The sequence below is a fragment of the Microbacterium sp. lyk4-40-TSB-66 genome (genome assembly GCF_030209475.1).
Taxonomy (GTDB): domain Bacteria; phylum Actinomycetota; class Actinomycetes; order Actinomycetales; family Microbacteriaceae; genus Microbacterium.
Genome location: NZ_JARVRW010000006.1, coordinates 114,425 through 171,573, shown reverse-complemented (window position 1 = coordinate 171,573; position 57,149 = coordinate 114,425). Strand labels below are relative to the sequence as shown.

At 70.3% G+C, this 57,149-nt stretch carries 51 protein-coding genes and 2 tRNA genes (1 of these 53 cut by a window edge); 19 read left to right on the top strand and 34 right to left on the bottom strand.

What is annotated here, in order from left to right; all coding sequences use genetic code 11:
- Window positions 1-634 precede the first annotated feature (634 nt).
- Both QRO03_RS10950 and QRO03_RS10945 read left to right on the top strand, forming a co-directional pair.
- Window positions 635-2,476, top strand: a complete 1,842-nt coding sequence (locus QRO03_RS10950; protein WP_285137532.1) for a DEAD/DEAH box helicase — start codon at window positions 635-637, stop codon at window positions 2,474-2,476.
- Between the two features lie 226 nt (window positions 2,477-2,702).
- Complete coding sequence (locus tag QRO03_RS10945; protein WP_285137526.1) at window positions 2,703-3,782, top strand: VIT1/CCC1 transporter family protein; 1,080 nt, start codon at window positions 2,703-2,705, stop codon at window positions 3,780-3,782.
- 464 nt (window positions 3,783-4,246) lie between these two features.
- Here QRO03_RS10945 and QRO03_RS10940 read toward each other — a convergent pair whose 3' ends face one another.
- Together QRO03_RS10940 and QRO03_RS10935 are read right to left on the bottom strand one after the other, a co-directional pair.
- Window positions 4,247-5,293 (bottom strand): isopenicillin N synthase family dioxygenase, encoded by a 1,047-nt coding sequence (locus tag QRO03_RS10940; RefSeq protein WP_285137525.1) that lies wholly within the window; start codon window positions 5,291-5,293, stop codon window positions 4,247-4,249.
- A gap of 232 nt (window positions 5,294-5,525) precedes the next feature.
- Window positions 5,526-5,611 (bottom strand) — tRNA-Leu (locus QRO03_RS10935).
- Between the two features lie 206 nt (window positions 5,612-5,817).
- On the opposite strand from QRO03_RS10935, the gene QRO03_RS10930 reads away from it, so the two are divergent.
- Entirely contained in the window at window positions 5,818-7,119 is a 1,302-nt protein-coding gene (locus QRO03_RS10930; RefSeq protein WP_285137524.1) for a M20/M25/M40 family metallo-hydrolase, read from the top strand.
- Window positions 7,120-7,127: 8 nt separating this feature from the next.
- A complete protein-coding gene (locus QRO03_RS10925; RefSeq protein WP_285137523.1) occupies window positions 7,128-7,976 on the top strand; it encodes an undecaprenyl-diphosphate phosphatase in 849 nt (282 codons plus the stop codon).
- 162 nt (window positions 7,977-8,138) lie between these two features.
- Here the strand turns inward: QRO03_RS10925 and QRO03_RS10920 are convergent, their stop codons facing one another.
- Complete coding sequence (locus QRO03_RS10920; protein WP_285137522.1) at window positions 8,139-9,011, bottom strand: PAC2 family protein; 873 nt, start codon at window positions 9,009-9,011, stop codon at window positions 8,139-8,141.
- Between the two features lie 158 nt (window positions 9,012-9,169).
- Here QRO03_RS10920 and QRO03_RS10915 point away from each other — a divergent pair, with 158 nt between their 5' ends.
- The 9 genes from QRO03_RS10915 to lnt all read left to right on the top strand — a co-directional run bounded on the left by QRO03_RS10915 (window position 9,170) and on the right by lnt (window position 19,241).
- A complete protein-coding gene (locus QRO03_RS10915; RefSeq protein ID WP_285137521.1) occupies window positions 9,170-9,868 on the top strand; it encodes an HAD family hydrolase in 699 nt (232 codons plus the stop codon).
- Complete coding sequence (locus tag QRO03_RS10910) at window positions 9,865-10,884, top strand: tRNA (adenine-N1)-methyltransferase (RefSeq protein WP_285137520.1); 1,020 nt, start codon at window positions 9,865-9,867, stop codon at window positions 10,882-10,884. The genes QRO03_RS10915 and QRO03_RS10910 overlap by 4 nt, the downstream gene beginning before the upstream one ends.
- A gap of 9 nt (window positions 10,885-10,893) precedes the next feature.
- The gene (locus QRO03_RS10905) at window positions 10,894-11,841 is read left to right on the top strand and encodes an FKBP-type peptidyl-prolyl cis-trans isomerase (RefSeq protein WP_285137519.1); all 948 of its coding nucleotides are present in this window, start codon (window positions 10,894-10,896) and stop codon (window positions 11,839-11,841) included.
- 97 nt (window positions 11,842-11,938) lie between these two features.
- The gene (locus QRO03_RS10900) at window positions 11,939-12,931 is read left to right on the top strand and encodes a helix-turn-helix transcriptional regulator (RefSeq protein ID WP_285137518.1); all 993 of its coding nucleotides are present in this window, start codon (window positions 11,939-11,941) and stop codon (window positions 12,929-12,931) included.
- On the top strand, window positions 12,928-13,905 hold the full coding sequence (locus tag QRO03_RS10895) for a helix-turn-helix transcriptional regulator (RefSeq protein ID WP_285137517.1): 978 nt from the start codon (window positions 12,928-12,930) through the stop codon (window positions 13,903-13,905). The genes QRO03_RS10900 and QRO03_RS10895 overlap by 4 nt, the downstream gene beginning before the upstream one ends.
- Window positions 13,906-14,095: 190 nt before the next feature.
- Window positions 14,096-14,350, top strand: a complete 255-nt coding sequence (gene tatA / locus QRO03_RS10890) for a Sec-independent protein translocase subunit TatA (RefSeq protein WP_285137516.1) — start codon at window positions 14,096-14,098, stop codon at window positions 14,348-14,350.
- Window positions 14,351-14,413: 63 nt separating this feature from the next.
- Entirely contained in the window at window positions 14,414-15,175 is a 762-nt protein-coding gene (gene tatC, locus QRO03_RS10885; protein ID WP_285137531.1) for a twin-arginine translocase subunit TatC, read from the top strand.
- A complete protein-coding gene (locus tag QRO03_RS10880) occupies window positions 15,172-17,655 on the top strand; it encodes a DEAD/DEAH box helicase (RefSeq protein ID WP_285137515.1) in 2,484 nt (827 codons plus the stop codon). Before tatC ends, QRO03_RS10880 begins: the two co-directional genes overlap by 4 nt.
- Entirely contained in the window at window positions 17,652-19,241 is a 1,590-nt protein-coding gene (gene lnt, locus QRO03_RS10875) for an apolipoprotein N-acyltransferase (protein ID WP_285137514.1), read from the top strand. Before QRO03_RS10880 ends, lnt begins: the two co-directional genes overlap by 4 nt.
- Before the next feature lie 15 nt (window positions 19,242-19,256).
- On the opposite strand, the gene QRO03_RS10870 is transcribed toward lnt, so the two are convergent.
- From QRO03_RS10870 to QRO03_RS10855, 4 genes are all read right to left on the bottom strand, one after another.
- Window positions 19,257-19,628: an RNA polymerase-binding protein RbpA gene (locus QRO03_RS10870; RefSeq protein ID WP_285137513.1), complete on the bottom strand. Its 372-nt coding sequence runs from the start codon at window positions 19,626-19,628 to the stop codon at window positions 19,257-19,259.
- Between the two features lie 93 nt (window positions 19,629-19,721).
- Window positions 19,722-20,519 (bottom strand): glycerophosphodiester phosphodiesterase family protein, encoded by a 798-nt coding sequence (locus tag QRO03_RS10865; RefSeq protein ID WP_285137512.1) that lies wholly within the window; start codon window positions 20,517-20,519, stop codon window positions 19,722-19,724.
- Window positions 20,516-21,460 carry an SPFH domain-containing protein gene (locus QRO03_RS10860; protein WP_285137511.1) on the bottom strand — a complete coding sequence of 315 codons (945 nt, stop codon included), beginning with the start codon at window positions 21,458-21,460 and terminating at the stop codon, window positions 20,516-20,518. Before QRO03_RS10860 ends, QRO03_RS10865 begins: the two co-directional genes overlap by 4 nt.
- Entirely contained in the window at window positions 21,457-21,948 is a 492-nt protein-coding gene (locus QRO03_RS10855; RefSeq protein ID WP_285137510.1) for an NfeD family protein, read from the bottom strand. Before QRO03_RS10855 ends, QRO03_RS10860 begins: the two co-directional genes overlap by 4 nt.
- Window positions 21,949-22,090: 142 nt before the next feature.
- Between QRO03_RS10855 and QRO03_RS10850 the strand changes: the two genes are divergently transcribed.
- The gene (locus QRO03_RS10850; RefSeq protein ID WP_285137509.1) at window positions 22,091-22,855 is read left to right on the top strand and encodes an SDR family oxidoreductase; all 765 of its coding nucleotides are present in this window, start codon (window positions 22,091-22,093) and stop codon (window positions 22,853-22,855) included.
- A gap of 2 nt (window positions 22,856-22,857) precedes the next feature.
- A complete protein-coding gene (locus QRO03_RS10845) occupies window positions 22,858-24,828 on the top strand; it encodes a S9 family peptidase (RefSeq protein ID WP_285137508.1) in 1,971 nt (656 codons plus the stop codon).
- A 51-nt stretch (window positions 24,829-24,879) separates the two neighbouring features.
- Here QRO03_RS10845 and QRO03_RS10840 read toward each other — a convergent pair whose 3' ends face one another.
- The 3 genes from QRO03_RS10840 to QRO03_RS10830 form a co-directional block, all read right to left on the bottom strand.
- Entirely contained in the window at window positions 24,880-25,431 is a 552-nt protein-coding gene (locus QRO03_RS10840; RefSeq protein ID WP_285137507.1) for an HdeD family acid-resistance protein, read from the bottom strand.
- Window positions 25,432-25,515: 84 nt separating this feature from the next.
- Window positions 25,516-26,445, bottom strand: a complete 930-nt coding sequence (locus QRO03_RS10835) for an AEC family transporter (protein WP_285137506.1) — start codon at window positions 26,443-26,445, stop codon at window positions 25,516-25,518.
- A gap of 123 nt (window positions 26,446-26,568) precedes the next feature.
- The gene (locus tag QRO03_RS10830) at window positions 26,569-27,162 is read right to left on the bottom strand and encodes a DUF305 domain-containing protein (protein ID WP_285137505.1); all 594 of its coding nucleotides are present in this window, start codon (window positions 27,160-27,162) and stop codon (window positions 26,569-26,571) included.
- A gap of 273 nt (window positions 27,163-27,435) precedes the next feature.
- On the opposite strand from QRO03_RS10830, the gene QRO03_RS10825 reads away from it, so the two are divergent.
- Complete coding sequence (locus tag QRO03_RS10825; RefSeq protein ID WP_285137504.1) at window positions 27,436-28,209, top strand: dienelactone hydrolase family protein; 774 nt, start codon at window positions 27,436-27,438, stop codon at window positions 28,207-28,209.
- Window positions 28,210-28,268: 59 nt separating this feature from the next.
- Here QRO03_RS10825 and QRO03_RS10820 read toward each other — a convergent pair whose 3' ends face one another.
- Complete coding sequence (locus QRO03_RS10820; protein WP_285137503.1) at window positions 28,269-28,916, bottom strand: FMN-dependent NADH-azoreductase; 648 nt, start codon at window positions 28,914-28,916, stop codon at window positions 28,269-28,271.
- Window positions 28,917-28,988: 72 nt separating this feature from the next.
- On the opposite strand from QRO03_RS10820, the gene QRO03_RS10815 reads away from it, so the two are divergent.
- Window positions 28,989-29,318 (top strand): winged helix-turn-helix transcriptional regulator, encoded by a 330-nt coding sequence (locus QRO03_RS10815; RefSeq protein ID WP_285137502.1) that lies wholly within the window; start codon window positions 28,989-28,991, stop codon window positions 29,316-29,318.
- Window positions 29,319-29,472: 154 nt separating this feature from the next.
- Here the strand turns inward: QRO03_RS10815 and QRO03_RS10810 are convergent, their stop codons facing one another.
- The 3 genes from QRO03_RS10810 to QRO03_RS10800 form a co-directional block, all read right to left on the bottom strand.
- Window positions 29,473-30,579, bottom strand: a complete 1,107-nt coding sequence (locus QRO03_RS10810) for a hypothetical protein (RefSeq protein ID WP_285137501.1) — start codon at window positions 30,577-30,579, stop codon at window positions 29,473-29,475.
- Window positions 30,580-31,035: 456 nt separating this feature from the next.
- Window positions 31,036-31,884 (bottom strand): hypothetical protein, encoded by an 849-nt coding sequence (locus tag QRO03_RS10805; RefSeq protein ID WP_285137500.1) that lies wholly within the window; start codon window positions 31,882-31,884, stop codon window positions 31,036-31,038.
- A 207-nt stretch (window positions 31,885-32,091) separates the two neighbouring features.
- Complete coding sequence (locus QRO03_RS10800) at window positions 32,092-32,574, bottom strand: hypothetical protein (RefSeq protein WP_285137499.1); 483 nt, start codon at window positions 32,572-32,574, stop codon at window positions 32,092-32,094.
- Between the two features lie 70 nt (window positions 32,575-32,644).
- Here QRO03_RS10800 and QRO03_RS10795 point away from each other — a divergent pair, with 70 nt between their 5' ends.
- On the top strand, window positions 32,645-32,815 hold the full coding sequence (locus tag QRO03_RS10795; RefSeq protein WP_285137498.1) for a hypothetical protein: 171 nt from the start codon (window positions 32,645-32,647) through the stop codon (window positions 32,813-32,815).
- A 14-nt stretch (window positions 32,816-32,829) separates the two neighbouring features.
- On the opposite strand, the gene QRO03_RS10790 is transcribed toward QRO03_RS10795, so the two are convergent.
- The 7 genes from QRO03_RS10790 to polA form a co-directional block, all read right to left on the bottom strand.
- The gene (locus QRO03_RS10790) at window positions 32,830-33,642 is read right to left on the bottom strand and encodes an SDR family oxidoreductase (RefSeq protein WP_285137497.1); all 813 of its coding nucleotides are present in this window, start codon (window positions 33,640-33,642) and stop codon (window positions 32,830-32,832) included.
- Window positions 33,643-33,678: 36 nt separating this feature from the next.
- Entirely contained in the window at window positions 33,679-34,182 is a 504-nt protein-coding gene (locus QRO03_RS10785) for a hypothetical protein (RefSeq protein WP_285137496.1), read from the bottom strand.
- A 59-nt stretch (window positions 34,183-34,241) separates the two neighbouring features.
- Window positions 34,242-35,006, bottom strand: coding sequence for an SGNH/GDSL hydrolase family protein (locus tag QRO03_RS10780; RefSeq protein WP_285137495.1), 765 nt, complete (start codon window positions 35,004-35,006; stop codon window positions 34,242-34,244).
- 178 nt (window positions 35,007-35,184) lie between these two features.
- Entirely contained in the window at window positions 35,185-36,519 is a 1,335-nt protein-coding gene (locus tag QRO03_RS10775) for an MFS transporter (RefSeq protein ID WP_285137494.1), read from the bottom strand.
- Window positions 36,516-37,592 (bottom strand): LLM class flavin-dependent oxidoreductase, encoded by a 1,077-nt coding sequence (locus tag QRO03_RS10770; RefSeq protein ID WP_285137493.1) that lies wholly within the window; start codon window positions 37,590-37,592, stop codon window positions 36,516-36,518. The genes QRO03_RS10775 and QRO03_RS10770 overlap by 4 nt, the downstream gene beginning before the upstream one ends.
- A gap of 99 nt (window positions 37,593-37,691) precedes the next feature.
- Window positions 37,692-39,368 (bottom strand): DUF885 domain-containing protein, encoded by a 1,677-nt coding sequence (locus QRO03_RS10765; RefSeq protein WP_285137492.1) that lies wholly within the window; start codon window positions 39,366-39,368, stop codon window positions 37,692-37,694.
- A 214-nt stretch (window positions 39,369-39,582) separates the two neighbouring features.
- Window positions 39,583-42,219, bottom strand: a complete 2,637-nt coding sequence (gene polA, locus QRO03_RS10760) for a DNA polymerase I (protein ID WP_285137491.1) — start codon at window positions 42,217-42,219, stop codon at window positions 39,583-39,585.
- Between the two features lie 72 nt (window positions 42,220-42,291).
- On the opposite strand from polA, the gene QRO03_RS10755 reads away from it, so the two are divergent.
- Complete coding sequence (locus QRO03_RS10755) at window positions 42,292-42,723, top strand: hotdog fold thioesterase (RefSeq protein ID WP_285137490.1); 432 nt, start codon at window positions 42,292-42,294, stop codon at window positions 42,721-42,723.
- 174 nt (window positions 42,724-42,897) lie between these two features.
- Here the strand turns inward: QRO03_RS10755 and QRO03_RS10750 are convergent, their stop codons facing one another.
- The 13 genes from QRO03_RS10750 to hisF all read right to left on the bottom strand — a co-directional run.
- Complete coding sequence (locus QRO03_RS10750; RefSeq protein ID WP_055954901.1) at window positions 42,898-43,518, bottom strand: ANTAR domain-containing response regulator; 621 nt, start codon at window positions 43,516-43,518, stop codon at window positions 42,898-42,900.
- A gap of 59 nt (window positions 43,519-43,577) precedes the next feature.
- A tRNA-Leu gene (locus QRO03_RS10745) sits at window positions 43,578-43,658 on the bottom strand.
- A gap of 75 nt (window positions 43,659-43,733) precedes the next feature.
- On the bottom strand, window positions 43,734-45,179 hold the full coding sequence (pyk, locus tag QRO03_RS10740; protein WP_285137489.1) for a pyruvate kinase: 1,446 nt from the start codon (window positions 45,177-45,179) through the stop codon (window positions 43,734-43,736).
- 55 nt (window positions 45,180-45,234) lie between these two features.
- Complete coding sequence (locus tag QRO03_RS10735; RefSeq protein ID WP_285137488.1) at window positions 45,235-46,701, bottom strand: glutamate synthase subunit beta; 1,467 nt, start codon at window positions 46,699-46,701, stop codon at window positions 45,235-45,237.
- Window positions 46,694-51,271 carry a glutamate synthase large subunit gene (gltB, locus tag QRO03_RS10730; RefSeq protein ID WP_285137487.1) on the bottom strand — a complete coding sequence of 1,526 codons (4,578 nt, stop codon included), beginning with the start codon at window positions 51,269-51,271 and terminating at the stop codon, window positions 46,694-46,696. Before gltB ends, QRO03_RS10735 begins: the two co-directional genes overlap by 8 nt.
- A 52-nt stretch (window positions 51,272-51,323) precedes the next feature.
- Window positions 51,324-52,328, bottom strand: a complete 1,005-nt coding sequence (gene lgt / locus QRO03_RS10725) for a prolipoprotein diacylglyceryl transferase (RefSeq protein ID WP_285137486.1) — start codon at window positions 52,326-52,328, stop codon at window positions 51,324-51,326.
- Window positions 52,325-53,131, bottom strand: coding sequence for a tryptophan synthase subunit alpha (gene trpA, locus QRO03_RS10720; protein ID WP_285137485.1), 807 nt, complete (start codon window positions 53,129-53,131; stop codon window positions 52,325-52,327). The genes lgt and trpA overlap by 4 nt, the downstream gene beginning before the upstream one ends.
- Window positions 53,128-54,507, bottom strand: a complete 1,380-nt coding sequence (gene trpB, locus QRO03_RS10715; protein WP_285137484.1) for a tryptophan synthase subunit beta — start codon at window positions 54,505-54,507, stop codon at window positions 53,128-53,130. Before trpB ends, trpA begins: the two co-directional genes overlap by 4 nt.
- On the bottom strand, window positions 54,504-55,280 hold the full coding sequence (gene trpC / locus QRO03_RS10710) for an indole-3-glycerol phosphate synthase TrpC (RefSeq protein WP_285137483.1): 777 nt from the start codon (window positions 55,278-55,280) through the stop codon (window positions 54,504-54,506). The genes trpB and trpC overlap by 4 nt, the downstream gene beginning before the upstream one ends.
- A 2-nt stretch (window positions 55,281-55,282) precedes the next feature.
- Entirely contained in the window at window positions 55,283-55,513 is a 231-nt protein-coding gene (locus QRO03_RS10705; protein WP_183419586.1) for a DUF6704 family protein, read from the bottom strand.
- A 116-nt stretch (window positions 55,514-55,629) separates the two neighbouring features.
- Window positions 55,630-56,217, bottom strand: coding sequence for a Trp biosynthesis-associated membrane protein (locus QRO03_RS10700; RefSeq protein WP_285137482.1), 588 nt, complete (start codon window positions 56,215-56,217; stop codon window positions 55,630-55,632).
- Window positions 56,217-56,555 (bottom strand): phosphoribosyl-AMP cyclohydrolase, encoded by a 339-nt coding sequence (hisI, locus tag QRO03_RS10695; RefSeq protein WP_285137481.1) that lies wholly within the window; start codon window positions 56,553-56,555, stop codon window positions 56,217-56,219. The genes QRO03_RS10700 and hisI overlap by 1 nt, the downstream gene beginning before the upstream one ends.
- On the bottom strand, window positions 56,552-57,149 hold the 3' portion of the coding sequence (gene hisF / locus QRO03_RS10690) for an imidazole glycerol phosphate synthase subunit HisF (protein WP_285137480.1). The gene runs 167 nt beyond the window's last position; the window shows 598 of its 765 coding nt (coding positions 168-765); the start codon falls outside the window, past its right edge; the stop codon is at window positions 56,552-56,554. The genes hisI and hisF overlap by 4 nt, the downstream gene beginning before the upstream one ends.

Below are 57,149 nucleotides of genomic sequence, written 5' to 3'. Positions count from 1 at the left end.
GCACGCATAAACACGATTCGTGCGCGGAAACAGTCCGTCGTTGTGTTTCCGCGCACGAATCGCGTTTATCGCCGGTGGGAGGGCGGAAGCATCCACAGGGCGACGCCGCGCGTCGCGGAACCGCCTATCGTGGATGTTCGCGCTCGCGTGGGAAGGAGGTTCGATGCTGGAAGCAGAAGCCCGCACCCCGAACCTCCCCGACACCGAGGGCACCGCCCCCGCGGAGGCGCCGCGCACCGCCGGGCCCGGCGCGATCGCGAGCCCCGGCGCGATCGCGAGCCCGGGCCGCATCGCGAGTCCCGGCCCGACCCCCGCACCCGAGCGCATCGCGAGTCCCGGCCCCGCACCGGACCGAACCGCCAGCCCCGGCGCGATCGCGAGCCCGGGCCGCATCGCGAGCCCCGGCCCGACCCCCGCACCCGAGCGCATCGCGAGTCCTGGACCGGTCGCGAGCCCCGACCCACGCAGCGGCGACACCCCGTCAGCCGTCATCTCTCCGTCTTCCGCGTCCGGCGACCCTCGGCCCACCGACGCGGATGCCGACCCGCTCACCGACCGCGCGGCATCCACTCCCCTCGACCCGGCCCACGCCACCGCCCCCGTCGCCGATCACGCGGTCCCGGGTGAGGAACCCCTGCCCGTCGACGGTGCCGAGCCGCACTTCGGCTCCTTCGCGGCAGAGCACCTCTCGCCCTCCTTCCCACAGCGCGCGCCGTGGGGAACCGCGCAGCGCCTTCGCGCGTGGCAGGCGGAGGCGCTCGACCTGTACTTCGGCCTCGACGGACCCGACGGCGAGGGCAAGGGCCCCCGCGACTTCCTCGCCGCGGCCACCCCCGGCGCCGGGAAGACGACCTTCGCCCTGCGCCTCGCCTCCGAACTCGTGCGTCGCAACGTCGTGGACCGGATCGTCGTCGTCGCCCCCACGGAGCACCTGAAGACCCAGTGGGCGGAGGCCGCCGCGCGCGTGGGTATCCGCCTCGACCCCGCGTTCTCGAACCGCCACTACGCCCCGGCGCGGCACTACCGAGGCGTCGTCGTCACCTACGCCCAGGTGGCGGTGAAGGCCGAGGTGCACCAGCGTCTGATCATGGATGCCAGGACCCTGGTCATCCTCGACGAGGTGCACCACGGCGGCGACGCACTCAGCTGGGGCGACGCCCTGCGCGAGGCCTACAACCGCGCCACGCGGCGTCTGCTGCTGTCGGGCACGCCGTTCCGCAGCGACACCGCCCCCATCCCGTTCGTGGAGTACCACCCGAACGCCAAGGGCATCCGTCTCTCGCGCACGGACTACGCCTACGGTTACCGGCGCGCCCTCGACGACGGTGTCGTTCGTCCCGTTTTCTTCCTCGTCTACGCCGGGCAGATGCGCTGGCGCACGAAAGCCGGCGAAGAGATGGAAGCCCAGCTCGGGCAGGACAACACAAAGGACATCACCTCGCAGGCCTGGCGCACCGCGCTCGACCCGAACGGCGACTGGATCCCCGCCGTGCTGCGCTCCGCCGACCGGCGCCTGAGCGAGGTGCGTGAGACGGTCCCGGATGCCGGCGGCCTCGTCATCGCGACCGATCAGACCGCCGCGCGCGCCTACGCGGCCATCCTCGAAGACATCAGCGGTGAGAAGGTCACGGTCGTCCTCTCCGACGAAGCCGAGGCCTCGGGCCGTATCGAGACGTTCTCGAAGAGCACGACCCGGTGGATGGTCGCCGTCCGCATGGTGTCGGAGGGCGTGGACGTCCCGCGCCTCGCGGTCGGCGTGTACGCCACGAGCGCCTCCACACCGCTGTTCTTCGCGCAGGCCATCGGCCGCTTCGTGCGCGCCCGTCGTCGCGGTGAGACCGCGAGCGTCTTCCTACCGAACGTGCCCCAGCTGCTCGCCCTCGCCGGCGAGATGGAGGCGCAGCGCGACCACGCCCTCGACCGCGACAGCGACGCCGAAGACCAGTGGAACGCCGAAGAAGACATGATGGATGCCGCCGAGCGCGAGGACAAGGCATCCGACGCGCTCGAGCAGGAGTTCGAGTATCAAGCGCTCGGCTCGCTCGCGCACTTCGACCGGGTGCTCTTCGACGGGCAGGAGTTCGGTCAGCTCGCGGTGCCGGGAACCATCGAGGAGGAGGAGTTCCTCGGCATCCCGGGCCTTCTCGAGCCCGATCAGGTGCACGAGGTGCTCATGTCGCGCGCGACCCGGCAGTCGCGTCACCGCTCCACGCGTGAGGCGACCGAGAAGGAGAGCGGCGTGGAGCCTGCCCCCGTCGACGAGGGCGGGCTCCCCGCGCCGCTGCACCGCACCCTGAAGGAGCAGCGGCAGCTCCTCAACACGATGGTCGGGCTCTACGCCCGGCAGAGCGGCGAGCCGCACGGTCTCGTGCACGCCGAGCTCCGACGCATCTGCGGGGGTCCCGCCGTCTCGCACGCCACCGTCGCCCAGCTGCAAGCCCGTATCGACGTGCTGCGGAGGCGCGTGCACTCCTGAGGCGGACCGCGTGGAGATTCGCCCGCCCGGATGCGACGTGCAGCTCTCGAGATGGTCGCTCGCGGATGCCCTCGCGACGCTTTCGCGGCCCCGAAATGCTGGCATCCACCCGTCGGCAGCCGCGTCTTTCCGGGCTTCGGAAGCCCGAAATGCTGTCAGTATCGGCCGACGCGCCCGGGGGAGCGGAACCGCCTCATTACGGTGGGGGACGACCCGAAGGAGCCCCGTGACGACCCTCGCCACCCCCACCGCCCGTGATCGCCGCCGCTGGGCGCGCTATCTCGTCGACGAGCGCGCCGAGGCACGCGTCTACCGTGAGCTCGCGTCCCGTCGCAGCGGCGAGGAGCGCGAGATCCTGCTCGCTCTCGCCGAGGCCGAAGGCCGTCACGAGCAGCACTGGATCAGCCTCCTCGGCGAGCAGCCACAGCGCCTGCCGCAACCCGGCGTCGGGACGCTCCTGCTGGCGTGGATGGCGCGCCGCTTCGGATCGATCTTCGTCCTGGCCCTCGCGCAGAACGCCGAGGCTCGCTCGCCGTACGCCGACGAGCCGTACGCGACCCCGGCGATGGCGGCCGACGAGCGAGTGCACCACGAGGTGGTCCGCGGACTCGCCGCGCGCGGACGCCGCCGCCTCTCGGGAACCTTCCGCGCCGCCGTCTTCGGAGCCAACGACGGTCTGGTCTCCAACCTCGCCCTCGTGATGGGCGTCGGTGCCACCGGCATCGCCCCGAGCTTCGTGCTCTTCAGCGGCATCGCGGGTCTGCTCGCCGGAGCCCTCTCGATGGGCGCGGGGGAGTTCGTGTCGGTCCGCTCCCAGCGCGAGCTCCTCGAGGCCACCGAAGAGAGCGACTTCGCCGACTCGGCTTTGCCCCATCTCGACCTGGATGCCAACGAGCTCGCCCTCGTGTACCGCACGCGCGGGATGGATCCGGATGCCGCCCTCGCCAAAGCCCGCGAGACCGTCACCGCCGCGCAAGCGGGAACCGCCCCGGTCGCGGCGGCCCCGGGGGAGTCCTCTCACGACGTCGTCGGCAGCGCTTGGGGGGCGTCGATCTCGAGCTTCCTGTTCTTCGCCTCGGGGGCGATCATCCCGGTGCTGCCGTGGATCTTCGGCATGACCGGCTTCGGCGCGGTCGTTCTCGCGCTGCTGCTCGTGAGCATCGCCCTGATGGCCACCGGCGCGATGGTGGGTCTGCTCTCTGGCGCGTCCCCGCTTAAGCGAGGGTTGCGTCAGCTCGCGATCGGCTTCGGCGCCGCCGCGGTGACGTACCTGCTCGGTCTGCTGTTCGGCGTGTCGGCCGCCTGACCCCGTGAGGGCCCGGCGGGCGTCGTGATCCCGCGACCCTGCCGCGTCGCCGGCCGCCGGCCGCCGGTGCGGCACGCGACTCTGCCTCGCCGCCGGCCGCCGGTGCGGCACGCGACTCTGCTTCGTCGCCGGCCGCCAGTGCGGCACGCGGCACAGCCTCGCCGCATCGGCCCCCGGCGGCACGCATAAACGCGATCCGTGCGCATAAACACGGTGTCGGCGTGTTTATGCGCACGAACGATGTTTATGGCCGTCGTCGCGGCAGCCCGGCCCGCCGGCCCCACGCCGCCGCCCCCGTCGCACTCCGGCCAATCCGACGCCGCCCCCGCCGCCGCGCCGGCCCCACGCCGCCGCCCCGGTTGCACTTCGGCAGCCCGCCGCGCCCGCCGCACCCCGGCCCCATGCCGCCGCCCCCGCCGCACCCCGGCCGATCCGCCGCCCGCGCCGCGCCCCCGCGCCGACGCTCAGGCGCGGCTCGCCGCCGCCACCCGCGCCGCCTCGCGGATCGCGCCGACGTTCTTGCGCCCCGCGCGGGAGCCGGCGAGCTTGGCCGTGATGTGCTCCCGCACCGTCACCGGGTCGTACAGGGCGGGCGCCTCATCGGAAGTGAAGTGCGGGAGCGGCGCGATCACCGCGTCGGCGTCGCCGTCGTGGAAGAACGCCGCCGACCGCCGCCGCTCGATCGTCCCGTCGACGACCGGAGGCTTCACCCGGTGCAGCGTCGACAGCCATTTGTCGTTGGTCAGTCGCGCGGCGACGTCGCCGAGGTTGACCAGGAGAGCCCCCTCCGCCGGCGAGACGTCGTTCCACGAGCCGTCCTGCCCGAGCACCTGCAGACCCGCGACGCGATCGGCCCACAGCACGGTCACCAGTCCGAAGTCGGTGTGCTCGCCCATGCCCGTCAGCTCGGCACCCAGCTCGATGGACCCCGGCGGCAACGCGTAGTTGTTCATCCGCAGCACGTCGATCGAGTGCCCCGTAAGGGCGTCGAAGAAGTCGTCGGGCACGCGCAGCGCCGCCGCGAACACGCGCGTCAGTGTCTGCGCCACCCTCCGCGCCTCGTCGTAGTACGCGCTCACCGCCGACTCGAACTCCGGGGCGTCGTCGGGCCAGGTGTTCTCGGCGTAGTCCGACGCCGTCGCGGTCGTGCCGGGATACTCCCGCCACGACGTCCCCACGTTGAACGCCTCGAAGAAATCGTTCATCCGCGTGACCGGATCGACCCCCAGGCTGTAGCTCAGCGACTCGCTCTTGGGCGGGCTGTACCCGCGGTTCTCCGAGCTCGGCCGCACGTAGCGCTTCTTGGCCTCGAGGGGCAGGGCGAAGAACCGGTCGAGGGCGCCCGTCAGATCGTGGATGACGGCGGGATGGATGCCATGACCCACGACCTGCATGAACCCGACGGTGCGGCACGCGTGGTCGACGGCGGCGACCACGGCGGCGCGCGCGTCGGGCGATCCGGGTCCCACCCAGGCGGAGATGTCGATCGTGGGCACGCGGAAGGAAGCCATGTCTCGACGCTAAGCGCGCCGTGTCACGTCGGTGTTTCCGCGGCGTCACGGATGGGCAGGCGCGGCCGCCGATGGACGAGGGGACGTCACCCCCACCGCCCCTCCACGCGACGCTTCGCAGCGCGCGGAGCCTACGACGGCGTGGGCCCGACCCCGAACGGGTCCGAAGTCCTCCCGCTCCCGTGGAAACGAGAAAGACCCCCGGGGCGAACCCGGGGGTCTTTCTCATCTGTGCGCGAGGGGGGACTTGAACCCCCACGCCCGTTAAAGGGCACTAGCACCTCAAGCTAGCGCGTCTACCTATTCCGCCACCCGCGCATCTGGGTGAATTGTCGCTTGCGCAACGAGGAACGACATTACCACGCCACGGACCACGACTCGAACCGGTGCGGCGCCCCGGGCGCGTCCCAGAGCCCGCACCCGGGGCGTCGACGGCGCGGCGTCACGGAGGGGAATGCATCGCCCGTCCTCCCCAGGCTGACTCGCGACAGGAGAGGTCGCCGCGCCCCGGTACGGTAGTGCGCATGTCCGAGCGCGAAACCGTCGTCCCCGAGGTCGCACGCGTCGCGTCCGACCTCATCCGGTTCGACACCTCGAACTACGGAGGTGGTCGCGCCAACGGCGAACGCGAAGCGGCCGAGTACGTCGGCGCCTACCTCGAAGCACTCGGCCTCGACACCGACTACTACGAGCCCGTCGAGCGACGCACCAACGTGTGCGCCCGCGTTCCGGGTCGCAACCCCGACAAGCCCGCGCTGATCCTGCACGGCCACCTCGACGTCGTGCCCGCCGTCGCCGAGGACTGGAGCGTCGACCCCTTCGCCGGTGAGATCCGCGACGGCATCCTGTGGGGCCGCGGGGCCGTCGACATGAAGGACATGGATGCCATGATCCTCACCTCCGTCGCCGATCTGCTGCGCACGGGCGAACAGCCCGAACGCGACGTGATCGTCACGTTCTTCGCCGATGAGGAGAACGGTGGCGTCGAAGGTTCGGCGCGCGTCATCCGGGATCGGCCCGAGTGGTTCGCGGGCGCGACCGAGGCGATCAGCGAGGTCGGCGGATACTCCATCGCGGTCGGCGGACGCCGGGCCTATCTGCTGCAGGTGGGCGAGAAGGCCCTCATCTGGATCAAGCTCATCGCCCGCGGGCGCGCCGGCCACGGCAGCGGCCTGCACACCGACAACGCCGTCACCCGTCTCGCCGACGCGGTGACGCGTCTCGGGCAGACCGAGTGGCCCATCCGCCTGACCGACACCACCGCGGCACTGCTGGCGGGACTCGCCGAGATCACGGGTGACGACGCGGGCGATCCCGACGCGTTGGCGCTGCGCACCGGGGCGGCATCCAGCTTCATCCGCTCCACCCTTCGCACCACGACGAACCCGACGGGGCTCACCGCCGGGTACAAGCACAACGTCATCCCCGACCGGGCCGAGGCGCTCATCGACGTGCGGGTGCTGCCCGGCACCGAGTCCGCGGCCCTCGCCGACATCCGCCGCATCGTCGGCGACGACGTCGAGATCGAGATCGTGCACCAGGACATCGGTCTCGAGGTGCCCTTCAGTGGCGACCTCGTCGATGCGATGATCGCGCAGCTCGACCGCCATGACCCGGGCGTCCCCGTCGTGCCGTACCTCATGGGCGGCGGCACCGACAACAAAGCCCTCTCCACCCTCGGAATCTCCGGTTACGGATTCGCGCCGTTGCGACTTCCCGCCGATCTCGACTTCACCGGAATGTTCCACGGTGTCGACGAGCGCGTCCCCGTCGACGCGCTCGAGTTCGGTCGACGTGTTCTCGCCGACCTCCTCCGGACGTACTGAAGGACCGCATGCATATCTTCGAGGTCATCATCCTCGGGCTCGTTCAGGGCCTCACCGAATTCCTCCCCATCTCCTCCAGCGCGCACCTGCGCATCGTGGGCGAGTTCCTCCCCTCCCAGACCGACCCGGGTGCGACGTTCACCGCCATCACCCAGATCGGCACCGAGATCGCCGTCCTGATCTATTTCCGCAAGAAGATCGGGCGCGTCATCTCCCGGTGGTTCCTGTCGCTGAGCGGCAAGGTTCCGCGCAACGACCCCGACGCCCGCATGGGGTGGCTCGTCATCATCGGCACGATCCCCATCGCGCTTCTCGGGGTGCTGCTGCAGAGCCTCATCCGCGACAACTTCCGGAGCCTCTGGATCACCGCGGTCGTGCTCATCGTCTTCGGCATCCTGCTGGGCCTCGCCGACCACTACGGCAAGCGTCGTCGCGAACTCGACGACCTCACCTACCCGCACGGCGTCGCCTACGGTTTCGCGCAGGCGCTCGCCCTCGTTCCCGGCGTCTCGCGCTCGGGTGCGACCACCACGCTCGGACGAGCCCTCGGCTACAAGCGCACCGCCGCCGCCGAGTACTCGTTCCTGCTCGCCGTGCCCGCCGTCTTCGCCAGTGGGCTCTACGAGCTGTACAAGAGCTTCGACGAGGGCACCGGGCCCTACAGCCTGGGTGAGACGGCCATCGCGACCGTCATCGCCTTCGTCGTGGGCTACCTCGTGATCGCGTTCCTCATGCAGTACCTCAAGCGCGGCAGCTTCCTGCCGTTCGTGATCTACCGCGTGATCCTCGGCATCGTGATCATCGTGCTCCTCGTGCTCGGGGTGGTGCCCGCGGAGTCGGCGATCATGGCCGGCTGATCTCCGGATGCCACGAAGGCGCCGTCCCGATGGGGGCGGCGCCTTCGTCGTGTCGCGGCGTCCCCGTGCGTCGGAGCGGCTCGACCACCCGTCCGCCGAACACGCGAGCGCCCTCCCGCGCAGAGCGCCTCACGACGGCATCGGCGCCTCCGGCGCCGCACGTCAGCGTCGAGGCGGGTCGTCGCGACCCGGCTTGGCGGGGCCGTCGCCGCCGCCGCCGCGGCGGAGGTAGCGCTCGAACTCCTGCGCGATGGCGTCGCCCGACGCCTCGGGGGAGTCCCACGTGTCACGCGTCTGCTCGAGCTGACGGATGTAGTCGCTCATCTCGTCGTCGTCTGCGGCTGCCGCGTCGATCGACGCCTCCCACTGCCGTGACTCGGCTTCGAGGTCTCCGCGCGGCACGGTGATGCCCGTGATCGACTCGAGGCGCTCGAGCAGCGCGAGCGTGGCCTTGGGCGAGGGGGTGTGGCCCGCGACGTAGTGCGGCACGCTGGCCCACAGGCTCGCCGTGGGGATGCCGACCTGCTCCGACGCGTGACCGATGGCGCTCAGGATGCCGACGGGCCCCTCGTAGAGGCTCCGTTCGAGTCCGAGCGACTGACGGACGCCCTCGTTGTCGCTGCCGGCGAAGACCGAGATGGGTCGCGTGTGCGGGACGTCCGACATCATCGATCCCAGGGCGACGAAGCCCGTGACGTCCTCGCGCAGGGCGACGTCGATGAACTCGGCGGCGAAGGCCTGCCAGGCGCGGGCCGGTTCGACGCCGACGAGCAGCCAGATCTCGGCGTCGTCGGAGCGCTGCGTGGGGCGCAGCAGCTTCGCCTCCGGCCACGTGAGGGTGCGTCGGCCCTCGGCATCCAGTCCGATCTGCGGACGGGTGTACTGGTAGTCGAAGTACAGCTCGGGGTCCACGGAGTGCACGACGTCGTACTCGACGTCGGCGCGCAGCATCGACGCTGCCGCCGACGCGGCCTCTCCGGCGTCGTTCCACCCGTCGAACGCGGCGACGATGATCCGGCGACCCAGTGCGTCCACGCAACCTCCTCTGCCCCGTCGGGGCTGGATTCCAGGATAGGCGCACGCGCGCGACACCGGCCGGACGACGCCCCCGGGAGCGGTCGGCCCGAGGGGCGGGCCGCTCGCGACGACGCGGGTCGGACGGCGGCGGTGCCCGCCCTCGATACGATGGAACGATGACTTCTCCGGCCCTCGCGGCGGTCCTGTGGGACATGGACGGCACGCTCGTCGACACCGAGCCGTATTGGATGGCCGCAGAGACCCCGCTGGTCGAGCGCTTCGGCGGCACGTGGTCGCACGCGCAGGCGCTGGGAATGGTCGGCCTCGCCCTTGAGGACTCCGCCCGCCTGCTGCAGAACGCGGGCGTGCCGTGGGGCACCGACGAGATCATCGCGTATCTCACCGACGAGGTGCTGCGCCAGCTCGCGGTCACCGGTGTGCCCTTCCGCCCGGGCGCCCGCGAACTGCTCGCCGACCTGAAGGCCGCCGGCGTCAAGACGGCGCTCGTGACGATGTCGATGCGGCGCATGGCGTTGTCGGTCGTCGACCTCATCGATTTCCCGGCCTTCGACGTCGTCGTCGCCGGAGACGACGTGGAGCGCCCCAAGCCCCACCCCGACCCCTACCTGCAGGCCGCCGCCCTGCTGGGCGTCGACATCCGCGACACCGTCGCGATCGAGGACAGCCCCAACGGCCTGCGCTCGGCGGTGGCCAGCGGCGCGGTGTCGCTCGGCGTCCCGCTGATGGTCTCCCTCGACGGCGTCGGCGCCGACGTGCTCTGGCCCGACCTGGCGGGGCGAACCACCACCGACCTGCGGGCGCTGCACGCCGCGCACGCCCAGACCCGCCCCGATGAGACGCGAGTGACCCGATGAGCGAGACCCCCCACCTGAGCGGCCCCTTCCGGGTCGGCGACCGGGTGCAGCTGACCGGACCCAAGGGCCGCATGCACACGATCACCCTGCGCGAGCAGGGCGAACTGCACACCCACAACGGCGTGCTCAAGCACGAGCTGCTGGTCGACCAGCCCGACGGCAGCGTCGTCACCAACAGCTCCGGCCACGACTACCTGGCGGTCCGGCCGCTGCTCCGCGACTTCGTCATGTCGATGCCCCGCGGCGCCGCCATCGTCTACCCGAAGGACGCCGCGCAGATCCTCGCGCAGGCCGACATCTTCCCGGGTGCCACGGTCGTGGAGGCCGGAGTCGGCTCCGGCGCGCTCTCGCTGTGGCTGCTGCGGGCCATCGGTCCGGCCGGACGACTGCTGTCGTTCGAGCGCCGCGAGGAGTTCGCCGAGGTCGCGCGCGCGAACGTCGAGACGTTCCACGGCGAGATGCCGGCGACGTGGCAGGTCATCGTGGGCGATCTCGTCGAGAGCCTCCCGGATGCCGTGGCTCCGGCATCCGTCGACCGCATCGTGCTCGACATGCTCGCCCCGTGGGAGTGCATCGACGCCGCGGCCGATGCGCTGACCCCGGGCGGCGTGGTGCTCTGCTACATCGCGACCGCGACCCAGCTCAGCCGCGTGGCCGAATACATCCGCGCGACCGGGCTGTTCACCGAACCGGATGCCAGCGAGACGATGGTCCGCGGGTGGCACGTCGAGGGTCTCGCGGTTCGCCCCGACCACCGCATGGTCGCGCACACGGGCTTCCTCGTCACCGCCCGACGCCTCGCGCCCGGGGCGATCCCGCCCGAGGTGAAGCGCCGCGCCTCGAAGTCGAGCTACGGAGACGACGACGTGGAGCTGTGGACCCCCGGCGCCGTCGGCGACCGCGAGATCACCGACAAGAACCTGCGCAAACGCGTGCGCGAAGCGCAGAAGTCCGCCGAGGGCGTACGGCAGTCCGTCGCGGGGGCGGCGTCCGAGGAGTCGCGCCCGACCGCCTAAACTGTTCCGGTGCGCAGACTCCCCGCTCTCGTGGCCGTGACCGCTCTGGCCGGATTCGGCCTGGTCGGGTGCTCGGCATCCGTCGCCTCGTCGTGCCCGACGCCCTCCGACAGCGCGATCGCCGCGGTCGTCGACGCGCCGGGCGAGGTCGGCTCGGTTCCCACCGTCTCGGTGCGGTCCCCGTTCGTGCCGTCGCAGGCCGGCACCGCCACTCTCATCGAGGGCGAGGGCCCGCGCATCACCACCGACTCGCAGCTCGCGCTCGTCGACGTCACGGTGCTCGACGCCGCGTCGGGCGAGCAGCTGGTCGCCACGCCCTACAACTCCGACGTCGCGACGGCCACGCCGTTGCCCCGTCTCACCCAGGCCGTTCCCTCCCTCGCTCCGCTGATGCGCTGCGTCTCCGAGGGATCGCGCGTGGCGGTCGCCATCCCGGGCACCGATCTCGGCGCCCAGGGCGCGCAGGCGCTCGGAGTCGCCGAGGGCGACGGCGCGGTGTTCGTCTTCGACGTGCGCAAGGTGTTCCTGCCCGCCGCCGACGGTGCCGACCAGTACAACGCCGACTCGGGCATGCCCTCGGTGGTGCGTGCGCCCGACGGGCAGCCCGGCGTGGTCATCCCCGCGGGTGACGCCCCGACCGAGGCGCGTTCGCAGACCATCAAGAAGGGCGACGGCGAGACCCTGACCGCCGACTCCTCCGTGGTCATCCACGTGCAGGGTGTCGCGTGGGGGTCCGACACGACCTTCGCCTCGACGTGGAAGAACGGCGCGCCCGGACAGGCGACGGTGTCGGTTCTGCCGCCCGCGATGGCCGCGGCCCTCGAGGGGCAGACGGTCGGCTCGCAGGTGCTCATCGTCGTCCCCGCCGACCAGACCGAGCAGGACCAGCAGATCCTGCAGGCTCCGGCCGACAGTGCCCTGGTCTACGTCGTCGACATCCTCGGCATCGCCGGCTGAGCGCGGCGCTCGGCTGACGGCGGCGGGTGGCCCGTCGCTCCGCTCCGTCATCCCGCGCGTCGGCTGCGGCGATCGTCGCGCCGCCTAGGATGGGCGAGTGTCCGCCTCCGCCTCCCGTAGTGCTCCCGAGGAGCGCTTGGTGAACCTCGTCGTCGCCCTCATGGCGACCGAGCAGGGCCTGACGAAAGACACGATCCTCTCCTCCGTCGCGGGCTATCGCGACCAGCTCGAAGCGGGGGCGTCGAAGGACGCGCTCGAGAAGATGTTCGAGCGCGACAAAGAGAACCTGCGGGGGCTCGGCGTCCCGATCGAGACGATCGGCAACCGCACCGACCCCGATGACCTCCGCGAGGCGCGCTACCGCGTTCCGACGGCGGAGTACTCGCTCCCCGACGACATCTCGTTCAGCCCGGCCGAAGTCGCGCTGCTCAACATCGCGGGGAGCGTCTGGGGAAGCGAATCGCTCTCCACCGACGCGCGCAGCGGTCTGCGCAAGATCCGAGCCCTCGGCATCGCCGTCGACGAGCCGATCATCGGGTACGCGCCCCGGATCCGCGTGCGCGATGCGTCTTTTCCGGCGCTGCAGCGCGCGATCGAGCAGAGCCGTGTCGTGACCTTCACCTACCTGCGCCCCGGCGAGGCGCGACCGCGTGAGCGTCGCATCCGTCCCCTGGCCCTGCTGGAGTACGAGGCACGGTGGCACGTGTTCGGGTTCGACCTCAACATGGATGCCGATCGCACCTTCCTTCTGTCGCGGATCGTCGGCGACGTCACCGTGACGCGCGCCGGGTTCCCGGCCGAGCTCCGCGAGGGGGCGGGGGAGCGGGCGCTCGCGGGGCTGCGCCAGGTCGCCGAACGCCAGCGGGCGCTGCTCGAGGTGCACCCCGGCACCGAGGCGGCGCTCCGCCTCGCGCGGCGGGCCGAGGAGGCGCCGCAGGGCATCGTCGTGCCCTACGTCGACCTCCACGTCTTCGCCGACGAACTCGCCTCGTACGGACCCGAGGTGCGGGTGGTCGCACCCGACGACCTGCGCGCGGAGGTCGTGCGCCGACTCGAGGCGACCCTGAGCCTGCACGGGGGTGCCGTGTGAGCGCCGAGCGTCCGGTCGCCGCCCTCGACCGCGCCGCGCTCCTGCTGCAGCTGGTGCCGTACCTGCTCGGCAAGGGCGAGGTCTCCGTCGCCGAGGCGGCGGCGGACTTCGACGTGACGTCCGGCGAGATGCGAGCGATGGTCGAGCGTCTGACCGTGATCGGCCTGCCCGGCGAGAGCGGCTACTGGCAGCTGCCCCACGACCTGTTCGACATCGATTGGGACCTGCTCGACCGCGACGACGTGATCGCGATCACCAACACGGTCGGCCTCGAACGCTCCCCACGGCTCACCGCCCGCGAGGCGGCCGCGTTGCTGGCGGGCCTGCAGCTCGCGCGGAGCCTCCCCGGTCTCGGCGACAACGAGCTCGTCACGGGTCTACTCGGCAAGCTCGCCCGCGGGGCCGCCGCCGCCCCGCCCGCCGTCATCGTGGCCCCCGGTCCCGTCGACGGCGTGCGCGACGTCGTCGACCGCGCGCTCCGCGAACGTGTTGCCGTGACCTTCACCTATCGCGCCCCCGGGGCGGCGCCGGCCACCCGCACGGTCGATCCGATCAAGGTGCACATCGCCAACGACCAGTGGTACCTGCAGGGCTGGGATCACCTCCGCCAGGCCGTGCGCACGTTCCACCTCGACCGCGTGAGCGATGCCGCCCTCACCGAGATCCCGGCCGTGCACGGCGGTGACGACGTGCCCGACCTGTTCGCCCCGTCGGACGACGAGGTCGTGGCGCGGCTGCGTTTTCCGCGAGCGGTGGCCCCTCTGCTGGCCGACTACCTCGAGCGGGCCGAGATCGAGGAGTCCGACGACGACACGTCGGTGGCCTCCCTGCGCCTCGCCGACGAGCAGAGCCTCAAACGATTGGCCGCCCGTCGCGGCGGTGAGGTCGAGCTGCTCGAGCCGGCGGGTGCGCGCCGCGCCGCGGCGGAGTGGGCGGCGGCGGGCCTCGCGCAGTACGCCTCCCCGCAGCCCTGACCGGCTCCGGATCCGCATGCCGTGCACGTCCGGCATGCGGATCCGCGGGGCGATGGGTCACGTGCCCGGCGCCGCGGCGCAGTCTCGGGCCGGATCACGCGCGATCCGCCGACCCGTCCGCGTCTCCCGGCCCGGAGACAGGTGCGCGGGTTAGACTGAGGTCTACGCCCGACGACGACGAGGAGTCACCATGTTCCAGGGTTTGACCGGATGGCACCTGCTGGTGGTCCTTGCCGTCATCCTGCTTCTGTTCGGCGCCGCCAAGCTCCCCGCGCTCGCGAAGAGCATGGGCCAGTCCGCCCGCGTGTTCAAGAGCGAGATGAAAGAGATGAAGCGCGACGACGAGGTCTCCGCGTCGCCCGCTGAGGCTCCGCGCGCCACCGATGCCGGCACGACCCCGACCGCGGCCCCGGAGCCGCGCAGGTCGAACGACCCCACCGTCTAACCGGTGGCGACGGCAGGACCGCCGCGGATCGACGTGCCCGAGGGGCCGCGGCGAGACAAGCGCATGTCGATCGGGGCGCACCTGGTCGAGCTGCGCAAGCGGCTGATGTGGGCTGCTGCGGCGCTCGTGGTGGGCATGGTGGTGGCCTTCATCATCACCGACCCGATCATCCACCTGATCACCGAGCCCATCCGCGTCATCGCGGAGCGCCGCGGTGACGACTTCTCGGCGCTGAACTTCACGTCGGTGACCTCGGCGTTCGATCTGCGCATGCGCATCGCCTTCTCGATCGGCATCTTCCTGTCGGCACCGATCTGGCTGTGGCAGATCTGGGCGTTCATCATGCCCGGTCTCACGCGCAAAGAGATCCGCTACACGGTCGGGTTCGTGGCATCCGCCGTGCCGCTGTTCTTCATCGGCTGCTGGGTCGGCCTGCTGATCGTTCCGCACGTGATCGAGCTCATGTGGGGCTTCACGCCCGAGGGCGGCGTCAACTTCTACAACGCCGTCGACTACTACGACTTCGTTTTCAAGCTGCTGATCGTCGTGGGCGTCTCGTTCGTGCTGCCGGTGTTCCTAGTGGCGCTGAACGTGGCAGGGGTGATGAGCGGCAAGGCGATCCTGAAGGGGTGGCGCGTCGCCATCCTCATCGCCACCATCTTCTCGGCCCTCGCGACTCCCGCCGCCGACGTGGTGAGCATGCTGATGCTCGCCGGCATCCTGGTCGTGCTGTTCTTCGCGGCCGCGGGACTGTCGATGCTCTTCGACCGCCGCAAGGCCCGCCGGGTCGCCGCATCGGAGATGGCGCCGGGGCCCATCGCGTGAGCACGTCCAGCCCGGCCGAGCGCTTCGCTCGTGCCAGTGCCCGTTCGACGCACCCGCACACGGCGGACTTCGCCGAGATGCAGCGCTTCGAGCTCGACGACTTCCAGATCGCCGGATGCCACGCCCTCGAAGACGGGCGGAGCGTGCTGGTGGCCGCCCCCACCGGAGCGGGCAAGACCATCGTCGGCGAGTTCGCCATCCACCTGGCCATGCTGGAGCCCGGTGACAAGGCGTTCTACACGACGCCCATCAAGGCGCTGTCGAACCAGAAGTTCCACGAGCTGCAAGAGGTGTACGGCGACGACGAGGTCGGCCTGCTGACGGGCGACACCAACATCAACGCCTCCGCCCGCATCGTGGTGATGACCACCGAAGTCCTGCGCAACATGCTCTACGCCGACTCCCCGGCACTGCGGGGCCTCCGGTTCGTCGTGATGGACGAGGTGCACTACCTCGCCGACCGCTTCCGCGGCGCCGTGTGGGAAGAAGTCATCATCCACCTCCCGCCCTCGGTGAAGCTCGTGTCGCTGTCGGCGACCGTGTCGAACGCCGAGGAGTTCGGCGACTGGCTCGACACGGTCCGGGGCGACACCGAGGTCATCGTCTCCGAGACGCGACCCGTGCCCCTCGAGCAGCATGTTCTCGTGCGCGGCGACCTGCTGCCGCTGTTCGACGACCGCGCGGGAGTCGCGACCGCGCAGGTCAACCAAGAACTGCTGCGCATCCGCGGCGGCAACGCCGGCGGCTTCGAGAACAACCGCCGCGCGCAGGAGTTCCGCTCCGCGCGCCACGCCGGTGGCCCCCGCCACGCGCACCAGCGGCGCGGGGGGCACAAGCCCGTCCGCGCGTCGCAGGGCCCGCGCATCGAGCGCATCGACCGGCCCGAGGTCGTGGAGCTGCTGCAGCGCAGTCACCTGCTGCCCGCCATCTTCTTCATCTTCAGCCGGGCGGGGTGCGATGCCGCCGTGCAGCAACTGCGCCGGGCGAACGTCCGGCTCACCTCGGCCGAGGAGCGCGTGGAGATCCGCCAGATCGTCGACGAGCTGACCTTCACGCTGAAGGACGAAGACCTCGCCGTGCTGCACTTCTGGGAGTGGCGCGACAACCTCGAGCGCGGCATGGCCGCCCACCACGCGGGTCTTCTCCCGGCCTTCAAAGAGGTCGTCGAAGAGCTGTTCCGCCGCAAGCTCGTCAAGGTCGTCTTCGCGACCGAGACCCTCGCGCTCGGCATCAACATGCCCGCGCGCACCGTCGTGCTCGAGAAGCTCGAGAAGTTCAACGGCGAGGCGCGCGTCGCGATCACCTCGGGGGAGTACACCCAGCTCACCGGCCGCGCCGGCCGCCGGGGCATCGACGTCGAAGGCCACGCGGTCGTGCAGTTCACCGAGGGGCTCGACCCCCAGTCGGTCGCCGCGCTCGCCTCGCGCCGTACCTACCCGCTGAACTCGAGCTTCCGGCCGACCTACAACATGGCCGTCAACCTCATCGACCAGTTCGGGCGTGCCCGCGCCCGCGAGGTGCTCGAGTCGTCTTTCGCGCAGTTCCAGGCGGACCGCTCGGTCGTGGGCCTCGCGCGCCAGGTGAAGGAAGCCGAGGAGTCCCTCGCCGGCTACGAGCAGGCGATGACCTGCGACCGCGGCGACTTCCGCGAGTACTCCACGATCCGCCGCGAGCTCAGCGACCTCGAGAAGATCAACCGGCGGGATGCCACCGCGCCCCGGCGACTGCGCGACGAGCGCCAGCAGCAGATCCAGTCGCTGCGCAAGCGCATGCAGCGCCATCCCTGCCAGTCCTGCCCCGACCGGGAGGCGCACGCGCGCTGGGCCGAGCGATATTGGAAGCTCAAGCGGTCCACCGACAAGACCCGGCAGCAGATCGACCAGCGCACCGGCACGGTCGCGCGCGTGTTCGACCGCGTGGTCGAGGTGCTGGCCGCCCTGGAGTACGTCCGGGTCGAAGAGGACGGCGCGACCGTCCTCACCCCCGCGGGCCGCACGATGCGCCGCATCTACGGCGAGCGCGACCTGCTGGTGGCGGAATCGTTGCGCCAGCGCCTGTGGGAGGGGCTCGACGCGCCTTCCCTCGCCGCCCTGGCCTGCTGTCTGGTGTACGAGCCCCGTCGCGACGAGGCGGGACCGGGGGAGCGCGGGCTGCCCCGCGGGGCTTTCCGTGCCGCGCTGGATGCCACGCAGACCCTCTGGCAGGAGCTCGACGATCTCGAGCGCGACCACCGCCTGCCCGGGTCGGACTCTCCTGCGTCGGGCCTGTCTCCCGCGATGCACGCGTGGGCGAAGGGCCTTCCGCTCGACAGTGTGCTGACCCTCGCCGACATGGCGGCGGGTGACTTCGTGCGCTGGGCGAAGCAGACGATCGACCTGCTCGATCAGATCTCCCTCGTCGCCGACCCGAAGCTGGCGAAGACCGCGCGTACGGCATTGGATTCGGTACGCCGGGGCATCGTGGCGTACACGTCGGCATGAGCGCCGCCTCCGTGACGCCCGTCACCCGGGCCGACCGTGCCGCGCCTCTGCTGCGACTGGCCTACGCCGCCCCGCTCGCGGTGGTGGCGGGGCTGCTCCTGGTGACCGCCTACCCCGCGCTGGCGTGGTGGCCGATGGCGGTTCCCGCGGTCGTGCTGACGCTCCTCACCCTGATCGGCCGTCGGGTCTGGTCGGCCGTGCTGGTCGGGTTGCTGTTCGGCGCCGCCTTCTTCTCGGTCAACCTGCTCTTCACGGCCCGCTACCTCGGCCCTGTGCCGTGGCTGGCCCTCTCGGTGCTCGAGTCGCTGCTGACGGCGGTGTTCGCCGTGCCGATCGCCCTCGCCTACCGGTGGATGCCGCGAATCGCCCCGGGTACGCTCGGACGCCTCGTGCTGCTCCCGGCACTCGTTGCGGGCCTGTGGACCCTGCGCGAGCAGATCGTCGGCTCATGGCCCTACAGCGGATTCCCGTGGGGGCGCATCGGCGTCTCGCAGGTGAACGGCCCCTTCGCCGAGGTCGCCTCGTGGGTGGGCATGTCGGGGCTGTCCTTCCTGGTCGTGCTGCTGTGCGCGATGGGCGTGGAGCTCGTCCGGGTGGGAGGCCTTCGTCGTCTCTCGCGTGCCGTGCCCACGGCCGTGGTCCTCGTCGTCCTCGTCGCCCTGCCCGCGTTCCCGACGACCGCGGCGGGGTCGATGCGCGTGGGAGCCGTGCAGGGAAATGGTCCGGCGGGCTACTTCGACCAGCGGGCGCGCGGCGCCGTCTTGGACGCGCAGCTCGCGGCATCCGCCCCTCTCCTCGGTCAGGACATGGACGTGCTGCTCTGGCCGGAGGGCGGGGTGGACTCCGATCCCACCTCGAACCCGGCGACGGCCGCGGTGCTGCAACAACTGTCGCGGCGCGTGGATGCGCCGCTGCTCGTCTCGGCGGTGACCGAGCGGGGGCCGCAGTTGTTCAACTCCTCGCTGCTGTGGACGGCGGAGGGACAGGTGGGAGCGACCTACGACAAGCGCAACCCGGTGCCGTTCGGGGAGTACGTGCCCGACCGCGCCTTCTGGGAGCCGTTCGCGCCCGACCTGATCGGACTCATCGGCCGGGAGTACACCCCGGGCACCGCGGCCCCGCTGATCGATGTGAACGGCATCGGCGTCGGGCTGGCGATCTGCTTCGACGTCATCTACGACGACGTCGTCTGGGACGGCGCCGCCGAGGGTGCCCAGGTGTACATGTTCCAGACGAACAACGCCGACTTCCGCGGAACCGATGAGAACCTGCAGCAGCTCGCCTTCGCCCGCATGCGCGCGATCGAGACGGGGCGGTCGGTGGTCAACCTCTCGACGGTCGGCACGAGCCAGGTCATCGCCCCCGACGGCTCGACGCTCGACGAGCTGCCGATCGACACGGCGGGGCACATGCTCACCGATGTGCCCCTTCGCACCGGACTCACCCCCGCGGTCATCATCGGGCCCGCGGTCAAGATCGTGCTGGGGTGGGGGAGTCTCGCCGGGCTCGTCGCCGCCGGTGTCCTCGTGTTCATGCGCACCCGGCCAACGAGAAAGACGCCGACCCCCGAGGGGGCCGGCGTCTGAACTCGTCGGTCAGCGTCAGGCGCTGAGCTTCTCGCCACCCGCTCCGCGACGGGCGCGGACGAAGGCGAGGCGCTCCTCGAGCAGCTCTTCCAGCTCGGGGAGGGTGCGACGCTCCAGCAGCATGTCCCAGTGGGTACGTGCGGCCTTGTCGGCGCTGTGGTCGACGGTCGCGACGCCGTCACCGATGCGCAGCAGCGCTTCGGCGCCGCACGTGCGGCATTCCCAGGCCTCGGGGACCTCGGCGTCGGCGGCGAACGTCAGGACGGTGTCTCGTCCACAGGTGCTGCAGTTGTAGGTGTGCTGTGCACGGTCGTGGAACACGACGCCATCTTCGCTTTGGAGGCTTTGGGCGCCGAGTCGGATGCCGCGGAGACTGCGGTCTGCCATTGTGTGGTCCTCTCGTCGGTCACCATGTATAACGCTTGCACCTGTGCGCTTTATTCGAACCCCGGGCGACGGCGAGGCTTTCACAGACGATGCTCAGACAGCTGTCGTTCCCCGTCCGTTCACCATCGCGACGGCGACGTCGGCGCGATCGGTGACGAGTCCGTCGACACCGAGGTCGAGCAGGCGTTGCATGTCGACCTCGTCGTTGACCGTCCACACGTGCACCTCCACACCCGCGGCGTGCGCGTCGCGGATCAGCCCGTCCGTCACGACCTGGACCGGGCCCTGGCGTTCGGGGACCTGCAGGGCGTCGAGGTCGGCGAGCAGGCGGCGCACCCGCTTCTTCGCGCCCAGCGCCCGAGCGGCCAGAAGCTTCACCACCGTGGACGAACCGGGGGAGGTCGCGGGCGCCAGGGCGGCACCCGCCGCGGCGGCCGCGCTCAGCGCTGCGTGACGCCGCTCGTCGGAGAAGCTCGTCACCAGCACACGTGCGGCGTGCGGTGCGACGAGCCGGCCGACGTGCTCCGCGGCCGCGGCGGCTTTGACGTCGAGGTTGAAGCGCACCTCGGGGAACGCGTCGAGTGCCTGCGCGAGGGTGATGAGCCCCCCGCGATCGGACATGATCTCCTCGAGCTCGTGCAGACGGACGTCGGCGATGGCCCGGGGGTCGTCGGCCACGCGCCGGAGATCGTCGTCGTGGAACAGCACGACCTCCCCGTCGGCGGTGAGGTGGCAGTCCGACTCGACGTAGGCGAGACCCGCGGCGTGCGCCTCGGCGACCGCGGCGAAGGAGTTCTCGACGACCCCGTGCCGCGCGGCGTCCGGAGTCACCAGACCCCGGTGCGCGAGCACGCGCGGGGCGTCGGGGGAGAGGTATGGATGCCGCGTCATCGGGCAGGAGCGTCCTTCGGCGCGACCGCGGGGGCATCGTCGAGCCCCGCGCGGGAGGCGAAGGCGCCCGAGATGCCCTTCAGGGCCTCGGTGAACTCGCTCGGGATGATCCACAGCTTGCTGGAGGAGCTGTCGCTGATCTTCGGCAGCGTCTGCAGGTACTGGTACGCGAGCAGCTTGTCGTCGGGGCGTCCCTCGTGGATGGCGGTGAACACCGAGTGGATGGCCTCGGCCTCGCCCTGTGCGCGCAGCACGGCCGCCTGCTTGTCGCCCTCGGCCTCGAGGATCGCGGCTTGACGCCGCCCCTCGGCCTCGAGGATCTGCGACTGCTTCGACCCCTCGGCGGTCAGGATCGCGGCGCGGCGGTCGCGTTCGGCCCGCATCTGCTTCTCCATCGAGTCCTGGATCGAGTGGGGCGGGTCGATGGCCTTCAACTCGACGCGTCCGACGCGGATGCCCCATTTACCCGTCGCCTCGTCGAGTACGACCCTCAGCTGACCGTTGATGTTGTCGCGACTGGTGAGGGCCTGCTCGAGGTTGAGCCCGCCCACCACGTTGCGCAGTGTCGTGGTGGTCAGTTGCTCGACGGCGCCGAGGTAGTTGGCGATCTCGTAGGTCGCGGCGCGCGCGTCGGTGACCTGGAAGTACACCACCGTGTCGATGGAGACGACGAGGTTGTCCTCGGTGATGACCGGTTGGGGCGGGAACGACACCACCTGTTCGCGCATGTCGATGAGGGGGCGCACCCGATCGACCAGGGGCACGACGATGTTCAGGCCCGGCGTGAGGGTCTTGTGATAGCGGCCGAGGCGCTCGACCACCCCCGCGCGGGCCTGCGGGATGATGCGGATGGCGCGGAAGATCACGACGATGACGAAGACCGCCACCACGATCGCGAGAACCCATCCGATCGTGGCGGGGATGATGCTGTCGATGTTCATGTCGCGGCCTCCCGGTCGTGGGCGCGCTGCACGCTGGCGCGGACGACGGCGGTGGCGCCGTCGATGCGGACGACCTCGATGCGCGTGGCGGGGTCGAGTCGGGTGTCGGCGTCGGCGCGAGCGGTCCACACGTCGCCGTTGACGAGTTTGACCTGCCCGGCGACCGAGGGGGACACGCGCGACAGCACGAGGCCCTCCAGGCCGACGGGGGCGTCGACATTGAAGGAGCGGGAATCGGCGCCGCGGTGCAGACGCCGCAGCAAGGGCGGCCGCAGGAAGGTGAGCAGGGCACCGGCCGCGACCGCGGCCACGAGGACCTGACCCCACAGCGGCACGCCGAACAGGCCCGTCAGAAGCCCCACGGCGCTGCCCGAAGCGAGCATCACGAATGTCAGCTCACCGGTGAGCATCTCGACGACCAGGAAGACCAGGATCAACACGAGCCAGCCGATCCAGGCCCACGTGTCGATGGTGGAGAGAACGTCCATTTCGCACCTCCTGAGCCTGAACGTAGCACTCGCCCGAGGGGGTGCGGCCGGTTCTCGACCACCCCACAGACTGCGGTCACCGCGGTCACGAGCGGAGCGGTCGGTAGGCTGGTGAGTCGATCCCGATCGTCAGGAGTAATCCGTGTCACAGACCCTTCCGTCCGGCTCGCTGAGCGGCAAGACCGCCCTCGTCACCGGCTCGTCGCGCGGTATCGGTGCCGACACCGTGCGCTACTTCGCCGAGGCCGGCGCGAACGTCGTCATCAACTTCCGCAACAAGGCCCCCCGTGCCGAGAAGCTCGCGACGCAGCTGCGCGAGCTCGGTGTGGAGGCTCTCGTCGTCGGGGCCGATCTCACCGATCCCGCGTCGGTGCAGGCGATGTTCGACGAGGTCCAGCGCACGTTCGGCGGGCTCGACATCCTCGTGCTGAACGCGTCGGGCGGCATGGAGTCCGGCATGGCCGAGGACTACGCCCTGCTTCTCAACCGCGACGCGCAGGTCAACGTGCTCGAGACGGCTCTCCCGCTGCTGAACGCCGACGCGCGCGTCGTGTTCGTCACGAGCCACCAGGCGCACTTCATCCGCACCACCCCGACCATGCCCGAGTACGAGCCGGTCGCCCTCTCCAAGCGCGCCGGCGAAGACGCGCTGCGGGAGAAGATCCCCGCCCTCGAGGAGCGCGGCATCGGCTTCACCGTCGTCTCGGGCGACATGATCGAGGGGACAATCACGGCGACCCTGCTCGAGCGGGCGAACCCCGGCGCCATCTCGGCCCGCCGCGAAGACGCCGGCAAGCTCTACAACGTGTCCGAGTTCGCCGCCGAGGTCGCCCGGGCCGCGGTCGACCCGGTGCCCGCCGACAACACCCGCCTCGTCGGAGACACGGATTCGTTCGGAGGCGAGTGAGCATGCGCGCGACCGACATCGAGATGCTCGTCACCGTCGGTCGGCCGGTGATCTCGCCCGACGGCGCCTTCGCCGTCTTCGCGACCTCCCGTCCCGACCTCGTCGCCGACCGCGCGGTGGGGCAGTTGTGGCGGGTCGACCTGCCTGACGGTTCGCCGCGGCGGATCACCCGCGGCGTGGCCGATCGCTCGCCGGCGCTGTCTCCCGACGGTGCGACCGTCGCCTTCCTCCGCGGCGACGCGAAGAGTCGGGCGCAGCTGTTCGTCGTGGCTGCCGGCGGAGGAGAGCCGGTGCAGGTGACCGACCTGCCCGGCGGCGTCACCGACCTCGCCTGGTCACCCGACGGCGCGCGTCTCGCCTTCACCGCGCGCGTGCCCGAGCCGGGCCGCTACGGCACCGTGGAGGGGAGGGATGCCGCGGCCGAGCCGCCGCGTCGCATCACCGGCATCCGGTGGCACGCGAACGGCCTCGGGTATCTCGATCGGCCCGCCCAGCTGTTCGTCGTCGACGCGCCGTCGACCGACGCGGAACCGTTCTACGCGCCCGCCCCGACGCTCGACACGCCGGACGAGCGCGTCGTCGCGGCGGAGCCCACTGCGCTCACCGAGGGGGCGACGAGCTGGAGCGGCGTGCGCTGGACGCACGACGGCAGCGAGCTGCTGAGCGTCCCCGACGTGATCGAGTCCGACCGGCGCGACCTGCGCGATCGCCTCATGGCCGTCCCCGTCGACGGCGGCGACCCGCGCGAAGTGCTGGGAACCGACGCCGACCTCTCGCTGTCCGAGGCCGCCGTCGCCCCCGACGGCACGGTGTTCCTGCTCGCGAACGACGTGGGCCCCGCGGGGGTCGACTTCGTGGCGCCGGGTGTCGCGCTGTTCGTCCTCGACGCCGACGGCCCGCGTCGCCTCACAGACGCCGAGACCATCGACCTCGGCGAGGTCGGCAGCCACATCTCGTTCGACGGCGACGACGTGCTCGTGCAGGATCGCACGCGAGGGCGGCTGCGCCTGCTGCGGGTCACCCGTGGGGGAGACGTCTCCGAGGTGCTCGGGGGCGACCGCGAGGTGAACGGCCACGCGGTGGCGGGCGGCCGGATCGTGGCATCCGTCGCCTCACCCGAGTCGTTCGGCGAGCTCGTCGTCGTCGACGGGGGAGCGCAGCGGACGGTCACCGACTTCGGTGGTGCCACCCGAGCGCGGCGCATCGTCACGCCTGTCGAGCTCGAGATCGCCGGCCGTGACGGTTACCCCGTGCACGGGTGGGTCGCCATGCCCGAGGGCGAGGGGCCCTTCCCCGTGATCCTGCAGATCCACGGCGGACCGTACGCCTCGTACGGCGTGCACGTGTTCGACGAGACGCAGGTGCTCGTCGACGCGGGGTACGCAGTGGTCTACAGCAATCCGCGCGGCAGCGCCGGGTACGGCCGAGCACACGGGCGATCGATCCGGCAGCGCATGGGCACGCTCGACTTCTTCGACGTCATGGACTTCTTCGACGGCGTCGTCTCGGCCGACCCGCGTCTCGACGCGGATCGCGTGGGAGTGATGGGCGGATCGTACGGCGGGTACATGACGGCGTGGGTCATCGCCCACGACCACCGCTTCGCCGGGGCGATCGTCGAGCGGGGGTTCCTCGACCCCTTCGCCTTCCCGGGATCGAGCGACATCGGCTCGTTCTTCGGCCAGGAGTACGTCGGCACCGATCCCGCGCAGATGACCGCGCAGAGCCCGATGGCGGTCGTCGACCGGGTGCGCACGCCCACGCTGGTGATGCATTCCGAGCTCGACTTCCGCTGCCCGCTCGAGCAGGCGACCCGCTTCTACGCCGCGCTGAAGCACAACGCGGTCGACGCCGAGATGCTGGTCTTCCCCGGTGAGGACCACGAGCTCACCCGCGGGGGGCGCCCCCAGCATCGCGTGCAGCGTTTCGACGCCGTGCTCGACTGGTGGAACCGGCACCTGCCGGTCACGTGAGACGACGAGGGGGCCGGATGCCATGGCATCCGGCCCCCTCTGTTCGAGGTCTCAGACGGCTTTGCCGAACTGGATCGCGCGGACGATCTGGAACACGCCGAGGATCACCAGCGAGATGCCGATCAGCAGGAACAGCGTGACCGCCCCCAGCAGCGGCGAGAACAGCAGCACGACACCGGCGAGGATGCTGACGACGGCGAAGAAGATCGTCCACGCCCGCGCCTTCGAGCCGTGGCCGACGGTGGTGAGCGAGACGACGCCCTCGATGATCCACAGGATGCCGACGAGGGTGCCGATGAAGACGCCGAACCACGCGGTCGTGGCCGACAGATTCGCGAACGAGAAGATTCCGGCGACGATGAAGAGCACGCCGAGCACGAGGTAGCCCAGGCGCGCCCATCCGGACCGCCAGAAGAGGCCGATCGCGATGTTCACCAGACCGGCGATGATGACGTAGACCGAGAGGATGGCGACCGCCACCTCGGCGGTGCGTCCCGGCCAGATGAGGATGAGCAGACCGATGACGAGCGACAGGACGCCGCTGACACCGAGCGCGGTGCGCACGGCGCCGATGGCGGGATTCGACGTGGTGGACGACGGCATGGCGAGCCTCTCTGAGTGAAAGCTGAAAACAGCTCTCACCTTAGACCTGAGGGTTCGATGGAGCGAGCTCGCCGCAGCTCTGCATCACCCGGGGGAGTGCTGCAGCAGCAGTGCCACCGTGAACAGCACGGGGAGGCACCCGAGCGTCGAGATGAAGACGACATCGCGGGACAGTATCTCGCCCACCCCGTACCGCTGCGCGAAATTGAACACGTTCTGCGCCGTCGGCAGCGCCGCGAGCACCACGACGATGAAGATCTGGTCGTCGGGCAGGCCGAACAGCGTCGCGACCGCCCATGCCAAGGCAGGCATGGCCAGCAGCTTCAGCGCCGACGCGATGACCACGTCGATGCGTCGACCGGGCTCGGTGAGCACGCGCTGGCCGTAGAGCGACATGCCGTACGACATCAGCAGCACCGGCACGCAGGCGCCGGCGATGAGATGCAGGGGGTCGAACACGATGGGGGGCAGATCGACCCCGATCAGCGCCACGATCACACCCAGGGCGGAGGCGATGAGCATCGGGTTCTTCGCCGTCTGCAGCAGGATGCGGCCGATGTTGCGGGAGCCGGAGGTCACGGCATCCAGGATCGACAGCGCGATCGGCATCAGCACCAGCAGCTGGAACAGGATGACGGGGGCGGAGTACGCCGCGTTCCCGAGCATGTACAGCGAGATCGGGATGCCGATGTTGTTGCTGTTCACCTGTCCCGCCGAGAGCGCACTGATCACGGTCTCACCCGCGGGGCGGCGCAGGATCAACGCGGAGATGAGCACGGAGACGCCGATGATGATCGCGGCCGTGATCATCGACACCGGCAGCAGGGCGGAGAACAGCGTCGCGACGTCGGCGCGCGCGAGCACCGTGAAGAGCAGGAACGGCGACAGGACGTAGAACGTGAGGCGGCTCAGCACGTGTCGGGCGTGCGGACCGAGCAGATCGATGCGTGCGATCACGTAACCGACGACGACGGCGAGACCGACGACCGCGAAGCCGGTGAGGACGCCCGTCATGCGCGGACCCCTCGGGGGATGCGGGCGCGTGGGGGAGTCATCCCTTCGAGCGTAGCGGGGGAGAGTGGCGGCCTCGGACCGGTCACGGCCGGGGTTCTGGCTCTCACCAGCCGCCCCCCGGGCTCACAGTTCGGTCAGCAGTTCTTTCATCATGCTGATCTCGGCGGTCTGGCTCTCGACGATCGACCGCGCGAGCGCGACGGCTTCGCTGTCGGTGCCGTCGGCGATCTCGTCCTGCGCCATGTCGACGGCGCCCTGGTGGTGCTCGATCATCTGCTCGAGATATAGGCGCGCAGCATCGCGCGCGTCGGCGGATTCCAGGGCCTGCATGTCGGACTCCGACATCATGCCGCCGTGGTCCATGCCGCTCATGCCGTCGCTCATCGAGACCCCCCAGTCGGACAACCAGCCCTTCATGGTGTCGATCTCGGGTTGCTGGGCGGCCGTGATCTGCTCGGCGAGGCCGGTGACGCGCTCGTCGACACCGGTCTTCGCCAGCAGGGTGTCCGACATTTCGACGGCTTGCTCGTGGTGCGGGATCATCATGGTGACGAAGAGGATGTCGGCCTCGGATGCGGAGGCTGCCGTCGTCGAGGTGGTCATCGGGGCCGACCCGTGGTCCATGCCGGGCATGGAACCGGATCCGCCGGAGCAGCCCGCCAGAGCCAAGATCGCTGCCAGGGGGAGCGCGTTCGCTGCCGCGTATCGGGTGTGCACGGGTCTGCTCCTCGTCTATCGTGCGCGTGCTCGGCGGTGCCCACTCTGCCGGTGAGATGCCGTCTCGGTGCCGAGAGGTCCGGGCGGTGGGAGCGATCGAGCATGCTCGCGCACGAGTCGCTCATCAGGGTTCTGACTTCAGAATATACCCCCTAGGGGTATCGAGGGATCGGTCGGACCGGACGATCGCCTCGCGCACAAGTCCCGGCCGGTCCTCACCTCGGAGGTCTACCGTCCCGAGAGCACCCGCCGCCCCTACCCGTTGGAGAAGCGATGAACACCTACGCACCGAACCTCGCCGACATCCTCGAGCGCGAACCGCTTCCGGCATCCGGGATCGTCTCCGGCGACGTCGAATACGCGGCCGACGGCGTCGCGTACCGCGGCTATCTGGCTCGGCCGGGGGAGGAGGGGCGGCATCCGGGCATCTTGGTCGTCCATGACTGGCTCGGGGTCACCGACTACGTGCGAATGCGATGCGACATGCTGGCACGCCTCGGCTACGTCGCCTTCGCCGCCGACGTGTTCGGCGCGGACGTGCGCCCCACGCCGGAGGAGGCCCCCGCGGTCGCGGGCCGGTTCTACCAGGACCGTCCGCTGTGGCGGAAGCGTCTCGGTGAAGCGTTCGATCGCCTTCGCGCGGAGTCGTCGGTCGACGCGGGGCGCACCGCGGCGATCGGATACTGCTTCGGAGGATCGTCGGTGCTCGAACTCGCCCGGACGGGTGCCGCCGTCGACGCGGTGGTGAGCTTCCACGGCGGGTTGTCGACCGGGCCGGCGGGGGAGGCGGAGCGGATCACCGCCAAACTGCTCGTGCTGCATGGAGCGGCCGATCCGGTCGCGCCCGACGACGCGATGATCGCGTTCGAGAACGACCTGCGCACGGCGCCGGCGGTGGACTGGCAGCTCGTCTCGTACGCCAATGCCATGCACGCGTTCACGCTTCCGGATGCCGATGCGCCCGAGCAGGGCGCGCAGTTCCAGGCGACCGCGGAGCGCCGCAGCTGGACCGCGATGAAGACGTTCCTCGCGGAGGTTCTCGGCTGAACGGTCCGTGGGCCCGTCCCGCCCCGCATGCGGGAGGCGCGACGGGCCCACGGGCTCTTTCACGCGGCGCGGGATGCCGCCAACGTCTGCCCGGCGGTGACCGCGGCCTGTTCGGCATCCGTCTTCAGCCCGGCGGCGACGTCGGCGAAGGCGTCCAGCGCGGGGTTCACCCCGACGAGGGTGAAGGGACGGTGCACGACGGTGAGGTCGAGACCCCACACGTCTTCGAAGACGCGGCGCAGCCAGCCGGTCGAGTGGTCCCAGCCCTCCTTCGGGCTGCCCGGCTCGTAGTTGCCGCCGAGGACGGTCACGAGCGTCGCGGCCTTGCCGCGCAGCGCGGTGCCCTGCGGGTCGATACGCGGGTCGGTGTAGGCGAGGTCGAACCAGGTCTTGACGTGCTGCGAGACGCCGTAGTTGTAGAGCGGCACGGTGAAGAGCAGGGCATCGGCGTCGATGAGCTCGTCCGCGAGGCGCGTGCGAAGGGTGATGGCGTCGCGCTGTCCGTCGCTGAGCTGATCGGCGGGGGTGAAGCCCGAGGTCACGGAGTCGCGCCAGGCGGTGGCGGGGATGGGATCCGCGGCGACGTCACGTCGGACGACCGCCGAAGACGGGTGCGCGGCCAGCCACTCGGCCTCGACGAGGTCGCCGAGCTCGCGGCTGGCAGAGGTGGCGGGAAGGATGCTGGCATCGAGACGGAACAGGGTCATGCGCTTCTCCGATCAGAGTGACTATGAAAAACAAAGTGACTCTGGGAAAGCTAGCACACATAGGATGGAGTCATGGTCGAAGGACACGATGCGCGACAGTGCGACGCCGCGGTGTCGCATGCGTTCTCCGTTCTCGGCAAAAGGTGGAACGGCATGATCCTCGATGTGCTCGGCCAGGGCGAGCTGTCGTTCTCGGGTCTGCGGCGTGCCGTGGCCGGGATCAGCGACGCCGTCCTGTCGGATCGACTGACCGAGCTCGCCGAGACCGGTCTGGTCGACCGCCGCGTCGACACCGGGCCGCCCGTCGCGGTCACCTACGTACTGACCGACGCCGGATGCCGGCTGGTCCCGATCCTCGATCAACTCGGCGAGTGGGCCGAGGGGAACCTCGCGCGGCGCTGACCGGTCGCTTCCGTCGTGCTGACCCCGTTCGTCGATGCGCGCAGCGGGGGCGGCGGGAAGCGGGTGCACGTGCAGATCGCGGCGCGCAGGGCCACTGCGTCGCCCGCCGGTCCATCGCGCGGGGACCGGCGGGCGCGGGGGAGCGCGGGCTGGGCTAGCAGGCCCGTGCGATCGTCACCTCGGCGCGGTCGGACCCGGAACCGACGGTGCTCCAGCTGACGACGGTTCCGTCGGTGAGGGTGACCGCTTCGCCTGCCCGCACGAGCTGCGCGTCCGGCGTGGGGTCTCCGGGTCGCTCCAGCACCGTGGTGCCGATGGGGACCTCGGGGTCGGTGCGGAGCAGTTGCAGACCGGAGACGCCGGGGGGCACGGGGCTCTGGCCGGGGTAGAGGTACGAGTATTTTCCGCGCTGGTTTCCGTCGTGATAGTCGACCCAATATCGAACACCCGGCTCGGACGAGCTCTCCCAGGTGATCGCGTCGCGGTTCGCGGCGCCCGCGGCGACCGAGTCGACCGTGGTCGTGCTCTCGGCGTCGCACGCCGGCGTGAGCCGGCGGGGGAGCATGCCGATCCTCTCGAGTGCCGGACTGGGGAAGGGGGTCAGCACCCAGGAGTCGCCCATGACATCGAGGGCGTTGCCGTACTCTTTGCGTTCGCACCCGGCGGGGGTCCGGCCGTTCGTCGCGACGAAGTCCCACGTCGGACAGGCCGTCGAGAATGCATGCGCTTGAGACATGTTGTGGCCCCACTCATGCACGAGAGTCGACGAGTCCGTGCCGGGCTGGAAGGTGCGGCCGCCGGAGGTGAGGCTCGCACCCTGGTCGCCGTTGGCCCACCCGGGGCACGGCTCACCGCCGGGCACCATGACCGTCAGGTGTTTTCCCGGGCCCGGCTGCCAACCGAGGGCGTTCGCTGCGGCATCCAGCCAGACGCCGGTCCACGAGCAGGGTGCCTCTTCGGTGGGGAAGATCCAATCGGACACCTGGGCGATCTCGACGGTCAGCTCGCCGTCGGTGTCCGCGTTCAAGAACTGCGCCGCCTGGTCCGCGGAACGCACCGCCTCTTCTCGGGAGAAATTCGGGGTCGTTCCGGGTGGCGCGACGAGAGCGATGGTCATGACGGCGCTGTGCGGTTGGACGGTCTTCTCCACCAGCTCGAAGCCCGGGGCGGCGTTCGTCGCCGCGTTCGCGGGCGATACCGCGATCACGGTGGACGCCACGGCGGCGATCGTCGCGAGGAAGGCTTTGGTCGATCGATTCACGGGGCAACCCCTCATCGGTCCGCGCCACATTGCGCGAGGTGACACAAAGTTAGCGTTAACACTGCGTTTCTCGGATGAGAAAGCTCTCATCCATACGGATGCTGGACGCTGCGTGTCGATGACAGGGTTGCGTGGGTCCGGCCGGACCGATTCGGCTGCGCGGGCATCGCGATCGTCGCTCGCAGCCGTGACGCGCGCGACATTCGACTCAGGGCTGCGCAGTCGTGAGCGGAAACTCGGGCCCTGCATCGGCGAGGATGGCGGACCGTCGAGATGTTCCGCGAGATCCGCGGGGTCGTTTCGGCTAACGCCGATAATGCACATTATGTCAGTTCGCGCGAAACCGGCCGATTTCCCCTTCCCCGTCCCCGCTGCTCGCGACGTCAGCCGCCACAGAGAGCGCCGCGCGACGCGGCGCAGCTCAGAACGGACGGATGCCATCTCTCACCGTGACGGCTAATCCGTGAAGACCGCCGTCGTGGTCGTGCGCCAGGTTCCCGGTTCGACCTCCCAGGCGACGGTGAGCGGCTGCGTTTCGCTGGACGGCGCCGAGGCATCCCATGCGATGTCCCACCGAGCTTGGACATCACTCACCGCCGATGTCGCGGGGATTTCCTCCGTGCCGATGTAGGCGGTGACTTCCGACGGGAAGCCGACGAGTCCGGGACCGTCCACCCCGGCGTCGGCTGCCAGATCGCGGAAGATCACGGCCGCGGGAGCCGCCGGGTCGACGGCGACGGACTGGCGAACGTCCTCCGGCCCTGACGCGGGGTTGACCCACTCGTACGGGCTTGCACCGGTCGAGGGCACGCCGGCGTCGTCGATGCGCACTCCCGCGTCCGTGCCACGGACGATCCACCCGTCCGCGACGCGGTCGCGAACGGCCGTCACCAGTACGGTGCCCTCGGCGGGGCCTTGTCCGGCTTCGATGGTCCCGTCGGCCCCGAGGTAGCCGGCTGCCTCATCCGGTCGGACGATGCTGTTGGCGGCCGACTCCGTGAACTGCTGCTCGGAACCGACCAGGGCGCGAGATTCGTCGGACAGCAGGGCGTATGCCGCTCCGTATTGCTCGGCCTGGATCGCGCCGAGGTACTCCTCGACGGTCCGCACCGCCTCTTCGGCGGGTAGACCGGCGGGGGGTCCGGCGTCCGGCGCCGGGGTGCTGGAGGCGACGGAGGCCGCGGGAGCGGCGGGCGTGGGGGCGGAAGCGGTCTCTCCTCCCCCGGTGCAGCCCGCGAGAACCAGGGCTGCCGTGGTCACTGCTCCGAGGCGGACGAGCTTCTCATGCATCATCTTCTGGGTCATACGACGACGCTAGGCGAGGGTTCACGGCCGGCCGCACGCGGTGGCCGGCGCGACGAGAATGTGGAAGAGTGCGCCACTGTCGCTCCCCCTCTTCCGTCGCGACGCCCGACCGAGATGGACACGAGACGCTCGGCGCCAGGTCGGTGGGTTCGACAGGGGTCCTGAGCAACGCCGCCGATGGGGCTCGCTACGACGCCCGTGGGTCGGTCACCGCAGTACCTCCACGAGCACGATCCACGAGATCATCAGGGCGACGACGATGGACAACAGGGCCCCGAACGCGAAGGCCGCCGTTCCCGCGGCCACCGCCCCCGAGAGCACGAGGACGCCGCCCACGGCGTACGCAGCGGGGACCAGGAACCCCAGCACGCTCTTCATGCCCCGCAACCGATTCAACGGGCTGCGGTCGGCCGCGATGCGGCGTGCGGCATCCACCGCGAACGTCGCCGCGATGAGCGAGGCCAGCACGGCGACCGCCCCGTAGACCACGTCGCCGAGGTCGGGTGCGAGCCCGAGCGCGCTGACCACGAGCGCCAACACCAGTGACGAGATGGCCGTCCCGAGTCGAGCGGTCAGCGCCGGCGCCTTCACGATCTCGGCGATGTTGACGCTCGCGGCGACGATCACGAGACCCGCGAGGGCGGCCGTCGCCCCGACGAGCGCGAGATTGAAGTCACCCCAGTCACCCATGACCGGATGCTAGCGCTCGCCCTCCCACGCGGCCAACCCTCGCCCCACGCGCCGCCGTTACGCTGGGCGCATGCCCGACGACGACGATGAGACGCAGGAGGAACGCGCGCTCCGCGCCATCGCGAACATGCGGGCGGGCGCGGACATCCCCGCCGAGGCGTTGCGCCTCTCGAACGACTACACCGACCGGCAGACGCGCCGCGTGAAGGAATGGTTCGCTCGAATGACTCGACGCGGGTGACCTGCGGGTCGGCGTCACTCCCCCGGGCGCACCCACCCCGAGGTGACCGACAGCACCCGCGAGCCGTCGAGATCGGCGAGCGACAGGCTCGCGAAGCGCACGGCGGCATCCGATGTCTGCCAGCGGAACCGCGGCGCAGAGGTGGTCGCGGCCTCCACCACCGTCTTGGCGGCGTCCTCCGCCGACTGCGCTGACGCGAAGGCGGTCGTCGTACGGTCGAGGTACGCCTGCTGCTGGACGGCGTACGGGCCGGGCTCCGCTCGGTGGACCGAGTCGGTGAACGACGACGCCACCGCAGCGGGCTCGACGATGGCCACGTCGACGCCGAACGGGGCGACGACGGGGGCGAGCGACTGCATGAGGCCCTCGACCGCGAACTTCGCGGCGCAGTAAGCATCGGCGAACGGCTGCCCCACCGCTCCCCCGACGCTCGTGACGGTGATGATCCGGCCGCGGCGACGTTCGCGCATGCCGGGGAGCACGAGGCGCGTGAGCCGGGCCACGGAGAGGTAGTTCGTCTCGAGCTGCTCCTGCAGGTCTGCGTCGCTCAGCTGCTCGAGCGTGCCCACGGCGCCGCGGCCGGCGTTGTTGACGAGGATGTCGAGGGGACCCACCGCCTCGATCAGGGACCGCGCGCCGGCGGCATCCGTCACGTCCAATGACCGGACGTCGAGCTCGACACCCGCCTCGGATGCCGCGGAGCGCAGGGCGTCCGCACGCGAGGCGTCGCGCACGGTGGCCACGACCTCGACCCCCGACCGTGCGAGTCCGATGGCGGTGTGCAGGCCGATGCCGCTGGAGGTGCCGGTGACGAGAGCGAGGGTCATGTGTCTATCCTGCTCCTCCCACCCGTGAAAACGTCGCTACTCCCCCGCGGGGGCGACCTGCATGAGGAACGCCCCCGGCTCGCGGTCGCTGTCGAGGTACACGAGCATGCCGCGGTCGGGCAGAGTGACCGACGCGGCCGTCGAGGCGCCGCAGACGAACGGAACGGGGTCACCGACCGCGACGCCGGCCGACGTCGAGATCTGCGCGGTCACCGTCTCGGGCCCGGCGCATCGCAGCGTCACGTCGTAGACACCGCGCTCTACCGTGCGGTTCTCACTGCGGAACGGCGCCACCCCGCCCGGGTCGCCGAAGGTCCCCCACGCCTGCCAGAGGTACTGCCCCACGTCCGCGGCAGCGACGACGTCGTCGAAATATCCCGCCCACGAATCCGCCGTCGCCGCCGGGGTCGTCCTCTCGGGCTGGGGGGTCGGGGAGGCGGTCGTGGGAGCGGCGTCGTCACCCCCGGTGCAGCCGACGAGCGCGACGCCTGCCACGACGACCCCCGCGAGAGGGAACAGATGCCTTTTCAACGATGGCATCCGGCGATCATAGGCAGTCGATCTCATCGGCGCCAGGTGGATGCCACGATCCGATGCGACTATCCGCCGGGTGTCAGCTCCACCCACTGACCGCCGAATTTCGCCTCCCGGCCGTCGCCGGAGGAGGTACCCGCGAGGCGCCGACGCACCCACGGACCGACGTGCTCGCGGTAATACGCACTGCCCTTCAGCCGCTCGATCTCGGGGATCTCGCGCAGATGCCACCACTCCTGCGGCGCGGTGAGGCCGACCGCCTCGATCACGCGGGCGGCCACGCGGTGGTGTCCGCGGGTGTTCATGTGCAGACGGTCCACCGACCAGAACTCCCCGCCCGCGAGGTCCCGATCGAACCAGTTGTACGCCGTGATGACGTCGGTCCGCGCCGCGAGCCGCTGTTCGACCGCGCTCGAGAGCCGATCGCCGCGCACCTGCAGGACGCGTCCGAGGGGCAGCCCCGCTGACGGATTCGCCCCCGACAGCACGATGAGTTGCACGCCCTCTTCGTCGCAGCGGCGCAGCACGTGTTCGAAGATGCCGACGATGCGCTCGAGGTCGGCGCGCGGGCGCAGCATGTCGTTGCCTCCCCCGTTGAACGACAGGTGCGTCGGCTTCAGCGCCAGCGCGGGTTCGAGCTGCTGCTCGACGATCGGCTCGATGAGCTTGCCGCGGATCGCGAGGTTGGCGTACCGGATCGGCTCCCCCGCGGCATCCGCCCACCCCTGGGCAGCGAGGTCGGCCCACCCCCGCACGGTGCCGTCGGGCAGTTCGTCGCCGACTCCTTCGGTGAACGAGTCGCCGATCGCGACGTAGCGCACGGATGCCATGATCCGAGCCTACGCGCGAGCCGGTCGCCGGCGGCGCGGTGGCAGATGCGGGGCGCGCTCTGCCGTTCGGGGCGGGTTTCGCCGTTCGGGGCATGCATTTGCCGCCCCAACGGGCCGATCCCGCCCCAAACCGCATGTTCGGCGTCTCCCCAGGGTGCCTCCCCAACAGGTCGCGACGTCACGCCAGCGCGCGCCCCCGCTGCTCGCGGAGGAACAGCGCGGCGACCACCGCGACGGCGAAGAACGCCGCGAAGACGACGAACAGCAACGGCGCGCCGCCGAGGCCCAACAGCGGCGGCACCGCGAGAGGGGCGATGATCGACGCGATCCGCCCCACCCCTGCGGCCCAGCCGGCCCCGGTCGCGCGAAGCGCCGTGGGATAGGTTTCGGGCGTCGCGGCGTACAGCGCTCCCCAGGCGCCGAGGTTGAAGAACGACAGCATCATGCCCGTGGCGATCACGGCGAACTCGCCCGACGCCGTCCCGAAGAGCACCGCCGCCACCGCCGAGCCCGCGAGGAACGTCGCCAGCGTCGCGCGCCGGCCCCACGCCTCGATGAGCCACGCAGCGACGGCATACCCCGGCAGCTGGGCAAGCGTGATGATGAGGGTGAAGCCGAAGGAGCGGACGAGGTCGTAGCCCTGGGCCACGAGAATCGTCGGGATCCAGATGAAGGCGCCGTAGTACGAGAAGTTCACGCAGAACCACAGCACCCAGAGACTCGCCGTGCGCGCGCGCAGCGCCGGTGCCCACAGGGCGCTCACCCTCGGACGAGCGTCCGGGGCGGATGCCGTCGCACCCTCCGTCGACGCTTCGAGAGCGACACGACCGGCCGCCGCCTCCAGATCGCGCACGATGACGATCGCCTCGGCGTTGCGTCCGCGCGAGGCGAGCCACCGCGGCGATTCGGGCAGGCCCCAGCGCACGATCAGCGCGTACACCGCGGGGATCGCGCCGAGGGCGAAGGCCCAGCGCCAGCCGTCCGCCGACGCCGGGACGACGAGGTAGCCGATCAACGCGGCCGCGGTCCAGCCCACGGCCCAGAACGCCTCGAGGAAGACGATGAGCCGCCCGCGCATGCGCGCCGGGGCGAACTCGCTCACGTACGTCGAGGCGACCGGTAGTTCCGCGCCGAGACCGAGCCCCACCACGAAACGCAGCACGAGCAGGGCGGCGAGACCGCCGACGAGTGCGCTCGCGCCCGTCGCGAGGCCGTACACGAGCAGGGTCAACGCGAAGACGTGGCGGCGGCCGAAACGGTCCGCGAGCAGTCCCCCGACACTGGCGCCGACGGCCATGCCGGCGAAACCCGCCGACGCGACCCACGACGCCTCGGTCGGAGCCAGCTGCCACTGCACGCTGAGGGCGGCGATGACGAACGAGATGAGCCCGACGTCCATGGCATCCAGCGCCCAGCCCAGCCCCGACCCGCCGAGGATCCGCCCGTGCCGCCGCGTGAACGGCAGCGCATCGAGGCGTTCGGACACCCGGACGGTGTCGGTGCTGGTGGTCACCGGATGCCGGAGAGGTCGGACGCGACGCGCGCGTCGCTGTCGGCGAGCATCTCGTGCACCAGCGGCAGCACCCGCGTACCGTAGAGCTCGATGCTCGACATGAGGCGGTCGTGCGAGATGGAGCCGCTGGCGAACTTCATCTGGAAGCGGGCGTTGCCCAACGCCCGCACGGTGGCGACGATCTTTCGGGCGACGGTCTCGGGCGAGCCGATGTACATGGCCCCCTCGGGGCCGACGTCCTGCTGGAAGCGCAGGCGGTTGTACGCGGGCCAGCCGCGCTCGCGACCGATCGTGGTGTTCAACTCCGCGACGCCCTCGTAGGCCTCTTCCCACGCCTGCTGATCGGTCTCGGCGATGTGGCCGGGCGAGTGGACCGAGATGGGCAGCTGGTCCTTGCCGAGTTCCTGCAACGACCGGCGGTACAGGTCGGCGTAGGGGCGGAACCGTGCCGACGAGCCGCCGATGATGGCGAGGACCAGACCGTATCCGTAGCGCGCGGCGCGGACGACCGATTCCGGGGAACCGCCGACGCCGACCCACGCCGTGAGGCCCTTCTCGGTTTTCGGGTAGACGTCGGCATCCTGCAATCCGGCGCGCGTGCGTCCCGACCAGGTGACGGGCTTCTCGTCGAGCAGGAGTGAGAAGAGCTCGAGCTTCTCCTCGAAGAGCTGCTCGTAGTCGGCGAGGTCGTAGCCGAACAGCGGGAACGACTCGATGAACGACCCGCGACCGAGGATCACCTCGGCGCGTCCGTTCGAGACGGCATCCAGGGTCGCGAAGCGCTCATACACCCGCACGGGGTCATCGCTCGAGAGCACCGTCACGGCGGTCCCGAGGTGGATGTCGGTCGTTCTCGCGGCGGCGGCGGCCAGCACGATCTCGGGGCTCGTGACGGCGAAATCCTTGCGGTGGTGCTCCCCCACCCCGAAGAACGACAGCCCCACCTGATCGGCGAGCACCGCCTGTTCCACGACATTGCGGATCGTCTGCGCGTCCGACTGCAGCGACCCGTCCGATCCGCGCGAGATGTCTCCGAAGGTGTCGAGTCCGAGCTCGAGGGGACGTTCGTCCATGGGGGTCTCCTTGCATTCGGATGAATGAACTTTACGCGACGGCGGAGTATTCCCCCGCATGGCCGAGGGGCGCCACCGAAGCGACGCCCCTCGCAGAGATCACCCGGATGCCAGGGCGGCACGCAGCGTGTCGAGACCGACGCCGCCGATGTCGAGGGCCCGCGTGTGGAACTGCTTCATCGAGAAGTCGGCGCCGCGACGCTCCTGCTCCTCGTCGCGCACCTGCTCCCAGATGCGCTGACCCACCTTGTACGAGGGCGCCTGCCCGGGCCAGCCGAGGTAGCGGTTCACCTCGAACCGCACGAATTCCTCGCTCATGTTGACGTTCTTCAGCATGAACGCCAGAGCGTAGTCGTGGTCCCAGGTGCCGCTGCCGTCGAGGCGGGGCTTCTGCAGGTGCACGCCGATGTCGAGCACCACGCGCGCCGCGCGCATGCGCTGTCCGTCGAGCATTCCGAGGCGGTCGGCGGGGTCGTCGAGGTAGCCGAGTTGTTCCATGAGGCGCTCGGCGTACAGCGCCCACCCCTCTGCGTGCCCGCTGGTGCCGGCGAGCAGGCGCCGCCACGAGTTGAGCTGGGCACGGTTGTAGACGGCCTGTGCGATCTGCAGGTGATGCCCCGGAACACCCTCGTGGTAGACGGTGGTGAGCTCGCGCCAGGTGTCGAAGGTGTCGACGCCCTCGGGCACCGACCACCACATACGACCCGGACGCGAGAAGTCGTCGGTCGGCCCCGTGTAGTAGATCCCGCCCTCGTTGGTCGGCGCGATCATGCACTCGAGCGCGCGGATGGGCTCGGCGATGTCGAAGTGCGTGCGGCCGAGCTCCTCGACCGCCCTGTCGCTGGTGCGCTGCATCCACTCCTGCAGAGCCTGGGTGCCGCGGAGCTTGCGCGATTCGTCCTTCTCGAGGAATGCGACGGCCTCCTCCACCGTGGCCCCGGGGAGGATCTCGTTCGCGATGGCCTCCTGCTCGGCGACCATGCGCGCGAGTTCTTCGACACCCCACTCGTACGTCTCGTCGAGGTCGATCGCAGCTCCCAGGAACCGTCGGGAGTGCAGCGCGTACAGCTCGCGGCCGACGGCGTCCTGGTCCCCCGCGACGGGGGCCAGTTCCGACGAGAGGAACCGCGCGAGCGAGTCGTAGGCGAGCCGGGCGGCGTTGGCGTTCGTCGAGAGGTCGCGAGCGAGGGATGCCGGCAGCTGGCCCTCTTCGGGGGAGGCGTCTCCGACGAACTCGGCGAAGAACCCGGTGTCGGCGGTGTAACGCGCGATCTGCGTGACGACCTCGCTCACCTGACGACGTGCCGGGACGACCCCCTCGGCGATGCCGCGTCGGAGCGTTGCGACGTAACCGTCGATCGCGTCAGGCAGCGCGCCCAGGCGGGTGGAGATCGTCGCCCAGTCGTCGACGGTCGCGGTCGGCATGAGGTCGAAGGTCGCGCGGATGTCCTGCGCGGGCGAGGCGATCACGTTGAGGTCGCGCAGGTGCGTCTTGGCCTCGTGCTGCTCGACCATGAGATCGAGCTCGCGCCCCAGATCCATCTTGGTGACGGCGTCGATCGAGTCGACCGCGTCGGCGGCCTCGAGCGCGGCCCGCGTCGACCGCGCGTCGGTGATGAGAGCCTCGGCGCCCTCGGGGCTGTAGTCGCCGAAGCGACCGTTGTGCTCGAAGCGACCGATGTAGGTCGCCAGCGTCGGCTCGCGCTCTGCCAGGGTGTCCACCCACGCGTCGGCGATCGTGTCGATCGGCGTGGGAGTGCGTTGTGCGTCAGTCATCCTCCGAGCCTAGGCACCCGACGACGGCGGCGCACACCCCCCGGTGTGACGGATGCCACGGCGGCGGCGGGTGAGCATGCCTCAGCGCGGAGTGCCGCGGAGTGGGCTGAGGCGAGGAGATTCCGGGAGCGGAGGAGCGCGAGACACTGCGGGGTCCGCCCGTCCCGGAATGTCCTCCCCTCAGCGTGTTCGCATGCGCGGGCGGCCAGGACGCCTAGTGCCCCGCTTCGTCCCAGTCGCCGCCGCGGCCGATCTGCACGTCGAGCGGCACCGACAGCTCGGCGGCGTCGGCCATGCGCCCCCGGACGATCTGCTCCACGGCGTCCCACTCCCCCGCCGCGACCTCGACGACGAGCTCGTCGTGGATCTGCAGCAGCACGCGCGAACGCAGCTCTGCGGATGCCAGATCATCGCGGATGCGGAACAGTGCGACCTTCATGATGTCGGCGGCACTGCCCTGGATGGGGGCGTTGAGCGCCGCGCGCTCGGCGTTCTCGCGCAGCACCCGGTTCATGCTCGTGAGGTCGGGGAACGGGCGGCGGCGGCCGAAGATCGTCTCGGTGTAGCCGTCGTGACGGGCCTGCTCGACCGACCCGCGCAGATAGTCGCGCACCGCGCCGAAGCGCGCGAAGTACTCGAGCATGAGCTTCTTCGCCTCGGACTGCTCGATGCGCAGCTGCTTCGACAGGCCGAACGCCGACAGGCCGTAGACGAGGCCGTACGACATCGCCTTGACCTTCGTGCGCATCGCCGGGGTGACCTCGGCCGGTTCGACGCCGAAGACGCGCGCGCCGACGAACCGATGCAGGTCCTCACCCGAGTTGAACGCCTCGATGAGCCCCGGGTCACCCGACAGGTGCGCCATGATGCGCATCTCGATCTGCGAGTAGTCGGCGGTCAGCAGCGTCTCGTAGCCCTCTCCGACCTCGAAGGCGGCGCGGATGCGACGGCTCTCCTCGGTGCGGATGGGGATGTTCTGCAGGTTGGGGTCAGTGCTCGACAGGCGCCCGGTCTGGCTCCCGGTCTGCACGTAGGTGGTGTGGATGCGCCCGTCGGCACCCGTCGCGGTGTCGAGGGCGTCGATGATCTGCTTCAGCTTGGTCGCCTCGCGGTGGCGCAGCAGCAGGTCGAGGAAGGGGTGGTCGGCGCTCTCCTGCAGGTCGGCGAGGGCGGCGGCATCCGTGGTGTAGCCGCTCTTGGTCTTTCGCGTCTTCGGGAGCTGCAGCTCGTCGAACAGCACCTCCTGCAACTGCTTGGGCGAACCGAGGTTCACCTCGTGTCCGATCGCGGCATACGCGTCGCGGGCGAGCGCGTCGGCGCGGGCACCGAGCTCCGACGAGAAGCCGGCCAGCTTCTCGTGCGATACGGCGACGCCCGCGAGCTCCATGTCGGCCAACGCGGTGAGCGTGGGCATCTCGATGTCGTCCAGCACCTCCGCCACGCGCTCCGGCATCTCGGCGCGCTGCACCTCGGCCACGCGCCGCGTGAACCACGACAGCTGACCCGGGGTGGCGCCCTCGGTCTCGGGCACGAGCTGCGTCGGGTCGGCGACGGGGAGCTTCTCGTCGAGTGCGCGCTCGACCAGGTCGGCCAGCGTCTTGTCGGGGAAGCTCGGGCGCACGAGCCACCCCGCCAGGAGCACGTCGAACGCGACACCGGCGACGTCCACGCCCTCGCGGGCGAGCGCCTTGACCTGCGGTTTGGCGTCGGCGAACACCTTCGGGGCATCGGATGCCAGCCACCCGGCCAGCGCGTCGCGCACCGCCGGGGTCCAGTCGGCCTCGACCGCGGCCGAGGCCGAGGCGAGCCCGATCTGCACGGGGGCGCCTCCGGCCAGAGTGACGGTGACGCCGACCGAGCCCTCGGCCGATGCCACCCACGCGGCGAGGGCGTCGGCGTCGAGGCGAGACGGCGTGGGCGCGGTCGCGGACGGCCGTGCCTCTTCGGCTTCGCCCGCGTCTGCGCCGAACGCATCGAACACCCGCGGGAGCAGCGTGCGGAACTCCAGGCGCGCGAAGATGTCGCGCACGGCCTGCGCGTCGAGCGGCTTCACGGCCAGGTCTCCCGGCCCGACGGGCAGCTCGACGTCACGCAGCAGGCGATTCAGCGTGCGATTGCGGCGGACACCGTCGAGGTGCTCGCGCAGGTTGTTGCCGACCACGCCGGTGATCTTGTCGGCGTTGTCGAGCAGTGCCTCCAACGACCCCCATTGCGTGAGCCACTTCACCGCGGTCTTCTCGCCGACCTTGGGGACGCCGGGCAGGTTGTCGCTCGTCTCTCCGACGAGGGCGGCGATCTCGGGATACTGGGCGGGCGGGAGGCCGTACTTCTCGACCACGGCGTCGGTGTCGTAGCGCTTCAGCTGCGACACGCCCTGCACGTTGGGGTAGAGCAGCGTGATGTCGTCGGTGACGAGCTGGATGGTGTCGCGGTCGCCGGAGCACACCAGCACCGTGAAGCCCTGCTCTTCGCCCTGGGTGGCGAGGGTGGCGAGGATGTCGTCGGCCTCGAAGTCCTCTTTCTTCAGCACGGGCACGCCCATCGCCTCGAGGCAGTCCTGCAACAGCGGGATCTGGCCCTTGAACTCGGCGGGCGACTCGCTGCGGTTGGCCTTGTACTCGGCGTACTCGCGGGTGCGGAACGACTGCCGCGACGTGTCGAACGCCACCGCCAGGTGGGTGGGCTTCTCAGCCTTCACGAGGTTCACGAACATCGACAGGAAGCCGTAGATGCCGTTGGTGTGCTGGCCGTCCTTCGTCGAGAAATTGTCGACCGGCAGGGCGTAGAACGCCCGGTACGCCAGCGAATGGCCGTCGACGACGAGGAGAGTAGGCTTTTCGGCATCCGTCACCCCTCCAGCGTAACGAGAACCACGGACACTCCCCCGGCCCCGCCCGAACAGGGCGACGACAGGAAGGCGATGATGACGTCGACCTCAGGCGACACCACCTCCGGCCTCGACTGGGCGAAGCAGCGCGGAATGGGCGCACTCGCCGAGAAGATGGGCATCGAGTGGGTCGAGTTCACCGTCGAGCGCTGCGTCGCGACCATGCCGGTCGAGGGCAACACGCAACCGGTCGGCCTGCTGCACGGCGGCGCCTACGTGGTGCTCGGCGAGTCGCTCGGATCGATGGCGGCGAACCTCCACGCCGGCGCCGGGCGTCTGGCGGTCGGTATCGACATCAACGCCACGCACACGCGGTCCGCGACGTCGGGCATCGTGACCGGCGTGTGCACGCCGATCCACCTCGGCCGCTCGCTGACCGTGCACGAGATCGCGGTGACCGACGAACAGGGCCGGCGCTGCTCGACGGTGCGCATCACGAACATGATCAAGGACGCCCCCGCCGGCTGATCGCGCGCCACATCGGCCCCCGCGCGTGGGAGGACCCTGAGCCTGTCGAAGGGTCCGGGCCGTCCGCGTGGTCGGTGGCTTCGACGGGCTCAGCCACCTCGGCGGCGCGGGGAACCACCCCGGAAACGGAGAATGGATGCCACCGCAGTGGCATCCATTCTCCGAAAAGTCTCGTCAGGCCTTCTTGGGGGCCAACTGTTCGATGATGGCCTTCGCGACGTCCTGCATGGTGAGGCGGCGGTCCATCGAGGCCTTCTGGATCCAGCGGAACGCCTCGGGCTCGCTCAGGCCCATCTTCTCGTTCAGCAGGCCCTTTGCGCGGTCGACCAGCTTGCGGGTCTCGAAGCGCTCGACCATGTCGGCCACCTCGGCCTCGAGGGTGATGATCTGCTCGTAGCGGGCCAGGGCGATCTCGATCGCCGGCAGCAGGTCGTTGGGCGTGAACGGCTTGACGACGTACGCCAGAGCACCGGCCTCGCTCGCGCGCTCGACGAGCTCCTTCTGGCTGAAGGCCGTCAGCAGCACGACGGGGGCGATGTGGTTCTTGCTGAGCTTCTCGGCGGCGCTGATGCCGTCGAGCTGCGGCATCTTGACGTCCATGATGACGAGGTCGGGACGCAGCTCGGTCGCCAGCTGCACGGCCGTCTCGCCGTCACCGGCTTCTCCGACGACGTCGTAGCCGTTGTCGCGGAGGATCTCGACGATGTCGAGGCGGATGAGCGACTCGTCTTCCGCGACGACGACGCGACGGGGAGCCGCGGGGGCGCTGCCGGTAACGGCTTCTTGATCAGTCACGGAACCATCCTAAGTCTGGAAGGGCGCCTAGCCCTGGATCGCACGGGATGCTGTACGGGTACCGGTGGTGGGACTCGAACCCACACGTCTTTCGACAGAGCATTTTGAGTGCCCCGCGTCTGCCATTCCGCCACACCGGCAAGTGTCGCGCTCCCAACCTAGCGGGCGGGAGCGCGACGACGCGCGCCGGATGCACCGGCGCGCGTCGTCTGAGCTCAGACTTCCTGGTACCCGGGGGCCGCGCCGTGGACGGCGTCGCCCACGCGGTGCACCCGCAGGTCGTTCGTCGACCCCGCGATTCCGGGAGGGGAACCCGAGATGACGACGACCTTGTCGCCGACCTTGGCCAGGTCGTGCGAGAGCAGGTAGTCGTCGACCTGCAGGAACATCTTGTCGGTGTGCGACACGTGCTCCACCAGCGTCGAGCGCACGCCCCACGTCAGCGCCAGGCGACGGCGGATGCCGGGCTCGGGCGTGAACGCGATCATCGGGATGGTCGAACGCAGGCGCGACATGCGCCGGGCCGAGTCACCCGACTCGGTGAAGACGCACAGGTACTTCGCCTCGACGAAGTCGGCGACCTCGACCGCGGCGAGCGTGATGGCGCCGCCCTGGGTGCGGGGCTTGTTGGTCAGGGGCGCGATGCGCTCGAGACCGTGCTCCTCGGTGGACTCCACGATGCGTGCCATCGTCTCGACGACCACCACCGGGAAGTCGCCGACGCTGGTCTCGCCCGAGAGCATGACCGCGTCCGCGCCGTCGAGCACGGCGTTGGCGACGTCGGAGGTCTCGGCGCGCGTGGGCACGGGGTTGGTGATCATCGACTCGAGCATCTGCGTCGCGACGATGACGGGCTTCGCCATGCGGCGGGCCAACTCGACGGCGCGCTTCTGCACGATCGGCACGGCCTCGAGCGGCAGCTCGACGCCCAGGTCGCCGCGGGCCACCATGATGGCGTCGAAGGCGTCGATGATCTCTTCGAGGTTGTCGACCGCCTGCGGCTTCTCGATCTTGGCGATGACGGGAACGTAGCGTCCCTCTTCGGCCATGATCTCGTGCACGCGCACGATGTCGGAGGCGTCGCGCACGAACGACAGCGCGATGAGGTCGGCTCCCGCCTTCAGGCCCCAGCGCAGGTCGGCCTCGTCCTTCTCGCTCAGCGCGGGGACGTTGACGGCGACACCGGGCAGGTTGATGCCCTTGTTGTTCGACACGGGGCCGCCGACGACGACCTCGGTGGTCACGACGGTGCCGTCGGTCTCGACGACGCGCACGCGCACCTTGCCGTCGTCGATCAGCAGGAAGTCGCCGGGCTTGACGTCGTTGGGCAGACCCTTGAACGTGGTGCCGACGATCTCTTTCGTGCCGAGGATGTCTTCGATGGTGATCTTGAAGATGTCACCGGGCAGCAGGTCGTGGGGACCGTTCTCGAACTTGCCGAGTCGGATCTTGGGGCCCTGCAGGTCGACCAGGGCGGCGACCGGGCGGCCGGCGTCTTCTGCGGCCTTGCGCACATTGGCGAAGTTGGCGTCGTGCACGGAGTAATCTCCGTGGCTCAGGTTGAGGCGGGCGACGTCCACCCCGGCGTCGATGATGGCGCGAACCATCTCATACGACGACGTGGCGGGCCCGAGTGTTGCGACGATCTTGGCGCGTCTCATCCGTTTTCAAGCTCCGTGAGGATTTTCGGGAAGTGGCCGATCGGCCCTTGCCAGCTTAGGCGGGCAGGAGGCCGATGGCGACATCGGTGGGGCGCACCGGTGCGGGCAGCACCGTCTCGCCCATGAGGAACGTGTCGACCTCGGCGGCGGCCGCGCGGCCCTCGGCGATGGCCCACACGATGAGGGACTGTCCACGGCCGGCGTCACCGGCGACGAACACGCCCGGCGTGGTCGTAGCGTACGTGGCGTCGCGCTCGACGTTGCCCCGCCCGGTGAACTGCGTGCCGAGCTGGCCTTCGAGGTGCTCGCGCTCGGGACCGGTGAAGCCCATGGCGATGAGCACCAGGTCGGCGGGGATCTCGCGCTCGGTGCCGCTCTTGGGCACGCGGCGGCCGTCGAGGTACTCGGTCTCGGCGACGCGCAGGGCACGCACCTCTCCCGCCGCGTTGCCGAGGAACTCCACCGTGGAGGCGAGGAACGACCGCTCCCCGCCCTCTTCGTGGGCCGAGGCCATCTCGAACAGGTTCGGCATCATCGGCCAGGGCTGCTCGGCCGGGCGCTCCGAGGGCGGCTGCTTGCCGATCGCGAGGTTCGTCACGCTCAGGGCGCCCTGGCGGTGCGCCGTGCCGATGCAGTCGGCTCCGGTGTCGCCACCGCCGATGACGACGACGTGCTTGCCCTCGGCCGAGATCTGCTGGGGCACCTGGTCGCCCGCGACGGCCTTGTTGCCCTCGATGAGGTACTCCATGGCGTAGTGGACGCCGTCGAGGTCGCGGCCCGGGATGGCGAGATCGCGCGGCACGGTGGCGCCCGTGGCCACCACGACGGCGTCGTAGCGCGCCCGGAGGTCGCTCCACGAGATGTCCTTGCCGATCTCGACGCCCGCGCGGAAGCGCGTCCCCTCCGCCTGCATCTGGCGCAGGCGAAGCTCGAGGTGGCGCTTCTCCATCTTGAAGTCGGGGATGCCGTAGCGCATGAGCCCGCCGATGCGGTCGTCGCGCTCGAACACCGCCACCGTGTGGCCGGCGCGCGTGAGCTGCTGGGCGGCCGCGAGACCGGCGGGGCCGGAGCCCACGACGGCGACGGTCTTGCCGGTGAGGCGCTCCGGCGGCTCGGGCTCGACCCAGCCGTTGGCGAAGGCCTCGTCGATGATCGAGACCTCGACCTGCTTGATCGTCACGGCCGGCTGGTTGATGCCGAGCACGCACGAGCTCTCGCAGGGCGCGGGGCACAGGCGACCGGTGAACTCCGGGAAGTTGTTCGTCGCGTGCAGACGCTCGATCGCCGCGCGCCCCTCACCGCGCCAGGTCAGGTCGTTCCACTCCGGGATGAGGTTGCCCAGCGGGCACCCCTTGTGGCAGAACGGGATGCCGCAGTCCATGCAGCGACCGGCCTGGCGGCGGATGACGGCCGAATCGCCCGGCTCGTACACCTCTTTCCAGTCCATGATGCGCACGGGCACCGGTCGACGCTTCGGGAGCTCGCGCTCCGTGGTCTTGAGAAAGCCCTTCGGGTCAGCCACCCGTCACCTCCAGAATGCGCTTCCAGACGACGTCGCCGTCGGGGTCCAGCCCCTCCGACATCGCCTCCTGGCGGGTCTGCAGCACCGCGGCGTAGTCGCGTGGCAGCACCCGGACGAAGTTGTCCACCTCGGTCTCGAAGTCGTCGAGTAGACGACGGGCGAGGGTGGAATCGGTCTCCGCGACGTGCTTTGCGAGCAGGTCGCGGAGGATCTCGGCATCCCCGGATCCGAGGGGGCCGAGTTCGAGCTCGCCGGATGCCATGGCATCGCGGTTCACGAGGTCGCGGTCGAGCTGGTAGACGTAGGCCTGGCCACCCGACATGCCGGCGCCGAGGTTGCGGCCGGTGGCGCCGAGGATGACGGCGAGACCGCCGGTCATGTACTCCAGAGCGTGGTCGCCCACACCCTCGACGACCGCCGTGGCACCCGAGTTGCGCACGAGGAAGCGCTCGCCCACGACGCCGTTGAGGAACATCTGCCCTTGCGTGGCGCCGTAGCCGATGACGTTTCCGGCGATGACGTTCTCGGAAGCCGCGAACGACGACCCGCGCGGCGGGCGCACGACGATCGTGCCGCCCGAGAGGCCCTTGCCGACGTAGTCGTTCGAGTCGCCCTCGAGGCGCAGCGTGATGCCCGCGGGCATGAACGCCCCGAACGACTGCCCGGCCGAACCGGTCAGACGCACGTCGATCGAGTTCTCGGGCAACCCGTGCTCGCCCCGCGCCTTGGTGACGTGGTGGCCGAGCATCGTCCCGACGGCGCGCGCGGTGTTGCGGATCGGCAGGTCGACCGTGAGCTGGCCGCCGTGCGCGATGACGTCCTGCGCGCGCTCGATCAACTGCACGTCGAAGTGGTCCTCGAGCTCGTGGTTCTGGTTGCGGGCGTGACGGCGCGGCTCGTCGTCGGCGAAGCGGGGTCCTTCGAGGATCGGCGCGAGGTTCAGCCCGCGCGCCTTCCAGTGCTGGATCGCCTCGTTCGCGTCGAGCAGCTCGGCGTGGCCGACGATCTCGTCGATCGAGCGGTAGCCGAGGGCGGCGAGGTACTCGCGCACCTCCTGCGCGATGAACTCCATGAAGTTCACGATGTACTCGGCCTTGCCGGTGAAGCGCTGACGCAGGACGGGGTTCTGCGTCGCGACGCCCACGGGGCACGTGTCGAGGTGGCAGACGCGCATCATGATGCAGCCCGAGACCACCAGCGGGGCGGTGGCGAAGCCGAACTCCTCGGCGCCGAGCAGCGCGCCGATGATCACGTCGCGGCCGGTCTTCATCTGACCGTCGACCTGCACCACCACGCGGTCGCGCATGCCGTTGAGCATGAGCGTCTGCTGCGTCTCGGCGAGGCCCAGCTCCCACGGGGTGCCCGCGTGCTTGAGCGAGTTCATCGGGCTCGCGCCCGTGCCGCCGTCTTGACCGGAGACCAGGATGACGTCGCTCAGCGCCTTGGCCACACCGGCGGCGACCGCACCGATACCCGACTGGCTGACCAGCTTGGTGTGGATGCGTGCCGAGGGGTTGGCGCGCTTGAGGTCGAAGATGAGCTGCTTCAGGTCTTCGATCGAGTAGATGTCGTGGTGCGGCGGCGGCGAGATGAGGCCCACACCCGCCGTCGCGTGACGCGTGCGCGCCACCCATGGGTACACCTTGGTCGGGGGCAGCTGACCGCCCTCGCCGGGCTTGGCGCCCTGGGCGAGCTTGATCTGGATGTCGTCCGCCTCGGTGAGGTAGAGGCTCGTCACCCCGAACCGACCGGATGCCACCTGCTTGATGGCGCTGCGACGGGTGGGGTCGAGCAGACGGTCGACGTCTTCTCCGCCCTCACCGGTGTTGCTCTTGCCGCCGATCTGGTTCATCGCGACCGCGAGCACCTCGTGCGCCTCTTTCGAGATGGAGCCGTAGCTCATCGCACCGGTGGAGAAGCGCTTCACGATGGCCGAGACCGGCTCGACCTCGTCGATCGGCACGGCGGGGCGGGTGCCCGTGCGCAGCCCGAACAGGCCACGCAGCGTCTTCAGCTCGTGCGCCTGGTCGTCGATCAGCTGCGTGTACTCGCGGAAGATGTCGTACCGGCGCTCGCGCGTGGCGTGCTGCAGACGGAACACCGTGTCGGGGTTGAACAGGTGCGGGGCGCCGTCGCGGCGCCACTGGTACTCGCCACCGGTCCACAGGCGCTCGTGCGCCCGGGCTGCGGCATCCTGCGGGTAGGCGTACTCGTGGCGCGCGGCGTTCTCGGCGGCGATGATGTCGAGCCCGACACCACCGAGCTTCGATTCGGTGCCGGTGAAGTAGGCCTCGACGAAGTCGCGCGAGAGCCCCACGGCCTCGAACACCTGGGCGCCGGCGTACGACGACACGGTCGAGATGCCCATCTTCGACATGATCTTCAGCACGCCCTTGCCGAGCGCGTAGATCAGGTTCTTGACGGCCTTCTCGGGCGTGATGTTGTTGATGAAACCGGCGCGGACGAGGTACTCGACCGTCTCCATCGCGAGGTACGGGTTGACCGCCGAGGCGCCGTACCCGATCAGGGTGGCGACGTGGTGCACTTCGCGCACGTCGCCCGCTTCGACCACGAGACCGACCTTCATGCGGGTCTCTTTGCGGATGAGGTGGTGGTGCACCGCGGCCAGCATGAGCAGCGACGGGATCGGCGCCAGGTCTTTGTTGGAGTCACGGTCGCTGAGCACGATGAACTCGGCGCCGTCCTCGATGGCCGCGTCGACCTCGGAGCACATCTGCACGAGGCGCTTCTGCAGCCCCTTGTGGCCGGCCTCGACGCGATACAGCCCGCGCACCGTCACCGACGACCGGCCCGGGAGCGCGGTGTCGATGTGCTGGATCTTGGCGAGCTCGTCGTTGTCGATCACGGGGAAGTCGAGCGTCACCGTGCGGGTGTGGTCGGGCCCCCAGTCGAGGAGGTTGCGCTCGGGGCCGAGACCCAGCGAGAGCGAGGTGACGACCTCTTCGCGGATGGAGTCCAAGGGCGGGTTCGTCACCTGCGCGAACTGCTGCGAGAAGTAGTCGAACAGCAGGCGCGGGCGATCGCTCAGCACGGCGACGGGAGCGTCGCTGCCCATGGCGCCGAGCGGCTCGGCGCCGCCCTGGCCCATGGGCGTGAGCAGGATGCGCACCTCTTCTTCGGTGTAACCGAAGGTGCGCTGGCGGCGGGTGATCGAGGCGATGGGGTGCACGATGTGCTCGCGCTCGGGCAGCTCGCTGAGCTTGACGCGGCCCTTGTCGACCCACTCCCCCCACGGCTGCAGGGCGGCGAGGTCGGCCTTGATCTCCTCGTCTTCGACGATGCGGCGCTGGGCCGTGTCGACGAGGAACATGCGGCCCGGCTGCAGACGGCCGCGGCGCTTGATGCGCTCGGGCGCGAAGTCGAGCACGCCGGTCTCGGAACCGATGACGACGAGGCCGTCGGTGGTCTCGGTCCAGCGTCCGGGGCGCAGGCCGTTGCGGTCGAGGGTCGCGCCGACGAGGGTGCCGTCGGTGAAGATCAGGGCGGCGGGGCCGTCCCACGGCTCCATCTGCATGGAGTGGTAGTCGTAGAAGGCGCGCAGGGCGGGATCGATCGTCGCCTGCTTCTCATACGCCTCGGGGACCATCATCATGATCGCGTGCGGGAGGCTCCGGCCGGTGAGGGTCAGCAACTCGAGCACCTCATCGAAGGATGCCGAGTCGCTGGCGCCTTCGGTGCAGATCGGCAGCAGCGGACGCACGTCGCCGATCAACTGGGACTCCAGCTGCGACTGACGGGCGCGCATCCAGTTGCGGTTTCCCTTGACGGTGTTGATCTCACCGTTGTGCGCGAGCATGCGCAGCGGCTGTGCGAGGGGCCACGACGGGAACGTGTTGGTCGAGTACCGCGAGTGCACCACGGCCAGCTCGGATACGAAACGCTCGTCCGACAGGTCGGGGTAGAACGGCTCGAGCTGAAGAGTCGTGACCATGCCCTTGTACCCGAGCGTGCGGCTCGACAGCGACACGAAGTAGGCGTCGATCTCGTGGCGCGCGCGCTTGCGCAGGCGGTACACGCGGCGGTCGAGCGCGATACCCGACAGCGCCGGCTGGTCGCCCACGGCCGAGCGCGCGACGAACAGCTGCTCGAACGCGGGTCGGGCCTCGTAGGCGAGCTTGCCGAGGTTCTCGTGCTCGACGGGGACCTCGCGCCAGCCGAGCACCTCGAGGTTCTCGTGGCGCGCGATCTCTTCGATGCCCGCCTTCATCGCGACGCGTTCGTCGTGACCCAGCGGCAGGAACACCATGCCGGCCGCGTACTCCCCCACCGGGGGCAGGTCGAAGTCGACGACGGCGCGCAGGAACGCGTCGGGCATCTGCGTCAGGATGCCGGCACCGTCGCCGGTGCCCGCGTCGGAGCCGATGGCACCGCGGTGCTCGAGGTTGCGCAGCGCCGTCAGCGCCAGGTCGATGATGTCGTGACCGGCTTCGCCGCGGAGAGTGGCGACCATGGCGAGGCCACAGGCGTCTTTCTCGAACGACGGGTCGTACATTCCCTGTCGGGCCGGGAATGAGCCTCCGACGGTGTCGGAACGCAGGCTGGAAGCCATATCAACCGTCCTCACGTTGATGCTTCGGATGGGACGACGTCGGCCCAGAGTGTTATTTCGTGGCGGGGCTGCTTGTGGCGCTGGTGCCGACGGTGTCGCTCGTCGCGGGCGGCTCGCTCACGTCGACGAAGTCAGAGGGGTCGCCTGAGTCTACAGCCCCGGGAGCCTTGCCCTCGCGACCGGGCACGTACGGCGACGGCTCCAGACCGAGGTGACGGCGGGACTGCACGACGAAGATCACGATGCCGAGGAGCACGCCGAAGATGGCCGCCCAGACGTTCGTGCGCAGGCCCAGGATGATGTCGCTGGGGTCGATGCGGATGGATTCCCAGACGATGCGGCCCGCGGAGTACCACACGAGGTAGATCGCGAACTGCTTGCCCCACTGCAGTCCGAAGCGCTTTCCGGCCCACAGGATCACGGCGGCGCCGAGCAGGTTCCAGATGACTTCGTAGAGGAAGGTCGGCTGGAAAAGCGTGCCCGATGGCAGTCCGACGGGGATCGCCGGGTTGCCGGCCGCGATCTCGAGGCCCCAGGGCAGGTCGGTGGGCTGACCGAAGAGCTCCTGGTTGAACCAGTTGCCGAAACGGCCCATGGCCTGCGCGATGATGAGGCCCGGTGCGACGGCGTCGGCGAAGGTCCAGAACCGGATGCCGGTCCACTTGCATCCGAGGATCGCGCCGATGGCGCCGCCGATCAGCGCGCCGTAGATGGCGATGCCGCCCTCCCAGATCGCCCACACGGAGCCCGGCTGGGTGATGTTCCAGGGGTTGGATCCCGGACCGAAGTAGAAGCCGAGGTGCGTGACGACGTGGTAGATGCGTGCCACGACGATTGCCAGCGGCACCGCCAGCAGGCAGATGTCGATGACGACCCACTTCTCGGCACCCCGACGCGTCAGACGCGCGTTCGTGAGGAAGACCGCCACGATGATGCCCGCGATGATGCAGAGCGCGTAGAAGTGGATGCGGAGCGGACCGAGATCGACGTAGGAGATCGTCGGGCTCGGGATGCTGGCGAGCACGCCGGAGGCGGCGCTCGAGAGGGCGAACGTCATGCGAACGAGTCTAAGGCGCGCCGCGTCGTGCCCGCGGACAGCTCCCGCGTGAGGTCCGACAGCCCCTCGACGCCGCCGTCGCGCAGCGCTTTCACGAGCGCCGTGCCGACGATCGCGCCGTCGGCGTAGTCGACCACGCCCGCGACCTGCTCGGCGTTGGAGATGCCGATCCCCACGCAGGCGTGCTGCGCGCCGAAGGCGCGGAGGCGCTCCACGAGCGTGCGCGCTGCGGCATCCAGCTGCGTGCGCTCCCCCGTGATGCCCATGGTCGACACGGTGTAGACGAAGCCCGTGGAGGCCGCGACGATCATCTGCAGGCGCTCGTCCGACGAAGTGGGGGCGGCGAGGAAGACGCGGTCGAGACCGGTGCGCTCGCTCGCGGCGATCCACGCGGCGCCGGCGTCGGGAGTGATGTCGGGTGTGATGAGACCCGCCCCGCCCGCGGCGACGAGTTCGTCGGCGTACCGGTCGACCCCGTACTGCTCGACGAGGTTCCAGTACGTCATCACCAGGACCGGCACCTCGGTGCGCGTCGTGACCTCACGGATGATGGTGAACAGGTCGCGCATGCGGAAGCCGTTGGCGAGAGCGGTCTGCGTGGCCTCCTGGATGACCAGGCCGTCCATCACCGGATCGCTGTACGGCGGGCCGAGCTCGATCACGTCGGCGCCGGCTTCGGCCAGGGCGACGGCCGCTTCGATGCTCGTGGCGACATCGGGGAAGCCGGCGGGCAGGTATCCGACGAACGCCCCGCGCCCCTCCGCGTGGGCGGCGTCGATCGCGGCGGAGACGCGCGAGGTCACAGTTCGACCCCCGCACCGCTCGCGGCGTCGGGCGCGGCCGTCACGTCGACCGGGGAGCCGGGGGCGGATGCCACGGCCTCGGCCGCGCGCGTCTGCGCGGGTCCGCTCGCCTCGTCCGGCGCGTGCTCGGCGTCGTAGAGGTCGAAGTACCGCGCCGCGGTGTCCATGTCTTTGTCGCCGCGACCCGAGAGGTTGATGGCGATCACGGCATCCGGACCCATCTCCCGTCCGACGCGCAGGGCGCCGGCGAGGGCGTGCGCCGACTCGATCGCGGGGATGATGCCTTCGGTGCGCGACAGGAGACGCAGAGCCTGCATCGCCTCGTCGTCGGTCGCGGGGATGTACTTCGCGCGTCCCAGGTCGGCGAGCCACGCGTGCTCGGGACCGACGCCGGGGTAATCCAGGCCGGCCGAGATCGAGTGCGACTCGGTGGTCTGTCCGTCTTCGTCCTGCAGCACGTACGTGCGGGCACCGTGCAGGACGCCGGGACGACCCCGACCGATGGATGCCGCGTGCTTCGGGGTGTCGACGCCGTCGCCGGCGGCCTCGACGCCGTAGAGCGCGACGCCCTCGTCGTCGAGGAACGCGTCGAACATGCCGATGGCGTTGGAGCCGCCGCCCACGCACGCGAACACGGCGTCGGGGAGCCGGCCGAGGCGTTCGAGGAACTCGGCGCGGGTCTCTTCGCCGATGATCTTCTGGAAGTCGCGCACCATCGCCGGGAACGGGTGGGGGCCGGCCGCGGTGCCGAAGATGTAGTTGGTCGTCTCGACCGAGGCGACCCAATCGCGGTACGCCTCGTTGATCGCGTCCTTGAGGGTGCGGGAGCCGGTCGTGACGGGCACGACCTCGGCGCCCAGCAGACGCATGCGCGCGACGTTCAGCGCCTGGCGCTCGGTGTCGACCTCGCCCATGTAGACGACGCAGTCGAGGCCGAAGAGCGCGGCAGCGGTGGCCGTGGCCACACCGTGCTGACCGGCACCGGTCTCGGCGATGACGCGCGTCTTGCCCAGGCGCTTGGTGAGCAGCGCCTGCCCGAGCACGTTGTTGATCTTGTGCGATCCGGTGTGGTTCAGGTCTTCGCGTTTGAGGAACACCCGGGCACCACCCGCGTGTTCGGCGAAGCGCGGCACCTCGGTGAGGACCGACGGGCGGCCCGCGTAGTCGTGCAGCAGAGCGCGCAGTTCGGCGTGGAAGGTCGGGTCGGCCATCGCCGACTCGTAGACCTCGGTGAGCTCGTCGATCGCGGCGATGAGCGACTCGGGCATGTATCGGCCGCCGAACTCGCCGAAGAACGGGCCCTTCTGGTCGCGGAGGCTCGCGGACCGGTCACCCGGCTTCTGCTCGCCCGGCGCGTGGTCACGAACGGTGGTCATGAGGTCTCCTGGAGGAACGCACGGAGGGTGGCGACGGGGTCGCCGGTCACGAGGGCCTCGCCCACGAGCACCACGTCGGCGCCCGCGGCTCGGTAGTGGGCGACGTCGGCGGGCGCGAGCACGGCCGATTCGGCGATCTTCACGGCGTCGGCCGGGAAGCGGTCCGCGAGCGAGCCGAACAGATCGCGGTCGAGCTCGAACGTGGAGAGGTTGCGGGCGTTGACGCCGATGAGCTTCGCACCGAGATCTTTGGCGCGCTCCAGCTCGTCGGCGGAGTGCGTCTCGACGAGAGCGGTCATGCCCAGTTCGTTCGTCAGGGCGAAGAGCTCGGTGAGCGTCTTCTGATCGAGTGCGGCGACGATCAGCAGCACGAGGTCGGCGCCCGATGCGCGGGCTTCGAGCACCTGGTAGGGCGTGGCGAGGAAGTCCTTGCGCAGGACGGGCACGCCGACAGCGGCGCGGACGGCCTCGAGGTCGGCCAGGCTGCCTTTGAACTTGCGACCCTCGGTGAGCACCGAGATGGCCGACGCTCCGCCTTCCTCGTACAGCCGGGCCTGGCGCGCCGGATCGGGGATGGCGGCGAGGTCTCCGCGCGAGGGGCTCGCACGCTTGACCTCGGCGATGATCTTCACCCGGTCGGCGGGCGCGAGCATCGCCAACGCGTCGCGCGCCGGCGACTGCGCGAGCGCCTCGCGTTCGACGTCGGCGAGCGAACGCGACACGGCGCGCTGCTCGGCATCTTCAACCGCTCCGGCCGTCAGATCGGCCAGCACGGTCAGTGCGCCTTCGGGTTGGACTTCGCGCCGCCCGCGCCGTAACCGGCCTTGGTCATGCCCCAGCCCACGATCGCGCCGACGACGAGCAGACCCACCGAGGCCCACACCATGACGGGCATGTCGAGCCAGAAGAACAGCGTGCCGAGCGTGAACGCGACGAGCATGATGATCACGGCCGTCCAGGCTGCGGGCGAGTGTCCGTGGCCGGGGTCACCGATGGGGTTGCTCATGGGGCTCCTAACAGTCGCGCGCGGGCGCGGGGAAAAGCGTCGATCCAGTCTATCGAAGCGCGAGGCGGGTCCTGGCGTCGACGTCTCGATGTCGCAGGGTCTTCGGTCGCGTCCGCTCAGGTCGTCGGGTCCTCGCCGCGGGAGAGGTCGTCCCACGAGTCGATCGCGTCGTGCGGGCGACCGGTGTCCGCGCCGGCCTCGGTGGCCGTGCGGTACTTGCGGCTCGCACCCGTAGCCCAACGGCGGGCGGTGACGAGGGTGAAGACCGAAGCCGCTAACAGCACCGCCTGCGCGAGCAGGGTGATCGTCGGCCACGGCGTCAGCGAGAACCCCGTGATGAGGGAGGCGACGGCATCCGTTCCCGAGATGCCGGTCGCGTCGGTCACCGTCGAGGCGGCCGCGGCGACGGGGTGACCGATCAGCAACTGCGCGGTGCCCACGCCCACCAGCGCCGCGATCAGGGCGCCGAGGACGCCGAACGCGTAGCGCAATACGGGTCCGACGATCGACAGGGCGGCACCCAGGGCGAGCGCGGCCAGGCCGAGGGGGGTGAGGATCGGCAGCGCGTCGGCGCCGGAGACGGCGAGGGTCTGCTGCGCGCCGTCGTCGAGGGTGACGTCGATCCACGTCTGGGTCGACGCGATCACGCCCAGCGCGCCGGCGGCGAGCATCGCCAGAACGGCCGTGGACCGGGCGCGTCGCATCAGCGCTCCCCCACGACCGGGTGCAGGTCGTCGGCGTCGAAGCACGTGTGATCGCCGGTGTGACAGGCGGCGCCGATCTGATCGACCTCGATCAGCAGCGTGTCGCCGTCGCAGTCGAGCCGAGCCCCCTTCACCAGCTGGATGTGGCCCGAGGTGTCGCCCTTGCGCCAGTACTCCTGACGCGAGCGCGACCAGAACGTCACGCGGCCGCTGGTGAGCGTGCGGTTCAGGGCTTCGGCATCCATCCACCCGACCATGAGCACTTCTCGCGAGTCGAACTGCTGGATCACGGCGGCCACGAGTCCGTCGGCGTCGTACTTCACGCGGTCGACGCTCATCGCCGCACCTCGATCCCTTCGGCGGCCATCGCGTCTTTGACCTGCCCCACGGTCAGCTGACCCGAGTGGAAGACGGATGCCGCGAGCACCGCGTCGGCGCCCGCCTGAACGGCCGGGGCGAAGTGGCCGAGTTCGCCGGCACCGCCCGAGGCGATGACCGGCACCGCGGCGACCTGGCGCATGAGACGGACGAGTTCGAGGTCGAAGCCCTGCTTCGTGCCGTCGGCGTCGATCGAGTTGACCAGCAGTTCTCCCGCTCCGCGCTCGACCGCCTCGCGCGCCCACTCCAGAGCGTCGAGGGTCGTCTCGGTGCGTCCGCCGTGGGTGGTCACGACGAAGCCGGAGGCGGTGGATGCCGCGCGCTTGACGTCGAGCGAGAGCACGATCACCTGCGCGCCGAAGCGGTCGGCGATGTCGTCGATCAAGGCGGGGCGGGCGATCGCGGCGGAGTTCACGCCGATCTTGTCGGCGCCGACCGCCAGCAGGCGGGCCACGTCGTCGGCGGAGCGGACTCCCCCGCCCACGGTCAGCGGGATGAAGACCTGCTCGGCGGTGCGGCGCACGACGTCGTAGGTCGTCGCGCGCTCGTCGACG

What these genes read in the sequence shown, in the direction of transcription:
- QRO03_RS10940 (WP_285137525.1), bottom strand. Translation starts at nt 5,293, where the DNA reads ATGGCTTCCTTCCGCGTGCCCACGATCGACATCTCCGCCTGGGTGGGA.
- QRO03_RS10930 (WP_285137524.1), top strand. Translation starts at nt 5,818, where the DNA reads ATGTCCGAGCGCGAAACCGTCGTCCCCGAGGTCGCACGCGTCGCGTCC.
- QRO03_RS10925 (WP_285137523.1), top strand. Translation starts at nt 7,128, where the DNA reads ATGCATATCTTCGAGGTCATCATCCTCGGGCTCGTTCAGGGCCTCACC.
- QRO03_RS10915 (WP_285137521.1), top strand. Translation starts at nt 9,170, where the DNA reads ATGACTTCTCCGGCCCTCGCGGCGGTCCTGTGGGACATGGACGGCACG.
- QRO03_RS10910 (WP_285137520.1), top strand. Translation starts at nt 9,865, where the DNA reads ATGAGCGAGACCCCCCACCTGAGCGGCCCCTTCCGGGTCGGCGACCGG.
- tatA (WP_285137516.1), top strand. Translation starts at nt 14,096, where the DNA reads ATGTTCCAGGGTTTGACCGGATGGCACCTGCTGGTGGTCCTTGCCGTC.
- tatC (WP_285137531.1), top strand. Translation starts at nt 14,414, where the DNA reads ATGTCGATCGGGGCGCACCTGGTCGAGCTGCGCAAGCGGCTGATGTGG.
- lnt (WP_285137514.1), top strand. Translation starts at nt 17,652, where the DNA reads ATGAGCGCCGCCTCCGTGACGCCCGTCACCCGGGCCGACCGTGCCGCG.
- QRO03_RS10870 (WP_285137513.1), bottom strand. Translation starts at nt 19,628, where the DNA reads ATGGCAGACCGCAGTCTCCGCGGCATCCGACTCGGCGCCCAAAGCCTC.
- QRO03_RS10865 (WP_285137512.1), bottom strand. Translation starts at nt 20,519, where the DNA reads ATGACGCGGCATCCATACCTCTCCCCCGACGCCCCGCGCGTGCTCGCG.
- QRO03_RS10860 (WP_285137511.1), bottom strand. Translation starts at nt 21,460, where the DNA reads ATGAACATCGACAGCATCATCCCCGCCACGATCGGATGGGTTCTCGCG.
- QRO03_RS10855 (WP_285137510.1), bottom strand. Translation starts at nt 21,948, where the DNA reads ATGGACGTTCTCTCCACCATCGACACGTGGGCCTGGATCGGCTGGCTC.
- QRO03_RS10845 (WP_285137508.1), top strand. Translation starts at nt 22,858, where the DNA reads ATGCGCGCGACCGACATCGAGATGCTCGTCACCGTCGGTCGGCCGGTG.
- QRO03_RS10840 (WP_285137507.1), bottom strand. Translation starts at nt 25,431, where the DNA reads ATGCCGTCGTCCACCACGTCGAATCCCGCCATCGGCGCCGTGCGCACC.
- QRO03_RS10835 (WP_285137506.1), bottom strand. Translation starts at nt 26,445, where the DNA reads ATGACGGGCGTCCTCACCGGCTTCGCGGTCGTCGGTCTCGCCGTCGTC.
- QRO03_RS10825 (WP_285137504.1), top strand. Translation starts at nt 27,436, where the DNA reads ATGAACACCTACGCACCGAACCTCGCCGACATCCTCGAGCGCGAACCG.
- QRO03_RS10820 (WP_285137503.1), bottom strand. Translation starts at nt 28,916, where the DNA reads ATGACCCTGTTCCGTCTCGATGCCAGCATCCTTCCCGCCACCTCTGCC.
- QRO03_RS10815 (WP_285137502.1), top strand. Translation starts at nt 28,989, where the DNA reads ATGGTCGAAGGACACGATGCGCGACAGTGCGACGCCGCGGTGTCGCAT.
- QRO03_RS10805 (WP_285137500.1), bottom strand. Translation starts at nt 31,884, where the DNA reads ATGACCCAGAAGATGATGCATGAGAAGCTCGTCCGCCTCGGAGCAGTG.
- QRO03_RS10800 (WP_285137499.1), bottom strand. Translation starts at nt 32,574, where the DNA reads ATGGGTGACTGGGGTGACTTCAATCTCGCGCTCGTCGGGGCGACGGCC.
- QRO03_RS10795 (WP_285137498.1), top strand. Translation starts at nt 32,645, where the DNA reads ATGCCCGACGACGACGATGAGACGCAGGAGGAACGCGCGCTCCGCGCC.
- QRO03_RS10790 (WP_285137497.1), bottom strand. Translation starts at nt 33,642, where the DNA reads ATGACCCTCGCTCTCGTCACCGGCACCTCCAGCGGCATCGGCCTGCAC.
- QRO03_RS10785 (WP_285137496.1), bottom strand. Translation starts at nt 34,182, where the DNA reads ATGCCATCGTTGAAAAGGCATCTGTTCCCTCTCGCGGGGGTCGTCGTG.
- QRO03_RS10780 (WP_285137495.1), bottom strand. Translation starts at nt 35,006, where the DNA reads ATGGCATCCGTGCGCTACGTCGCGATCGGCGACTCGTTCACCGAAGGA.
- QRO03_RS10770 (WP_285137493.1), bottom strand. Translation starts at nt 37,592, where the DNA reads ATGGACGAACGTCCCCTCGAGCTCGGACTCGACACCTTCGGAGACATC.
- QRO03_RS10765 (WP_285137492.1), bottom strand. Translation starts at nt 39,368, where the DNA reads ATGACTGACGCACAACGCACTCCCACGCCGATCGACACGATCGCCGAC.
- QRO03_RS10755 (WP_285137490.1), top strand. Translation starts at nt 42,292, where the DNA reads ATGACGTCGACCTCAGGCGACACCACCTCCGGCCTCGACTGGGCGAAG.
- pyk (WP_285137489.1), bottom strand. Translation starts at nt 45,179, where the DNA reads ATGAGACGCGCCAAGATCGTCGCAACACTCGGGCCCGCCACGTCGTCG.
- gltB (WP_285137487.1), bottom strand. Translation starts at nt 51,271, where the DNA reads ATGGCTTCCAGCCTGCGTTCCGACACCGTCGGAGGCTCATTCCCGGCC.
- lgt (WP_285137486.1), bottom strand. Translation starts at nt 52,328, where the DNA reads ATGACGTTCGCCCTCTCGAGCGCCGCCTCCGGCGTGCTCGCCAGCATC.
- trpB (WP_285137484.1), bottom strand. Translation starts at nt 54,507, where the DNA reads ATGACCACCGTTCGTGACCACGCGCCGGGCGAGCAGAAGCCGGGTGAC.
- QRO03_RS10705 (WP_183419586.1), bottom strand. Translation starts at nt 55,513, where the DNA reads ATGAGCAACCCCATCGGTGACCCCGGCCACGGACACTCGCCCGCAGCC.
- QRO03_RS10700 (WP_285137482.1), bottom strand. Translation starts at nt 56,217, where the DNA reads ATGCGACGCGCCCGGTCCACGGCCGTTCTGGCGATGCTCGCCGCCGGC.
- hisI (WP_285137481.1), bottom strand. Translation starts at nt 56,555, where the DNA reads ATGAGCGTCGACCGCGTGAAGTACGACGCCGACGGACTCGTGGCCGCC.